We start from the raw sequence: 57671 nt of genomic DNA on the forward strand, positions 1-57671 counted from the left end.
GTGTATAAGAGACAGCACCCGCTTCAACCCACGAACCAGGTCCAGCCGCCCCGCCTGGAGCGCGGGCACCAGCCCGAACAGCAGTGTGGTCAGCACGGCCAGTCCCGCGGTGAAGGCCAGCACCGGGCCATCCAGCGACACCTCTTCGATGCGGGGAATGTCCCGAGGCCCCCACATGGCCAACACATCCAGCGCCCACATCGCCACCAGCAGCCCCACGGCCGCGCCCAGACCCGCGAGCACGCCGCACTCCACCAACAGCTCGCGCGCGATGCGGCCACGGCTCGCGCCCAGGGCGATGCGCACGGAGACTTCCCCCTCACGCGAGGCTGCCCGCGCCAGGAGCAGGTGCGTGAGGTTCGCGCACGCGATGAGCAACACCAACCCCACCGCGCCCAGCATCAACAGGAGCGACGGACGGACGTTGCCCACCAGCACGTCGCGCAGCGGCTCCACGCGCGCGTCCTTGCCCTCGTTCGTCTGGGGGTACTGCCCCGCGAGACGGTGGGCGATGGCGGAGAGCTCGGTGCGCGCGGACGCCAGCGCCACGTCCGGGCCCAGGCGGCCGTACACCTCCAGCCAGTGCGCCCCGCGCCCCTCGGGCTTTGTCATGCTCTCTTCCCAGAGCAGCGGGCTCCACAGCTCCGAGCGTGCGGGGAAGTCGAAGCCCGGCGCCATCACCCCTACCACCGTCCAAGGCTCCGGAGCGCCCAGGTCCACCGAGCGCCCCAGCACAGCGGCGCTCCCGCCGAAGCGCCGCTGCCACAGCGCATGGGAAATCACCGCCACCTTCGGAGCGCCGGGCCGGACGTCATCGGGGTGAAGCGCGCGCCCCAACTGCACGCGAGCGTCCAGCATCGGGAAGAAGTCGCCCGTCACCATCCCCGCCTGCACCTTCTCCGGCGAGGTGTCCGCGCTGTCCGCCGCCAGCGTCACCGCCACGGGCGCCACCGCGGACAAGCCCTTCAGCGTGCGGCTCTGCTCCCGCAGGTCCATGAAGTCCAGCACGGAGGTGGGCCCCGGCCCCTGCGTCCTCAGGCTGTACACGCGCACCAGACGGGCGTCGTCGTGCATGGGCAGCGGCCGCAGCAACACGGCATTCACCACGCTGAAGATGGAGACGTTGGCGCCAATCCCAAGCGCGAGCGTGGCCACCGCGACCAGCGTGAAGGTAGGACTGCCACGAAGCCGGCGCAGCGCGAAGCGGAGGTCCTGGCCAAGGGTCATCGTCATGTCCAGGACGTCCGAGCATGCCGCGTGCCACCCCCGGCGTACAGGCCATCTGGACGAAGCGAGAAGCCCGGTTGCACGGGAATGGGAATCGGAGTCCCGCATCCGGACATCCCGCGCGCTTCCGCGTGTCGTTTCTCCCACCCCGTCCAACGTCCGCGATTATCCCTCCGCCATTCCCGACCGAAGGAGCCGCGATGAGCCCGCACCGAACGAACGAAGCCCTCCAGAAGCTGGGCATCCAACACCCCATCATCCAGGGCCCCTTCGGAGGCGGGCTCTCCACCGAACGACTCGCGGCGGCGGTGTCGAATCTCGGAGGGCTGGGCTCGTATGGGGCGTATCAGCTCCCGCCCGAGGAGCTTGGCCGCGTGACGGACCGGATTCGGGCGCTGACGGACAAACCCTTCGCGCTGAACCTCTGGGTCTCCGAGCATGACGCGGGCGGAGACGCGCTCAGCCCTGAGGATTTCGACCGCATCTACCGTCTCTTCGAGCCGTACTACCGCGAGCTCGGCGTGGAGAAGCCCGCCATGCCCGAGCGCTTCCACTACCGCTTCGAGGACCAGGTAGAGGCGCTGCTCGAAGCCCGTCCCCCCATCTTCAGCTTCGTGTTCGGCGTGCCCCCCGCCTCGGTCCTGGCGGAGTGTCGGCGCAAGGGCATCCTCACCTCCGGCGCGGCCACCACGCTGGCCGAAGCCGAGGCCCTGGACGCGGCGGGCGTCGACCTCATCGTGGCCACGGGCTTCGAGGCAGGCGGACACCGTCCTTCCTTCCTCGCGCGCGCCGAGGACTCGCTGATGGGGACGCTGGCCCTCACGCCGCTCGTCGCCGACCGCGTGAAGGCGCCCGTCATCGCGGCGGGCGGCATCGCGGATGGCCGAGGCATTCGCGCCGCGTTCACACTGGGTGCCCAGGCCGCGCAACTGGGAACGGCGTTCCTTGCCTGCGAGGAATCGGGAGCGACGGACGCCCACCGCGAGCTGCTCTTCAGCGACCGCGCGAAGCACACCACCTTGACGAGGTCCTTCACGGGCCGGCTGGCGCGAGGCATGCGCAATCGCTGGACAGAGGAGGTGGCCCATCAGCAGTCAGCGCTCGCGCCCTTCCCCATCCAGGGCTGGTTCCTGTCGAAGCTCAAGCCCGCGGCCGTCAAGGCGGGCCGTACGGACCTCGTGTCGCTCTGGGCAGGTCAGGCCACGCCCAATCTGCGGCACCGGGCCGTGCCCGCCCTGATGGAATCCCTCATCAAGGATATTTCGGCTTCGTGAAGCGGCGCGCCCTCCATCCTTACGAGCGCGCGGCAACGGCTCGCACGCCCGGCTGGAGTCCGGGAGGACCGGCGCCACTGCATCCCGTGCCCGCACGGGCATGGCCAACGTGAGGGGATGTCCCCTGGGGGGGACTTCAAGGAGCCTCGCCCATGACCCAATCGGACACGCCGGTCCGCCTCGACGTCTGGAGCGATTACGTCTGCCCCTTCTGCTACCTCGAGCTTCCCATCCTCGAGCGGTTATATGCCCGGCTGGGCTCGGCGCTCGACATCCACTGGCGCGCGTTCGAGCTGCGTCCGGTGCCCGCGCGGCCGCTCGCCCCGGTGAGTGAGCCCCCGCGGTCGGACTGGGCCCGCGCCGTCTACCCGTTGGCCGAGCAGCGGGGCCTGACGATGAAGCCCCCGCCGGTGCAACCGAAGAGCCGGCTGGCGCTCGAAGCCGCCGAGTTCGCCAAGGACGCCGGGTCCTTCTCCCCGTTCCATGAGTCCCTCTTCCGTGCCTTCTTCGCGGACGGCCGGGACATCGGGGACCTGCGCGTGCTGGGGGCGCTGGCGGAGGACGTAGGCATGGACCGCGAGTCCATGACACGCGCACTGGAGGCGGGCCGGTACACCACGCGCGTGCTCGCCGACGAGGAGGAGGCCCAACGGCTGGGCATCCGCGGCGTCCCGGCCATGCGGCTCGCAGGCAATGGGCCCGTGGTGCTGCTGAACGGCGCTCAGCCAGAAGAAGCCGTTCGCGCCGCCTTCGCGCGCGTCCGGCCGGGCCCCTCCCTGAGTGCCGTGCACTGAGCGCGCGGCCACCGCCGTCCTGGCGGGAGCACTTCGCGCCGAATAGGGTGCCGACATGGAGCACCGCCCGACCCTTGTCTTCGCTGATGGCGCCTGTTCAGGAAACCCTGGCCCGGGTGGCTGGGGGAGCATCATCGTCACGCCCGACGGGCTGGTGACGGAGCTGGGCGGCCACGAGCCGGAGACCACCAACAACCGGATGGAGCTGACGGCCGTGGGCAAGGCCCTGCGCCACCTGGAGCGCGCGCCGGGCCCCATCCACATCCACACGGACTCCACGTATGTGATTCAGGGCGCCACCAAGTGGGCGTTCGGCTGGAGCCGGCGCGGGTGGAAGACGGCCGAGGGCGGCGAGGTCGCCAACACCGTCTATTGGAAACGGCTGATGGCGCTCTTGGCGCAGCGCAAGGAGAACCATGCCGCCGAGGCCGCCGCCGTGGCGTGGTTCTACATCCGGGGCCACGTGGGCGTTCCCGGCAACGAGCGCGTGGACGCCATCGCCGTGGCCTATTCCAAGGGGCGTGACGCGAGGCTCTACACCGGCCCGCTCCACGGCTATGCCGTGGCCGTGCACGACCTGCCGGAGGACATGTCACTGCCTCCTGAGAAGCCCAAGGAACAGCGGGAGGCCGCGGCCAAGGCGTACTCCTACCTGAGTCAGGTGGGCAGCTCCGTGAAGCGCCACGCCTCCTGGGCCGCGTGTGAGCGCCGGGTAAAAGGCGTGTCCGGCGCCCGCTTCAAGAAGACAAAGAACGCGTTGGATGAAGCCAAAGTGCTGGAGGACTGGGGCTTCAAGGGGCAGGACGTCCCGTCGGAAGACTGAGGCAGCCCCTCCAAGCCCATTGCCCCGCCGGTCCATTGCGCCTATGGGTCGGTGCCACTCCCATCCCGCGAGGACGCAGCATGGCTCAAGAGCCTCTCCATATCGCCTCGGAGTTCCCGTCCCCGTCGGTGGAAGACTGGCGCCGGCTCGTGGACAAGGACCTGAAGGGCAAGCCCTTCACCGCGCTCCAGTCGCAGCTGGAAGGCGGCCTGTCGCTCCAGCCGCTTTACACGCAGCAGGACGCTGCCGCCGCGCCGCCCGAGCCGCCCGGCGTGGCCCCCTACGTGCGCGGTACCCAGGCCCTGGGCCTCACCGAGGGTGGATGGGTGGTGTGCCAGGAGTACAGCGAGCCGGACGTGACGCAGGCCGCCGAGGCCATCCGCACGGACCTGGACCGGGGCGGCTGGGGCGTATGGCTCCACCTGGGCGACACGCACGGCGTTCGCGTACCGGATGCCGAGGCGCTGCGGCGGCTGCTCGCCCATGCGCCACTGGACACGACGCCCGTCCACCTGGAGCCCGAGTCCGACCCGCTGGCCGCCGCCCAGCACCTGCTCCACGTCGCGGAGCAGACGGGCGTGTCCCGCGCGGCGCTGAAGGGCAGCCTCGGCGTGGATCCGCTCGGCATCCTGGCCCGCACGGGCTCGCTGCCCATGGGGCTGGACGCGACGCTGTCCCAGGCCGCGCCCCTGGTCACCTCGATGCGTGAAGCCGCGCCCGGCCTTCGGGTGCTGCTCGTTTCCACGCGCGCCTACGCGGACGCGGGCGCCACATCGGTGCACGAGCTGGCCTGGGCCATCGCCACGGGCGTGGCGTACCTGCGCGGACTGGAGTGCGCGGGCGTCTCCCCCGACGTCGCGGCGCGCTCCGTCCAGTTCGCGATGTCCGTGGGTGGCCAGTTCTTCCCGGAGATTGCCCGGCTGCGCGCGGCGAGGCTCTTGTGGTCCAAGGCCGTGGCGGCGTGTGGCGGCTCGCCGGAGGCCCAGGCCATGGTGCTGCACGCGCGCACCGCGAGCACCACGAAGACGCAGCGGGACCCGTGGGTGAACATCCTCCGCGCCACCGCGGAGTCCTTCGCCGCCGTCGTCGGTGGCGCGGACAGCGTCAGCACCTCGCCGTTCGACGAAGCCCTGGGCACGCCCGACGCGTCCGCCCGCCGGCTGGCGCGTAATACGCAGCTCATCCTGCGCGACGAGTCGAGCCTCAACCGCGTCGCCGACCCCGCGGGCGGCAGCTACTACCTGGAGCAGCTCACGCAGGACATCGCCCGCGCGGCGTGGACCGAGCTGCGGCGCATCGAGGCGCTGGGCGGCATGGAGCAAGCGCTCACGAGCGGCGACGTGGCCCGCGTGCTCGCGGAGACGCGCGCGGCGCGCGACAAGGCCGTGCGCACCCGCCGCCTGCCCATTGTCGGCGTGAGTGAGTTCCCCCACCTGGGCGAAACACCCGTTCAGCGGGAGTCCCGCGCCGAGGCGTCCACGGCGCCCGCGACGCCGGGCCCCCTGCCTCTGCGCCCGGTGCGAGTGGCCGAGCCCTTCGAGGCGCTTCGCGACGCGAGCGACCGCCACCTCGCCGCGCACGGTGCGCGCCCCAAGGCCTTCCTGGCCAGCCTGGGCACAGTGGCCGAGCACACCACCCGCTCCACGTGGACGGCCAACGTCCTGGCCGCGGGCGGTATCGAGCCGGCGGACCAGCATGGCTTCGCGGACATCGCGGACGCGGTGGCCCGCTTCCAGGCATCAGGCGCGCCGCTCGCCGTCATCTCCGGGCCGGACGCGCTGTATCCAGAATGGGTGCCCGCGTTGACGGCGGCGCTGAAGTCGACGGGCGCGCGCGCGGTGGCCGTGGCGGGCCGGCCCGGTGACCACGAGGCCGCCTTCCGCGCGGCCGGCGTGGACGTCTTCTTCTACGCGGGAGCGGACCTGTTCTCGCTCCTGTCCTCACTGCACCAGCAGCTCGGAGTGGCCTGATGCGCCCCCACGTACCGGACTTCTCGGGCATCGACTTCGACGCCCCCGAAACGCACTCCGCCGCGCCCACGCGCGACCAGCAACTGCGTCAGGCCGGCGAGGCCACCCGCAACGCCGAGCGCTGGGACACGCCCGAGGGCATCCCCGTCAAGCCGGTGTACACGCGCGAGGACATGGAGGGCGTGGAGCATCTGGGCTCGCTGCCGGGCCTGCCGCCCTTCGTGCGCGGCCCCTACTCCACCATGTACGTGCAGCAGCCGTGGACGGTTCGGCAGTACGCCGGCTTCTCCACGGCCGAGGCCTCCAACGCCTTCTACCGCCGCAACCTCGCGGCGGGGCAGAAGGGCCTGTCCATCGCCTTCGACCTCGCGACGCACCGGGGCTACGACAGCGACCATCCCCGCGTGGCGGGTGACGTGGGCATGGCGGGCGTGGCCATCGACTCCATCAAGGACATGCGCATCCTGTTCGACCGGATTCCGCTCGACCAGATGAGCGTGTCCATGACGATGAACGGGGCCGTGCTCCCGGTGCTGGCGCTCTACGTGGTCGCCGCCGAGGAGCAGGGCGTGCGCCCCGAGCAGCTCAGCGGGACCATCCAGAACGACATCCTCAAGGAGTTCATGGTCCGCAACACGTACATCTACCCGCCCGCTCCGTCGATGCGCATCATCGGCGACATCTTCCGCTTCACGGCGGAGAAGATGCCGCGCTTCAACAGCATCAGCATCAGCGGCTACCACATGCAGGAAGCCGGGGCGACGCAGGACCTGGAGCTGGGCTACACGCTGGCGGACGGCGTGGAGTACGTGCGCGCCGGGCTCGCGGCGGGACTGGGCGTGGACGCCTTCGCGCCGCGCCTGTCCTTCTTCTGGGCCATTGGCATGAACTTCTTCATGGAAGTGGCCAAGATGCGCGCCGCCCGCCTGCTCTGGGCGAAGCTCATCAAGGGCTTCTCCCCGAAGACGGACAAGAGCCTGGCGCTGCGCACCCACAGCCAGACGTCTGGATGGAGCCTCACCGCGCAGGACGTCTTCAACAATGTCGTGCGCACCTGCGTGGAGGCCATGGCCGCCACCCAGGGCCACACGCAGAGCCTGCACACCAACTCGCTGGACGAGGCCATCGCGCTGCCCACCGACTTCAGCGCGCGCATCGCCCGCAACACCCAGCTCTATCTCCAGTTGGAGAGCGGCACCACGCGCGTCATCGACCCGTGGGGTGGCAGCTACTACGTGGAGCGCCTCACGCACGAACTGGCGAGCAAGGCGTGGGCCCACATCCAGGAGGTCGAGGCGCTGGGCGGCATGACGAAGGCCATCGAGGCCGGCCTGCCCAAGCTGCGCATCGAGGAGGCGGCGGCGCGCACCCAGGCGCGCATCGACTCCGGCCGCCAGGCCATCATCGGCGTGAACAAGTACCCGCCTGAGCGCGAGGACTCCATCGAGATTCTCAAGGTGGACAACTCGGCGGTACGCGAGGCGCAGATTGCCCGGCTGCGCGAACTGCGCGCCGAGCGCAACGCGGAGGACGTCCGCCGCAAGCTGGACGCGCTCACCGAGGCGGGACGGCGCGGCGAGGGCAACCTGCTGGCGCTGGCCATCGACGCGGCCCGCGCCAAGGCGACGGTGGGCGAAATCAGCGACGCGCTCGAGAAGGTATTCGGACGCTACGAGGCCACGGTGCGCAGCGTGACGGGTGTGTATTCCAGCGAAGCGGGCAAGGACGCCCAGGGAATCATCGACGCGCGTGAGAAGGCGGACGCGTTCCTCGCGCGCTTCGGCCGCCGGCCGCGCATCCTCATCGCGAAGATGGGGCAGGACGGGCATGACCGCGGCCAGAAGGTCATCGCCACCGCGTTCGCGGACCTGGGCTTCGACGTGGACATCGGTCCCCTGTTCCAGACGCCCGAGGAGTCCGCGCGGCAGGCGGTGGAGAACGACGTGCACGTCGTGGGCGCCAGCTCGCTCGCCGCCGGCCACCTGACGCTGGTGCCGCAACTCAAGCAGGCACTCAAGGCGCTGGGCCGTGAGGACATCATGGTCGTCGTGGGTGGCGTCATCCCCGCACAGGACTACGACGCGCTTCGCGCCGCGGGCGCCGCGGCCATCTTCGGCCCCGGCACGGTCATCTCCAAGGCGGCCATCGAGCTGCTCGACAAGCTGGCCGCCTCGTTGGAGGAAGAGGCGTGAAGCTGCTGCCCGCGGACACGTATGTGGACGGCGTGCGCGCGGGCGACCGCGCCATGCTCGCGCGCACCATCACCCTGGTGGAGAGCGAGCTGCCGCGCCACGCCGCGCTCGCCCAGGAGGTACTCACGCGGCTGCTCCCCACCACGGGTGGCAGCCAGCGCGTGGGCATCAGCGGCGTGCCGGGCGTGGGCAAGAGCACCTTCATCGACGCGCTGGGCATGCACCTGGTGAAGGCCGGCAAGCGCGTGGCGGTGCTGGCCATCGACCCGTCCAGCACCGTGTCCGGCGGCAGCATCCTGGGTGACAAGACGCGCATGGCGCGGCTGTCGCGCGAGGAAGCCGCGTACATCCGCCCCAGCCCCTCCAGCGGCACTTTGGGCGGCGTGGCACGCAAGACGCGCGAGACGCTGCTCTTGTGCGAGGCGGCGGGCTTCGACGTGGTGCTGGTGGAGACGGTGGGCGTGGGCCAGTCGGAAACGGTGGTGGCCGACCTGGTGGACTTCTACCTGGTGCTCATGCTGGCGGGCGCCGGGGACGAACTGCAGGGCATCAAGCGCGGCATCCTCGAGGTGGCGGACATGCTCGCCATCAACAAGGCGGACGGCGACAACAAGCCGCGCGCCGAAAGGGCCCGCTCCGAGCTACGCGCCGCGTTGCACCTGATGCGGCCGGGCGCCGAGCCGGAAATCACCACCTGCAGTGCCCTGGAGGGCAGCGGCATCGAGAAGCTGTGGACATCCGTCGAGACGCAGCTCGGGCGGAGCGCGGCCTCGGGCGCGATGGAGCTCCGCCGCAAGGCGCAGCAGGTGCAGTGGATGTGGTCCATGGTGCAGGACGGCCTCCGAGCGGCCCTGCGTGCGCACCCCGAGGTGTCCGCACTGGTGCCCACGCTGGAGGCGGACGTGCGCGAAGGGCGTGCGACACCGACGTCGGCCGCACTGCGGGTGCTGGGCGCGTTCCTCCCTGAAACGAGGGCCTGACAGCCCGCGTCGAGGAGCGGTCAGTCACGCTCCAATCCCTTGCCTCGACACAAACGGCGCTCTTACTGTACGCGCCGTGCGAAACGTCCAGCAGACACCCGTTCCCCAGCCCTACAAGCCTCGTTTCCACGTCCGCATCGTGACGGCCGCCTCCCTGTTCGACGGGCATGACGCCGCCATCAACGTGATGCGCCGCCTCATGCAGTCCTCGGGCGCGGAAATCATCCACCTGGGGCACAACCGCTCGGTGGCTGAGATTGTCGACTGCGCCATCCAGGAGGACGTGCAGGGCATCGCAATCACCTCCTACCAGGGCGGTCACGTCGAGTTCTTCAAGTACATGATTGACCTGCTGCGCGAGCGGAAGGCCAACATCAAGGTCTTCGGCGGCGGTGGCGGCACCATCCTCCCGTCGGAGATTGAAGAGCTCCACCGCTACGGCGTCACGCGCATCTACTCGCCGGACGACGGGCGGGCCATGGGCCTTCAGGGGATGATTGACGACCTCATCTCCCAGTGTGACTTCGAGAAGCGGCCAGGCGACTTCGCGCCCCTGCTCGATGCGCCCTCGATGCGCGAGCCGTCCCGGATTGCCCCGCTCATCACCATCGCGGAGAACTTCGCGTCCCAGGGCCCGGCCCTGCGCGAGGCCATGTCGCATATCCAGGCCAAGGGCCCGCGCGTGCCCATCCTGGGCATCACCGGCACCGGCGGAGCGGGCAAGTCCAGCCTCGTGGATGAGCTGGTGCGCCGATTCCTCGCCGACTTCCCGGACAAGACGCTCGCCGTGCTGTCCGTGGATCCGTCCAAGCGCAAGTCCGGCGGCGCGCTCCTGGGCGACCGCATCCGGATGAACGCCATCGACAATCCGCGCGTGTACATGCGCTCGATGGCCACCCGCCAGAGCAACCTCGCCCTGTCCAAGCACGTGGGCGACTCCATCGAAATCTGCAAGGCCGCCGGCTTCGACCTCATCGTGGTGGAGACCTCCGGCATCGGCCAGTCCGACACCGAAATCACCGAGCACTCCGACGTGGCGCTCTACGTGATGACGGCGGAGTACGGCGCGGCGACGCAGCTCGAGAAGATCGACATGCTCGACTTCGCGGACGTCATCGCCATCAACAAGTTCGACAAGCGCGGTTCGCTGGACGCGCTGCGCGACGTGCGCAAGCAGTGGAAGCGCAACCACAACGCCTTCACCACCGCCGATGACGCGGTGCCCGTGTACGGCACCATCGCCTCGCAGTTCAACGACCCGGGGATGAACCAGCTCTACCGGGCGCTCATGGACACCATCTCCACGAAGACGGGCGCGCCGCTCAAGTCCGGCTTCGAGCTCACGCCGGGGATGAGCGAGAAGAAGTGGATCATCCCGCCCGAGCGCACGCGCTACCTGGCGGAAATCGTCGAGGCCTGTGAGTCCTATGACGGCTTCGTGAAGGCCCAGGCCGCCATCGCCCGGCGCATGTACCAGCTCCACGGCACCATCGAGGCGCTGCGCACCAACGTGGGCAGGAAGCGCCTGGAAATCGTCGAGCCCAAGGACCCCTCGGACACGGTGCAGGTCACTGAGCGCGTCGAGGGCGAGCCCGCCTACCTGAGCGAGCTGGTGGAGCTGTACACGGATTTGGAGTCGCGGCTCCACGCCGACTGCCGCCGGCTCCTGGCTGAGTGGCCCGCGACGAAGCGCCGCTACGCCGCGTCCAAGTACCAGTTCCAGGTCCGCGACAAGGTCATCGAGCTGGACCTGTACGCGGAGACGCTCTCCCACCTGCGCATCCCCAAGATTGCCCTCCCCCGTTACGAAGACTGGGGTGACATCCTCACCTGGCTGCTGCGGGAGAATGCGCCGGGCGCCTTCCCCTTCACCGCGGGCGTCTTCCCGCTCAAGCGCGAGGGCGAGGACCCCGCGCGCATGTTCGCCGGCGAGGGCGGCCCGGAGCGCACCAACAAGCGCTTCCACTACGTGTCGCGCGGCCTGCCCGCCAAGCGCCTGTCCACGGCCTTCGACTCGGTGACGCTGTACGGCGAGGACCCGGACCACCGGCCGGACATCTACGGCAAGGTGGGCAACTCGGGCGTGTCCATCGCCAACGTGGACGACGCGAAGAAGCTCTACTCCGGCTTCGACCTGGCGGACCCGTCCACGTCCGTGTCCATGACCATCAACGGCCCCGCGCCGATGCTGCTCGGGTTCTTCCTCAACGCCGCGGTGGACCAGCAGTGCGAGAAGTGGATTCGCGAGAACGGCAAGGTCGACGAGGTCGAGAAGAAGATAGATGCCCTCTACCGCGAGCGCGGCCTGCCGCGGCCCCGCTACCAGGGCGACTTGCCGCAGGGCAACGACGGGCTGGGCCTGCTGCTGCTCGGCGTGTCCGGCGACGAGGTGCTCCCGCGCGACGTCTACGAGCGCATCCGCGCGAAGACGCTCCAGTCGGTGCGCGGCACCGTGCAGGCGGACATCCTAAAGGAGGACCAAGCGCAGAACACCTGCATCTTCTCCACGGAGTTCGCCCTGCGGGTGATGGGCGACATCCAGCAGTACTTCATCGACCAGAAGGTGCGGAACTTCTACTCGGTGTCGATTTCCGGCTACCACATCGCGGAAGCCGGGGCGAACCCCATCTCCCAGCTGGCCTTCACGCTGGCCAACGGCTTCACCTTCGTCGAGTACTACCTGTCGCGGGGCATGGACATCGACGACTTCGCGCCCAACCTCTCGTTCTTCTTCTCGAACGGAATGGACCCGGAGTACGCCGTGCTGGGCCGCGTGGCGCGCCGCATCTGGGCCAAGGCCATCCGGGACAAGTACGGCGGCAATGACCGCTCGCAAAAGCTGAAGTACCACATCCAGACGTCTGGCCGGAGCCTGCACGCGCAGGAGATTGCCTTCAACGACATCCGGACCACGCTGCAGGCGTTGCTCGCGCTCAACGACAACTGCAACTCGTTGCACACCAACGCCTACGACGAGGCCATCACCACGCCCACCGAGGAGAGCGTGCGCCGCGCGCTCGCCATCCAGTTGGTCATCAACAAGGAGTTCGGCCTCTCCAAGAACGAAAACCCCAGCCAGGGTGCGTTCATCATCGAGGAGCTGACCGACCTGGTGGAGGCGGCGGTGCTGGCGGAGTTCCGCGCCATCTCCGAGCGAGGCGGCGTGCTGGGCGCCATGGAGCGCATGTACCAGCGCTCCAAGATTCAGGAAGAGTCCCTCTATTACGAGACGCTGAAGCACGACGGGACGCTGCCCATCATCGGGGTGAATACGTTCCTGGACCCCAAGGGCTCTCCGACGGTGACGCCGCCCGAGGTCATCCGCGCGACGACGGAGGAGAAGAACTACTCCATCACCTCGCGCGACGCCTTCTGGAAGCGGAACGAGGCGACGGCGCCCAAGGCCCTGGAGGCCGTGCGCCGCGCGGCGCTGGACAACGGCAACATCTTCGCCGCGCTGATGGACGCCTGTAAGGTCTGCACGCTCGGCCAGCTCTCCCGCGCGCTGTACGAGGTGGGCGGGCAGTACCGGCGCAACATGTAACGCCGACGTAGCCCTGACGCCGCGTCCCCCTCCGGGCGGGCGCGGCGATGAGGCTCACCGGGCGAACGCGAACCAGTCGGCGCCTTCGCCCGTATGCGCCAGGGCCCCTGAAGAGAGCACGGTGCGGTTCACCCCAGGGACGTCGCGAGACCAGAGGGCCAACGCAGTCCGGCCATGGGGAGTGGGAGCCGCGCCGCAGTTCCCGCGGGCCTCAAGGCACCACGGCGTCCGCGGGTGCCGGCAACAGAGGCCCGGCCTTCAGCGCGGACAGGCGCTCCAGCACGTAGTCCAACATGCTCCGTGCCAGCGCGTGCTCGCCCATCACCACCCGGTCCACGCCCAGCGACTCCAGGTAGTCCCGCTCCTCGTCGCCATGCGTGCGCACCACCGCGGGAAGGGTCGGATTCACGCCTTTCGCCTGCTCCACGATGGCGCGGGCCTGCAGCGCGTCCGGCGTGGCGACGATGAGGATGGACGCCGTATCCAGGTGCGCGTGCTCCAGGATGCCGGGCACCGCGGCGTCCCCGTAGATGGCGGGCACGCCCTGCTCACGAAGGCGCTCCACGTACTCGCGGTTCTGCTCCACGACCACGAAGGGAATCTTCTGCTCCGTCAGGCTCTGGCCAATCACGCCGCCCACGCGCCCGTAGCCAATCAACACCGCGTGCTCGCGCAGCTGCACGTCCCCCATGCCAATGGGCAGGTCGGACAGCTCGTCTTCCTCGGGGTCCATGCGCGCGGCGAACCGTGGGTGCCGGCGCAGCCACGCCAGCAGCGGATCAATGGTCTTGAAGACGAGCGGGTTGAGGGTGATGGACAGCAGGGCCCCCGACAACACCAGGCTCTGCCCCTCTTTCGGCAGCAGCCCGAGCGTAACGCCCAGCCCCACCAGGATGAATGAGAACTCCCCAATCTGCGCCAGGCTCGCGGACACCGTGAGGGCGGTGTTCACCGGGTAGCGGAACGCCAACACGATGAAGAAGGCGGCCAGCGACTTGCCCAGGACGATGATGCCCAGCACGGCGACGACCTCGAGCGGCTGCTTCACCAGCACCATCGGGTCGAAGAGCATTCCCACCGACACGAAGAACAGCACCGAGAACGCGTCCTGGAGCGGCAGCGAATCCTCCGCCACCCGGTGGCTGAGCTCCGACTCACTGACCACCACGCCCGCGAAGAAGGCGCCCAGCGCGAAGGAGACGCCGAAGAGCGCGGCGGCCCCGAACGCAATCCCCAGCGACACCGCCAGCACCGACAACGTGAACAACTCGCGGGAGCCCGTCTTGGCCACCTGGGTCAGCAGCCAGGGCACCAGCCGCGTGCCGGCGACCACCATCAGCGCCACGAAGAGGCAGACCTTCCCCAGCGTGAGGGCCAGGGTCCAGATGAGGCTGCCTCCAGCGGCCGCCGTCGCGGACGTCTGCGTGTCGGCGGAGCCAAGGACGTTGCCCAGCGCGGGGAGGAGAACCAGGGCGAGCACCATCGCCAGGTCCTCCACAATCAGCCAACCCACCGCGATGCGGCCATTCACCGAATCGAGGATGCCCCGCTCCTCCAGGGCGCGCAGCAGCACCACGGTGCTGGCGGTGGACAGCGCGAGGCCGAACACCAGGCCCGCGCCCAGGCTCCAACCCCACCAGTGCGAGACCACGGTCCCCATCACGGTGGCCGCCGCGATCTGCACGACGGCGCCCGGCACCGCGATGTTGCGCACGGCGAGCAGGTCCTTGATGGAGAAGTGAATCCCCACGCCGAACATCAGCAGGATGACGCCAATCTCCGCCAGCTGACCGGCAAGGCCCCCATCCGCGACGAAGCCCGGCGTGAACGGCCCCACGGCCACGCCCGCCAGGAGATAGCCCACCAAAGGTGGCAGCTTCAGCCAGCGTGCGACGAACCCACCAACGAAGGCCAGTCCGAGTCCAACTGCGATGGTGGCGATGAGCGTGGTGTCGTGAGGCACGGTGGAATCTCCCTGGGCGCTACGCGGAAGGGGGTATGAAAAAGCGGCGCAGCGAGGAATCCGGCCCTGGGGCGGAACCCTCGAACACCTTTCGAGCATGGGTGGTCTTGAGCGGACGCTCGCGCTGCTGCAGTGAGATTCCGCCGGGCGGGAATCTACTACGGCGCGGGCTCGTTCCCAACCCTCATCCGCAGGCAGTGAGTGATGTGCTCGCCAAGCATCACTTCGAGTAGGCAACGCGCCATGTCACCCCATAGGCGGTGCGTTGGCGCGTCCCCAGCTTGAGGAAAGAGCACATCCCCGCGGAGGTCCCCCATGCGTGCTCCCCTGCCCTGTGCCTTGATGTTGGCCCTGGCCCTCGCCGGCACGTCCGCCGCTGCCGCGGAGCACTCGGCCCCGACCCTGGATTCCCTGGCAGACGGCGCGTTGCTGCTCGACGGGCTGGGGACGCACGAACGCCAGGTCACCACGGCCTCACCCCAGGCCCAGGCCTTCTTCAATCAGGGCCTGCGGGTGGCATATGGCTTCAACCACGACGAGGCCGCACGCTCGTTCGCCCGAGCCGCGCAGTTGGACCCCACCTGCGCCATGTGCTTCTGGGGCGTCGCGCTGGTGCTGGGCCCCAACTACAACATGCCCATGCTGGCGGAGAGTGCGCCCGCCGCCTGGGACGCCCTCCAGCGCGCTCGGCAGCTCGCCCCCCGTACGACGCCGGTGGAACAGGCCCTCATCACCGCGCTCGTCCAGCGCTACCCCGGCCCGGAGGCCCTGCCACCGGAGAAGATGGCCCCCTTCAACGAGGCCTATGCCAGCGCCATGGCGGACGTGGCCGCGCGCTACCCGGACGACCTGGACGTGCAGACGCTCCATGCCGAGGCCCTCATGGACCGGAATCCCTGGAAGCTGTGGTCGCTGGACGGGGCGCCGGCCCCGGGCACGGAGCAGATTGTCGCCACGCTGGAGTCCGTGCTCACCCGGGACCCACACCACCTGGGCGCGAACCACTATTACATCCACGCGGTGGAGGCCTCGCCGCACCCGGAGAAGGCGGAGCCTTCCGCAGACCGGCTGGGCGCGCTGGCGCCGAAGGCGGGGCACATCGTCCACATGCCGGCCCACATCTACCAGCGCGTGGGCCGCTACGCGGATGCCTCGGAAAGCAATCGGAAGGCGGCGGCGGCGGACCTGGCCTACCAGAAGCAGGCGAAGCCGCGCGGCCACGTCTACCCCATGTACACGTCCCACAACTTCGGCTTCCTGGCGTACTCCGCGTCCATGGAGGGGCGGAAGCAGGAGACGTTGGAGGCGGCCCGGGCCTCGGCGAAACACTTCCCGCCGGAGCTGCTCACGATGATGCCGGGCATGGACTTCTTCGTGGCCCAGCCGCTCTTCGCCATGGTGCGCTTCGGGGACTGGGAGAGCCTCCTCGCCGAGCCCCGCCCGAAGCCGAAGTACCCTGTCCAGACGGGCCTCTGGCTCCACGCGCACGGCATGGCGCTGGCGGCCACGGGGCAACTGCCACAAGCCCGCGCGGAGCTGGCCGAGCTGAGACAACTGGCCCGCACCGTGCCTCCGACCATGGCCGCGAACCTCAACACCGCGAAAGACGTGCTGGGCGTCGCGGTGCGCGTGTTGGAGGCCCGCGTGGCCCAGGCCGAGGGCCGGCCCCAGGCCCTGACGTTGTGGCGGGAAGCCGTCGACGCCGCGGACCGGCTCTCCTACGCCGAGCCCGCGGACTGGTTCTATCCGGTGCGCCACTACCAGGGCGCCGCGCTGCTGGAGGCCGGACGCCACCAGGAAGCGGAGGCCGTCTACCGCGAGGACCTGCGGCGCAACCCGAAGAATGGTTGGGGCCTGTTCGGCTTGACGCAGTCGCTCGAAGCGCAGGGGCGTCAGGAGGAGGCGGCTCGCACCCGCGCCGCTTTCGAGAAGGCCTGGGCGCGCGCGGACTTTCCGCTCACGACCACCGCGCCCTGATGGCAAGGGCCCCCCTGACACCCCGCCGCACCCGGAACGAGGCCCGGGTTGCACGAGGCTCCGCATGGGGATAGGGAAGCAGGCCTCGTATGTCTGCGACCGCGGAGCTGCTCGATGCCGTCCGGGAGGAAGCGCGCCCGGACACCTGGTCTGCCGGCACGACTCTCGCTCGCGCGGGCGCCGTCTCGGTGCAGTCCGTGGATGAGGAAGAGGCCGTGCTGCGGGTGCGCGTGCCCAGCCGGCCCGCCCCCGTGAAGACGGTGCTCTACCTGGATGAAGCCATCTGGGAGTGCGACTGCCGCGGCCGGGTGGACCCCTGCGAGCACGTGGTCGCGGCGGCGCTGATTCTCCACCAGCATGCCACGGCACGGCGTGCCCCCGCGCAGCGTCCGGCCGCCCCCGCCGCGCGCCCAGGTGCGAACACCGTCACCAGGCCCAGCGCACCCGCGGCTGGCGCGCCAAAGCCGGAGCGCATGGTGTACCGGTTCAAGCGCGTGGACGGCGGGCTCCAGTTGGAGCGGCTGGTGGTGCGTCCGGACAACACCGCGCGACTGCTGGCGCGCAGCCTGGCCTCGCTGCTCACCAATCCCGTGGAGGCCGCTCGCATCCAGACGCAGCCGTGCGACCTGCTCGCGGACAAGCTGCTGCTGAAGCCCACCCGGGGCGCGCTGCCACCCGAGCGGCTCAACGCGCTGCTGCGCGTCCTGGAGCCCGCGCGCACCGTGCTCTTCGACGGCGCCTTGGTGTCGGTGACGAGCGAGCCCCTCATGCCCCGCGTCACCGTGGAAGACCGCGGTGAGAACACGGTGCTCAAGGTGGAGAAGGACCCGCGCGTCACCGAGGTGGTGAGCCCCGGCCTCGCGCTGTGCAGCGGGACGCTCTGTCCCCTGGGGGAACAGGGCCTCACGGGGCCCTGGCTGGAGAAGCTGCCGCAGGAGCGCGCCTTCGCGCCCCACCAGATGGGAGACCTGACGGGAAAGGTGCTGCCGGACATCGCGCGGCGCATGCCGGTGGATGTGCGAAGTCAACGGCTGCCGCCCATCGACCGCACGCTGAAGCCTCGCATCTCCCTGGAGCTGAACCAGCTCGACACCGGCCTCTCCGTGCTGCCGACGCTGGTGTATGGCTCGCCGCCTACCGTGCGCATCGACAGCGGACGCATGGTGTACCTGAAGGGCGCCGCGCCCGTGCGCGACGAGGCCGCCGAGCAGATGCTCGTCCACCAGCTCCGCGACGAGCTGAACATGGCCCCCGGGCGGCGCGTCACGGTGCAGGGGAAGGAAGCCGTCCAGCTCGCCGACAAGCTGCGGCGCTGGCGCGGGGGCCTCACGGGGGATGGCGCGGCGGTAGTGACGAACCCGAACGTGCAACTGCGCCCGGTGCTCAAGGTGGACACGGGCGCCGGCACCGAGGGCGTGCCGCACGTGGGCTTCTCCTTCGACTTCCAGGTGGAGGGCGAGGACCGGGAATCGCCCCGCTCCGTGGATGCGGCGGCGGTCATGCGGGCCTGGGAAGAAGGGCTCGGGCTGGTGCCATTGGAAGGTGGCGGCTGGGCGCCCCTGCCCGCGGAGTGGCTGAAGTCCCATGGCCAGCGCGTGGCGGACCTGCTGTCCGCGCGAGGCCGGGATGGCCGGCTCGCCAACCATGCCATTCCGCAGCTCACCGGCCTGTGTGAAGCGCTGGAGCACCCCTCCCCACCGGGCCTGGAGCGGCTGGCGCCCCTGGTGAAGGGCTTCGAGAAGCTTCCCGAGCCGCAGCTGCCGGAAGACCTCACGGCGACGCTGCGCGCGTATCAGCTCCAGGGTGTGAGCTGGCTCACCTTCCTGCGTCAGGCGGGACTGGGCGGCGTGCTCGCGGACGACATGGGTCTGGGCAAGACGCTGCAGACCATCTGCACGCTGGGCCCGGGCACCCTGGTGGTGGCGCCCACGAGCGTGCTGCCCAACTGGGAAGCGGAGGTGAAGCGCTTCCGTCCCTCGATGAAGGTCTCCGTGTACCACGGCCCCGGACGCGCGCTGGATGAGTCGGCCGACGTGACGCTGACGACGTATGCCTTGATGCGCCTGGACGCGGAGGTCCTGGGCGCGAAGCAGTGGAGCACCGTCGTGCTGGACGAGGCCCAGGCCATCAAGAATCCAGACAGCCAGGTGGCGCGAGCCGCGTATGGATTGCAGGCGGACTTCAAGCTGGCGCTGAGTGGCACGCCCATCGAAAACCGGCTGGAGGAGCTCTGGAGCCTGATGCACTTCACCAACCAGGGCCTGCTCGGTGGACGGAAGGACTTCGAGGAGCGCTGGGCGCGGCCTGTCGCGGACAACCACAAGGGCGCGGCGGAGCGGCTGCGGGCGCGCATCCGCCCCTTCATCCTGCGCAGGCTCAAGCGGGACGTGGCGCCGGAGCTGCCGCCCCGGACGGACGCCGTGCGCCACGTGACGCTCACCGAGCGGGAGCGCGCCGTCTACGACGCTGTCTACGCGGCGACGCGCGAGGAAGTGGTGTCGCAGCTCGAGGCGGGCGGCAGCGTGTTGAAGGCCTTGGAGGCCCTGCTGCGGCTGCGGCAGGCGGCGTGCCACCCTGCCCTCGTGCCGGGCCAGCAGGCGAAGACCTCGTCCAAGGTGCAGGCCCTGGTGGAGGCACTGGGCACGGCGGTGGAGGACGGGCACAAGGCGCTCGTCTTCTCCCAGTGGACGTCGATGCTGGACCTCATCGAGCCCGCGCTTCAGGAAGCGGGCATCGGCTTCATCCGGCTGGATGGCAGCACGGCCAACCGGGGTGCGGTGGCGGCGTCGTTCCAGGACCCGAAGGGCCCACCGGTGATGTTGATTTCCCTCAAGGCGGGCGCCACGGGCCTCAACCTCACGGCGGCGGACCACGTCTTCCTCGTGGACCCATGGTGGAACCCGTCCGTGGAAGCCCAGGCCGCGGACCGCGCGCACCGCATCGGTCAGCAGCGGCCCGTCATGGTGTACCGGCTGGTGTCCCAGGGGACGGTCGAGGAGAAGATCCTCACGCTCCAGGCGAAGAAGCGGGAGCTGTTCGAGGCCGCGCTCGGCGGCGGCTCCGGGGCCACCGCGATTACGCGTGCGGACCTGATGCAACTCCTTGCGTAGCCGCCGCAAATCCCTGGATGCCGGCATCCACCGGGGGCTCGACCTTCTCCAACCGTGTCGGCAGGCCCAACACCGTTATCGCCCCCTCTTGTTCAACCGCCCGCGGGACGCATCGTGAAGGAAACGGCCTCCGTGCCGAGCATGTACTCGTCACCGTCCGAGACCTGCTGCCGGGTGATGCGCTCGTCGTTGAACCAGGTCCCGTTCGAGGAGTTGAGGTCCTCGATGAAGACCTCGTCCCCCACTCGCGTGACGACAGCGTGCTCGCGCGAGACACGCTCTGACTTCACGACGAGGCTGCAGCGGGGGCCTCGGCCAATCGTGAAGCGCTCTGTGGAGACGGCCACCGGCGTGCCTTGCGCCCACCGGACGAAGACCTCCAGCGGCGCGGGAGCCTTCACGATGTTGGTGGTCTCCGCCGACTGGTCCTCCAGAATCGTCGCGGCTTCGTCAGGCGGCCGAATCTTCGGCACAGGACGCGCCACCAGCGGACGTGCCGCAATCGGCGTCGCGACGGGTGCCTCTGCCTTGGCAGGCTCCGCGGGCTCATCCTCGACGCCCAGTGCCGCAAGCTCCGCGGCAATGTCGTCACTGGACACATCCCCCTTCATGCCGCTGCCCGCCGGTGCCTCGGCCTCATCGTCCGAAGCAGCTTCTTCGGACTCCGAATCGTCTGAGTCTTCGGCGGACTCCTCGTCCGAATCGTCCTCCGCGGCATCCTCATCGGACGCATCGTCTTCCGAGTCCTCATCCGACGAATCGTCGGACTCCTCGTCATCGGAGTCGTCGGAATCCTCATCGTCGGCGTCGTCAGACTCCTCGTCATCGGAGTCGTCGGACTCATCATCGTCGGCGTCGTCCGATTGCGCGGCCAGCCCCTCCGACGGCTGCACGGATGCGTCGACTTCCGCGAGAATCTCCTGCATCCGCGCGAGCACCAGCTCAGTAGGGGGCATCTGCGCCACGGACAGAGGCACCGAGGTGACGCCACGAGGCTCCGTCGCGGGCTCCTCCGTCGCGTCGTCCGCCGAGAACGTGTCCACGGCCGGGGCAGCAGGAGCCGCTGCCGGGCCAGCCACCGCAGCCGCGGCAGACACCGATTCCTGCGTACCGGCCCCAGGACTGACGGGCGGCACAGCCGTTGCCACCGGCTCGGCGACCGGAGGCGCGACCACGCTCGACGCCGCCACCACGGGACGCGCCGCCACGGGTGCAGCGGCCTGGACCACGGGCTCCGCACCCGTCACGGCCCCACCGGCCACCTGCGCCTCCCCGCCCAGCGACACCACTGTGGGGGACACGTAGCCATTCTGGCGCGCGAGCTGGAACAGGGCCTGCGCCACCAGCGCATCCCGGTCCACGCCCATGTCGCGGCTCATCAATTCCAGCGCCCGCCACAGGGGCTCGGAGACTTCAATCGTCTGACGAATCCGCTTCATGACTACCCCCTCAGATTGGCCTGCCACGGAGACACGTGGTTCGCGTCAGTCAGCCAGAAGAACATCGCCTGCGTCTCCGCGTACTGCTCTTCGGCAATCCCCGCCAGATTGGGATGCAGCTCCTGGAGGGCAACCCCTTCGAAATCGAACGTTGGCAGGTCCGGGTCGATGTGACCACGGGTCCGCCGGTTGCGGCACTGCCACAGCCGCTGCGTGGCCTGTCCCGCCGCCTGACCGAAGTCGGCCGGAGGCGTCAGCGCATCCGGCATCCGAATCGCATCCTCCCCGCACGCCCACAAGAGCCAGGTCAGCGCGCTCCAGTCCCCACGGGCCGCACGGGACAAGGCCGGAATCCCCATCCCCTTCGTGGACAGTGTCTCGTCAACGTCCACCGAGTCACCATCCGCGTCCTCGACCTCCGTCTGCTCCAGCTCGACGGGCCCGTCAGGCAGCAGGGACGACACATCGGGCGGCAGCCAGGGCACGTTCGCGCCGGGCTTGAAGCGAGAGAGAATCTCCGCGCGCAGCAACTGGAGTCGAGTGGCGTACTTGCGGACCACGGCCTGCACCGCGTCCAGTTCCTTCGTGGGCCCGTCGGGGACCTCATCGAACGTGCAGTGCGAGGGCTCACGTCCCGGCCAGAACTCGAAGCGCGGGAACAGCACCCGCCCGTAAGCCGAGAGGAACTTCCACGAATCCGGCTCCGACGGTGCCAGCGCCTCCGCGTCCTTCTGCATCTGCTCGCCCAACCCCAGGTTCGCCAGGATGAGGCTCCGGGTGAACAGGTACGCCGAGCGCTCCGGCGCGAGCAGCATCGCGGCCAGGATGAAGTCCAACGCCGCCCGGGGCCGGTCCTGCTGGTCGTGGAGCACCGCAAAGCCCCGGAACAAGGTCGCGGGCTCCGCGCCCCGCACCAGCGCATCCGCCAGCGCCGCCCGCTCATCCGCCGCGCTGTTCATCACGCCCTCGGCGTGCTCGCGCGCGCTCGACTCCGAACGCGGCAGGGTGAGTGCCTCCAACCACGCCTTCAACGGCGCCACATCCAACGACACCGCGCTGGCACGCGCCATGGCCAGGAGCGCCTCCCGGTAGCGGCGCTCGGCTCGCGCCTGCTCGGCGAACTCGCGCCAGGCATCCGCCGTCCTCGGCAGGTTCGTGAACACTTCGGAGGAATCAAGCGCCTCATGGTCCTGGGCCACGCCCAGGTCCCTCAAGGCCACGACCTTCCGGTCCGCGTCCAGCAGCTTCCACGTACCGCACGCGAAGTCGTCCGCCATCTCCCCCTCGTCGAACTCCACGCGAGGGTCGGCGTACTCGCCCTCCGCGAACGAGTGGTAGCGCCCATGGCGGCTGCCCTCCTGGAACTCCGCCTCCCAGACGAGGTCACCATCCCGGTCCCAGAACCGGCACAGGCCGTGTCGCTCCCCTGCCGCGTTGAGCGACACGGACGCCCACTGGTCCTGGTCCTCGCGGTACTCAACCTTCTCGGGGAGGTTCGCGGGCCGCGTGGGGTACGGCGCTCCGGTGGAGGGCACCACGCGTTCGCCGGCGCCGTTGTAGTGCAGCACCTGCGTCACGCGGCCGTTCGCGTAGACCATCACCGTGCGGCGGACCTTCTCGCTGACGCCGTTCTCATGCATCCGCTCGGTGGTGAATTGGTCGGACGCGTACCAGGTGCGCGGGCCGTGCAGGTTGCCCTCCTCGAACGCGCCATCCTGGGACACCTCCCCGCTCTCGTGGAAGCGCTTGAAGGGGCCGTGGGGCTTGCCGTGGACGAAGATGCACTCGTTGCAGAGGGTTCCATCGGCGCGCCAGTACTTCCAGGGGCCGTGCTTCTCACCCTCCTCGTCGGTGTCGCCGAAGCACCACTCCTCGTCTCCGGCATCCCATTCCGCGTGGGGCGGGATGCCAGGCGGCGGCGTCCCCTCCTCCGTCAGCTTGCGGTTCGCCGCCCGCTGCTGCTCGACGGCCAGGTCCACGGAGTCCAGCTTGCTCAGCCAGGTCGCGAACGCCGAGGCCGACATCGCGCCCGAGGCGCGCCGGACCTCGACGCCATCCTTGAAGGCCACCAGCGTGGGAATGGAGCGAATCTCCATCTGGCCGGAGACCTCTTCCTGCGCCTCCGTATCGAGCTTGCCGAAGGTGATGTTCGGGAACTCCTTCGCGGCGGCCTCGAAGGTCGGCGCGAAGCCGCGGCAGGGACCACACCACTCCGCCCAGAAGTCCACCACGCACACCCCTGCCTCCTGGGTGATGCGCTCGAAGTTCTCCTGGGTCAACTCAACGGTCTGTCCTGCCACGGCGACTCCCTTGCGAGATGCGTGGGACGATAGAAATGAGCGAGGGCCTTCACGTCAACGGTGCAGTTCACGAACGGCACACGGGACGCTCGAACACCGCCCAGCTCGGGAATCCACACGCGAATCCCGTCTCAGAAAGCGAAAAAGCCCAAACCTTGAGAAGAACGTGCCCACGAAATACGGCGTGCGCCGCTCGGAGCGCGGGACACCGCCAGTAGACTCCGTGAATGCAAGCCGCCGACGACGAGCCCTACGCCCTCTTCCGGCGTACGCCCCAGGGGCTCACGACGGAGGTCGTCGGGAAGATGCTGCGCCCCTGGCTCGATGGGTCCGTCCCACCTGGGAGAGGTCACCACGACCCCGGGTGAAACAGCCCCGCGAAACTCCTGAAACAATTACAATACCAGCAGGTCGCTGAGCGAAGGGCCTTCCGCGAATTCAACGGCGACTGCATCCGTCATCGGGAGGATCGTCGCCAACGTTCTTCATCAGGCTCGGGTATACACGTTGCGTCATGAGTCGCTCATCCTTGGTCGGAACAGTGCTGGGGCAGAAGTATCGACTGCGCCAGCGGATTGGCGTGGGGGGGATGGGCACCGTCTACGAGGCGGAGCAACTGGACATAGGCCGAACCGTGGCCGTCAAGGTGCTCCGGCAGCACCTCCTCGGCGAGCCGGCCGTGCACGCACGCTTCCGCCGCGAGGCCCAGGCCACCGCGGGCGTGAAGCATCCGAACATCGTCGAGGTGATGGACTTTCACGACGCACCGGATGAGCCGCCGTTCCTGGTGATGGAGTTGCTGAAGGGCCAGACGCTGAAGTCGCTGATGAAGAAGGAAGGCCCCCTGCCCGTGGGACGCGCGGCGGCCATTGCCCACCAGTTGGCGACCGCGCTGGTGGCGGCGCATCACGCCGGCGTCGTCCACCGCGACATCAAGCCCGACAACATCTTCCTGGTCGACACGGGGACCGAAGCCCTCCACGTGAAGCTGCTGGACTTCGGCGTCGCGCGGCTCATGCATGAAGACGACGCCACCGCGCTGGGCACGGAGTCTGGCGCCTGGGTCGGCACGCCGTCGTACATGGCTCCGGAGCAGATCCGCTGCCGCCCTGTCGACGGACGCGCGGACATCTACTCGCTGGGCGCCTGCCTGTATCAGATGGTGACGGGACAGCGGCCCATCGACGTGGCGGACAACGTGGCCCTGCTCTCCGCCGTCATGCACCAGGTGCCCGCTCCGCTCAGCGGCGTGCGCACGGACGTGCCGGACGGTTTCTCCCAGGTGGTGGAGCGCACGCTGGAGAAGGACCCGGCCACGCGCTACGCGGACTCCGACGAGTTGGCCCAGGCGCTCGAGCCCTGGATTCACGCTGCCCCCGTGGCGGCCCCTTCGGCCCCTCAGCCTGAAGTCGCAAGCGCCGCTCCCCCGGAGCCCGCGAACACAGCCCCCGTGCCCGCAACGCCTGTCGCGGCGGAACACGCCGCCACACCTCACACGCGCTCCGGCCCGCAGCCCGTCCTCGTCGCGGCGGAACACGTCCCCCCGCCGCACACGCGCTCCCGCCTGCAGACCGTCCTCATGGTCGCCAGCGCGCTGGCGGTGGGCCTCGCCGCAACGGGAGGGCTCGTCATGACGGCCTCCGGAATGACGCCCACGGAGGAGCTCGCCCGCCTCCGGGTCATCGAGCTGCCCCGCCTGACGGAGAACGGCACCGCCGCGCCCGCGCCTCGCGGGTACACGGACGGCTGGGTCGCCGAGTCCATTGAAGGGCGCCTGCCCGCGCTCGACAGCTGCTACGCGCGGAACGGCGAGGACGCCGCATGCCGTCAGGACACCTACGCCGTGGTCTACTCCCCCGAAGGCATCGTCCTCGGAGCACGCATGCACCCGCCCCAGCCCATCCCGCTCGCGCAGTGCATCAACAAGGTGCTCCGGGGGCTCGCCCTGGGCAAGCCACGCGAAGCCATCGCCGGCACCGCCACCGTCACGCTCAGGCGAGAGTAATCCCTCTCAAGGAAATCAGAACCACAACTCCTCGACCTCTCCCGGCGTGAAGCCCGGCTCCTGGAAGTAGACGCGCCCCTGCGAATTGAGCGCCTTGTGAAGGAACTCCGTCAGCGAGGCGGCGACGCACACGCCGGTCCGCGACTGAGCGCTTTCCACCCAGTAGAGCGGGAGCTTCCCAGGCTGCTGTGAGTTGAAACGGTAGGCCAGGAAGCCGTGTTCGCCCACATCACAGAAGCGCGTCCAGCCGTGTGGGTAGCCGCTGGATTGCGGATCTGCCAGACGGGTCTTGTTCCAGCGCGTCCCGTCGTGGAACTCCAGCGCCCCCGACGCCCGGATGCGGTACACGGCCGCATCCCCCTGGCCGAAGAGCGACGCGCCGTCGCATGCGGCGTAGAACTGGCTGATGTCCGCCGGGATTCCACATTCCCCCCACAGGTCGCGCCACTTGCTGTGACGAGCCTCCGAGAGGGCCTCGGCCATGCGGTGCTCATCCTTGATGCGCCGGAGCATCGCATCCAGCCCCAGGTCCTCGTGGACCACCCAGCCCGGCACCGGCCGCAGCGCCAGCGTCTCCGCGGACTGGAGCGTCCCCATGAAGCCCGCCGTCAGGGCCATCCGTGCCTTCACCATCCCTGAATCGGTGGCCACCGCGAGCAGGAGCGACACCCGGGACAGCCCGGTGGGCAATCTGTCACTGGAAAGGGTGTCGCCCTTCTCCGAGGCGTCGGGCTTGCCCAGCGCCTGGGCCTCCAGCATCGGATTGGGAAAGTCATATTCGCCCGTCAATTGATTGCGAAGGAAGGGGAACAGCTTGCCAATCCAGCCATTGAAGGTATCGCTGCCATAGGCGTGGTGCAGTTTGTAGATGGCTTGCCAGAACTTGCGGTCCTCCCGTCCCTCCGAAGCCCGGATGAACTGGTCGCACAGCGGCAGCAGGTGCCGGGCCCAGGTTTCCATGCCGTACCGCGGAAGCTGTCCTACCTTGTCCCGCAGCTTGCGCCAGTCCTCCGGTGAGCCCTCGAGCGTGATGGTGGGAATGCCGCAGATGCACATCACCACGTAGTCGAAGTACTCCCGCATCGCATCCATCAGCACGATTTGACTGACCACGCGCTCCACCGGCCCCGTCGTGGAGAAGTCGCACACCATCAGGTCGTGCAGCGCGGGCGAGTGCCCTTGAATCATCCCGGAGAAGTCGTCCACGACGCCGGGCCAGAAATCATCCGATGCAAGGTCCGTCTGGGACGCGTCGCGTGTCACCACCAACTGCTTGCGCCCCTGGTGACGTACCAGGTCGAATCGCAGCGCCTCCGCGTTGCGGGTGATGTGCAGGGCCAGCCCCTGGGCGATGGTGATCCAGAGGATGTCCGGAGACAGCACCAATGGGCGGTGCCCGCTGAAGGCCAGATGCACCGCGGAGAGCAATGGATGGGTCGCCTCGGGACGCACGAACCGCGCCTCGCGATGGGAGGCCCCGAGCACCTTGGCGTCCAACCGCCCACTCAGGGCTTCGGTGAGTCCGACCTCTTCCAAGGGCAGGACGGCGGGCTTCACGGCATCGACGGCGAACGTCACGCGATGGGGCATGCACGCATTACATCGCGCGTGCTCGGATGGCGGCAAGCACCCCATCGAGCGTGAAGGCAGACAGCGCTCCGGCTGGAAATCTCCAGCGGCGCGCGGGGACTGCCCCCGCACCACAACGGGGCACGGCGACGACAGATCGATGCGCTAATGTCTCGCAGCCATGGCATCTGCGACACCGCGTCCATCAACTGAGGGGTTCATGCTCCGTTCAAGAAGGTTGTCTCACTCCATCCTGCTTCTACTTCCGCTGCTGCTGGCCCTGACCCAGACGGCCTGCGGCGGCGACACGCCCGAGCCCCGTCAGGATGCAGGCATCCAGACGCCCGACGCAGGCAGGGACGACGCGGGGACGGGCGACGCGGGCACCGATGACGCGGGTACGGACGACGCGGGCACTGAGCCGGATGACGCGGGCACCGATGACGCAGGCACGGAGCCGGACGACGCGGGCACGGAGCCAGACGACGCGGGCACGGGCGAGGAGGACGGAGGCTCGGGCCCGATGGACGGAGGCAGCGGAGACGCGGGCACGGAGCCGGACGACGCGGGCACCGATGACGCGGGCACGGAGCCGGACGACGCGGGCACCGATGACGCGGGCACGGAGCCGGACGACGCGGGCACGGGTGAGGAGGACGGAGGCTCGGGCCCGACGGACGGGGGCACCGGAGACGGAGGCACGGAGCCACCGGAGTGCCCATTCGGGCCCCCGGATGGCGGTGTCTCGAACCCCGGCGACCCGACCGTCGTCCAGGACCCGACCGCGGACATCCTGGACCGGCTGCGGGCCATTCCCGGCCTCACCGTCGCGGAGAACCCCAACGGCGTCACGGTCCCCGCGGGTCACCGCTTCTTTGTCATGGAGTACGACCAGCCCGCCGACCACGCGCGCCCCGAGTGCCAGCGCTTCAAGCAGCGATTGGTCCTGCTGCACCGTTCGGTCACTGCGCCCGTGGTCTTCTACACAAGCGGCTACTACGTGTCCCTGAGCGCGGGCCGCCGCGAGCTGACGACGTTGCTGGCCGCGAACCAGCTCTCCATCGAGCACCGCTTCTTCCTGCCCAGCCGTCCGGAGCCCGCGGACTGGAGCCAGCTCACCATCAAGCAGTCGGCGGACGACTTCCACCGGGTCGCCCAGGCGATCAAGCAAATCTATTCCGCGTCCTGGGTGTCCACGGGCGTCAGCAAGGGTGGAGAGACCATGGTGTTCTACCGCCGGTTCCACCCGGAGGATGTGGACGCGACGGTGGCCTATGTGGCGCCGCTCGTGCTCGGCGAAGATGAGCGCTTCCCCGCCTTCCAGGCCACTGTGGGAGGCCCGGAGTTGGAGTGGTGCCGCGAGCAAATCCACACCTTCCAGCGCGCCGTGCTGAACCGCCGCCAGGAGATGGTGGCGCTGCTGCGCGCCTATGCCGTGAACCAGGGCCTCACCTACAACCAGCTTGGCTTCGAGCGGGCCCTGGAGCACGCCGTCATCGAGACGTACTTCGCCTTCTGGCAGTACTCCATCCCCCAGTACTGCGACGCGTTCCCCGATGACACGGCGTCGAGTGAATACATGCTGGACATCATTGACTGGGCGGTGGGCCTTGCCACGTTCTCCGACAACAGCAGCTCCGGCATCGCTCCGTACTACCCCTACTACTACCAGGCGGGTCTGGAGTTGGGCTGGCCCAAGCCCTACGAGGCGCACCTGGGCAGCCTCATCCAGCACCCCGGAACGAACATCGCGCCGGTGTACTCGACGCCCGGCGTGCCGGTCGTGTTCCGGCCCCAGGCCATGCAGGACATCGAGGACTGGCTCGTGACGCATGGCCAGCGGGTGATGTTCATCTATGGCGACCTGGACCCGTGGACGGCGGCGGCGTTCCCGCTCGGCAACGCTCAGGACTCCTTCGTGTTCACCGTTCCGGGCGGCAACCACGGAAGCACCATCAACCAGCTCCCCACCACCCTTCGGGTCCAGGCCCAGGACATCGTGCGGCGCTGGGCAGGCGTCCCGTCACTGAAGCACGCCCCGGTGCCACACCCGGAGGCCGACACCGTCGAGTTCGGCCCGCACCTGCCGCCCCGGCTGCTGCAACCGCCCCCGGCCCCGTAGCCCGCGGCGAACGCCGCTCACCGGAGAAGCCGTTCCGGTGAGCTGACGTGTCATCCCTCCAGCTGACGCGTCAGCGCCGCGTGATACACGGCGACCCGCGCGCCAAACATCGAAAATCACATACATTTGAGCAGCAACCACCGTGGCATGTGTCGTGCTCAGGCCGCGGAGCGATGCTGCTCCACAAGCACCTCACCCCCGAGCTGAAGTCCCGGCTCGAACGGCTCACGACACGCAACGGCTGGACGCTCCGGAAGACCATCCAGAGTGGCCTGGACCACGGGGACTCCCAGATGGGTGTCTACGCGGGTGACAGCGAGTCCTACGCGCTCTTCTCCCCGCTGCTGAATCCCATCATCCGGGACCATTCGGGCCATGACCTGAGCGGACACACGAGTGACTTCTCGCTCGACGGGCTGCCCCAGGACGACCTGGACCCCACGGGCGAGTTCATCCTCTCCACGCGGGTCCGCGTCGGACGGAACCTGGCCCGGTATGCCTTTCCTCCGGCCATTGGCGCCAGGGACAGGGCCGCGCTGGAAGCCGAGGTCGTCCAGGTCCTCTCCGGCCTGGGGGGCCACCTCGCGGGCGAATACCATCCCCTGGCCAGCCTCTCCGAGGCGGAGCGGCGGGAGCTGGTGCACCACCACGTCCTGTTCCAGCAGTCGGACCGCTTCCTGGACAGCGCGGGCGTCAACCGCGACTGGCCGCGCAACCGCGGCATCTTCCACTCCGCGGACATGCGCTTCATCGTCTGGGTCGGGGAGGAAGACGCCCTGCGCATCATCAGCATGCAGCCCGGCTCGGGGCTGGCGCAGACCTACCTGCGGCTCCAGACGGCGCTCGAGCAGCTCGACGGGCAGCTCGACTTCGCCCAGGACTCACGGCTGGGCTTCCTCACGGCGTGCCCCACCAACCTGGGCACCGCCATGCGAGCCTCCGTCCTCATCCGCCTGCCCCACCTGTCACGGCGACCGGACTTCCGCGCGCGGTGCGCCCGCCTGGGGCTCGCGGTGCGGGGCCTGCACGGCGAACACTCCGAAGCCCGGGACGGCGTGCATGACGTCTCCAATGCCGTCCGTCTGGGCGTCACCGAGCGGGACATCTACGAGCAGCTTCGGACGGGCATCCACGCGCTCATGGAGATGGAATCCGCGGCACGAAAGCGCGGACACCCGAAGGCGGCGCCCGGGAACTGAATGCCCCGGAGCGCCTCGCAGCGCGCTCAGGACTTGGGAATCCAGCCGTCCACGAGCGCCTGGTTCTTCTTCACCCACTCCCGGGTGGCCTTCTCCGGGGCGGCCTCGGCCTCGGCGATGGCGCCCATCAGGCTGCCGAGCTGCTGGTCATCCAGCTTGAAGTTGCGCAGCAGCGTCGCGACGTCGGGCAGGTCCTTCTCCAGGCCCACGCGGGTGAGCGTGTGGATGGACTCCTTGGCGCCATAGACGCCCTTCGGGTCATCCAGGAACTTCAGGTCCCAGCGCGCGAACTTCCAGTGCGGCTTCCAACCGGTGACCACCACGGGGCGCTTCTTGGCGATGGCGTCCTTGAGCTCCGCGGTCATCGCCGGGCCGCTGGAGGGCACCAGCTTCAGGTCCAGCTTGTACTCCGCGATGGCCTTCTCCGTCGTCGTCATGATGCCCGCGCCAGAGTCGATGCCCACGATGGACTGGTTCAGGTCCTTCGCCTTGCCGTTGAGCTGCTCGATGCTGGTGATGTCCAGGTCCGCCGGGACGACCAGGCCAATCCGTGCGTCCTCGTAGTTGGTGCCCAGGTCCACCACCTTGCCCTGGAAGCGCTCCATGTAGCTCTGGTGGGTGACGGGCAGCCAGCCATCCAGGAATGCATCCGCGTCGCCGCTCGCGAGCGAGGCGAACACCGGGGCGACGTCCGCCATGGTGGTCTTCACCTCGTAGCCCATGCGGTCCTCCAGGATGGCCTGGACCAGATGCGTCATGGCCACGCCTTCGGCCCAGTTCACGTACACCAGCCGGACCACGGGCTTCTTCGCGGGGGCGGGCGCCTCGGTGTCACCCGCTGCGGGCGCCTTGTTCTCCTGCTTGCATCCGGGGGCGACGAGCAGCCCCGCCACGGCCGTGAGCAGCAGGGGCAGACGATTGAGAGAGGAAGTCTTCACGGGACGGGTCTCCTTCATGATGAGCGCGTCCGGGGCTTGCCCAGCGCGTGAGTCAGGCGGTCCAACACGATGGCCAGGATGACCACCGCGATGCCGCTCTCGAAGCCCAGTCCGATGCGGAGCTGGGTGATGCCCTTCAGGACCTGCTCGCCCAGTCCCCCCGCGCCAATCATGGCGGAGATGACCACCATGGACAGCGACAGCATGATGGTCTGGTTCACTCCGGCCAGCAGTGTGGGGACGGCGATGGGGAGCTGGACGTTGAGCAGCGTCTGGCGCGGCGTCGCGCCAAACGCGATGGCGGCCTCCACGACTTCGGCGGGCACCTGCCGGATGCCCAGGTTGGTGAGGCGCACCGCGGGTGGCATGGCGAAGATGACGGTGGCCACCACGCCGGGCACCTTCCCCAGCCGGAAGAAGAGCACCGCGGGGATGAGGTAGACGAAGGCGGGCATCGTCTGCATCAGGTCCAGGGCGGGCCGCATCACCCGCTCCACGACGCGGCTGTACGCGGCCCAGATGCCCAGGGGGATGCCCAGCACCAGCGCCACCATCGCCGAGCTGAGGACCAGCGCCAGCGTCTCCATGGTGGCCTTCCACAGGCCCATGTCCTGGATGAGCAGCATGCCCAGCGCCGTGAAGACGGCCGTGCCCAGGCCGGACAGGCGCCAGGCGAGCACCATCAACACCACGATGATGGCGTAGCTGGGCGGCAGGAGCAGCGCGCTCTCCAGGCCGTTGATGCAGGCCGTGAGCACCGAGCGGATGGCGTCGAACACCGGCGCGCCACGCGTACCCAGCCAGTCAATCAGCTCCTCGAAGCCTTCTCCGATTTTCAGTGTGCTCATGTCAGCGCTGCTCCCCCGCGATGCTGGCCAGCAGCGTGGCGCGGCTCACGATGCCCAGGAACGACTGGTCCTCGGCGACGACGGCGATGGGAATCTGAGTCGTGGCCGCCACCGCCACCAGCTTCGCCAGCGGCGTGTCCGGTGACGTGGTGGGCAAGTCGGTGACGAGCGCCCCCTCCAGGCTGTGCTTGTTCTCCGCCAGGAGCCGCAGCGCGTCCTCGATGCGCACCACGCCCACCAGCTTGCGGGCCTGGTTGGTCACGAAGAGCGTGGAGGTGCCCGACTCGCGCATGCGCTTGACGGCCAGGGCGGGCCCGTCCTTCGGGTGCACCACCGACTCCGGCCGCCGCATGATGGCCCGCGCGGTGAGGACCTTGGTGCGGTCCACGTGCTCCACGAAGGCGCGCACGTAGTCGTCCGCGGGGCTCCTGAGGATTTCCTCCGGCGTGCCGAGCTGCGCGATGCGCCCGTCCTTCATGATGACGATGCGCCCACCCAGCTTCAGCGCCTCATCCAGGTCATGGGTGATGAACACGATGGTCTTGTTCATCCGGGACTGGAGCTCCAGCAGTTCGTCCTGCATCTGCCGGCGGATGAGCGGGTCCAACGCACTGAAGGCCTCGTCCATGAGCAGGATTTCCGCGTCGGTGGCAATGGCCCGCGCCAGCCCCACGCGCTGCTGCATCCCGCCGCTGAGCTCGCGAGGCAACTTCTCCTCGTAGCCCTTCAGGCCCACCAGCTCGAGCGCCTGCATCGCCTTGGGCCGTGACTCCCGCCGCTCCAGGCCCTGCATCTCCAGCCCGTACTCCACGTTCCGGATGACGCTGCGGTGGGGCAGCAGGCCGAAGTTCTGGAACACCATGGCCATCTTCCGGCGCCGGACGTCCAGCAGGCCCGCCCTGTCCGCCCGGGTGACGTCCACGCCGTCCACGTGCACGCTGCCGGCGGAGGGCTCGATGAGGCGATTGAGGCAGCGGAGCACCGTGGACTTGCCGCTGCCAGACAGGCCCATGATGACGAAGATTTCGCCGGCCCTCACATCGAACGAAGCCTCCTGGATGGCGACGGTGCACCCCGTCTCCTCCAGGATCTGCTGCTTGCTCTGCCCCTTCTCCAGCAGGGCAATGGCCCGTTCCGGGTTGCTGCCGTAGATCTTCCGCAAGCCACGGACTTCAATCTTCTCCATGGGGCATCTCAGAAGTAGTAGCCGACGTTGATGTTGAAGCGCGTGTCCCACGGGGCATTCGGATCGCCCTCCGCGAGCGCGTGGCCATAAGCAGGCCCCAGCCAGGGCTGGTTCTTCCCGCTGGCCACGTCCACGTAGGTGAAGACGGGCCCCGCGGTGACGAGCATGCCGAGCACGTTCTGCATCGACGTCTCGAACGCGGCGTTGGCTTTGTCGAAGAGGCTGAAGTCGTCGTAGAAGGTCAGCTTCGTGATGGGGCCCCACGACACGGGCACATCGTACGAAAGGCCCGCCGCGTAGACGGTGCCCCGGGTAGCCATCTTGTAGGGCGCGTCATAGGCCCCCATCGTCACGATGGAGTCGTCGTGACCCTCGGGGTTCTTCAGGTCGTAGCCGTAGCTGAGGACCTCCATGCGCAGGTTGAACGGGCCGTAGTAGCCGTCCAGATGCACCGCGCCAGCCCAGTTCAGGCCATTGCGCCTGGTGACGCTGTTGTAGATCTGCCCGGTCTGCGCGGAGACGCCCACTTCCGTGCGGCCCAGGTCCCCGTGCTGGAATGTGTACGCCGCGCGTGCATTGAGCTTGTTGCTCTCGTGGTTCGCGCTGTCCACGCCCAGGTACGCCTCGCCCGGGTTGGAGCTGTTCACCTGCACCACGTCATACGAGTAGCGCGCGCTGTCCGTACTCCGGCCGGTGAAGCTGCCCTCGTCGTTCTTGTAGAAGGCGACCTGCAGATCCCATGGCCCCTGCGTGTGGACCAACTTCAGACCCAGGTCGTAGTCGTCCTCCATGCCCATGTAGTAGGGCAGGGAGAAGAACCAGTTATGTGAGGCATAGGGTAGCACGCCGAAGGGCACGCGGTGCACGCCGAACTGGAGTTGGGTCGCCTTCGTGAACTCATAGCCCACCCAGCCGTGGTGGAGCATGGAGTACCCCGAATAGAGGCGGTACTCGGCGGACAGCAACACCTTGGAAAGTCTGGCGTCGACGTTGAGCCGGAATGTATCGAAAGCCACGTCGCCACCGCGGTTGCGGTTGTCTTCTTCTCCAGGCCACGTCTTGAAGAAGGCATTGAGGCGCAGCGCGCCGCCGACCTTGAGCATGTCCGGGTCTTCCACCACCTCCTCCTCGGCGCGTGCTTCAGGCGCGAGCAGGCAGGTCAATCCAGACAGGAAAAGCGCATGCGAGAAACGGGTAAGACGGGTGGACAACCGCAACTCCTGGCAATGGACGACAGGCGCGAGCGGACCAGCACGGGCCACACTCGTCCTGAGCGCCAGACTTGGCACAAGGGGCGGCCCTCTCCCGATCCACACTCAGCGAGGACGCTGGCGCGCGAGACAGTCCACCCAGGGAACAGTGCGGTCAGTCGTTAACAGGTCAGACGGAGCACGTCTATACTTTTGAGCTCAAACAATATGGACACTGGGCGCCGCCCGCCTGCTCGCGGGGCATGAGCGGCGCGCCCGCCAACCCACACGGGCGGCTCAAGATGCCCGTCTCACCGTCACGGGATAGGTCCGAGACGCCCTGCGGATGAGGAGCGTTGCGGAGCGGATTGGTGCGCCCAGCTCACGCTCGGGGACGGCACGCTGTACTTCGTCTCAAGCCCACGGGCGACGACTGCAATCCGTGTCAGTGGAGGGTGAACACGCCCCGCAAGTCATCCCAGACCAGCCCATGGCGCCGCAGAATCCGCGTCAGGTCCGGCTCCACGGGCGGCGGGAGTGCGAAGGCATCGAAGCCCAGCAGGTGGAACGTCCGGTCGGAAGCCGCTGCCGCCAGCCATGCTCCATCGGAAGAGAAGGCCACGGCGGAGACGAACCCCTGCAGCCCGGGCACCTCCCCCATGAGCGCCCCGTCGGGAAGCCGCCAGACCTTCATCTCTCCTCCGATTCCGCCGGACGCCACGAACGCCCCCTGAGGCGCTACCGCGAGCGACAAGACGCCTACCGTGCGCGAATCCATCGACGTCAGCACGCGGCCGTCATCTGGGCTCCAGAGCCGGATGGGCTGACGCATTCCCGCGGTCAGCAACTCCCCGGACGCCAGGAACGTGACGGCGCGGACCCGGTCGCCCGCCTCCAGGACGCGAATCACCGCGCCTCGCGCCACGTCCCAGATCCGCACCGTGTGGTCCGCTGCGCCCGAAGCCAGCCTTTGCCCCGTGGCATCGAATGCCAATGCCCACGCCTTCCCGGTGTGTCCTGTCAGCCGGGCCACCTGGGTCGCGGAGGGGACAGCCCACAGCACGACGTCCTGCGCCACCCCCGCGGCGAGCAATGCGCCGTCTGGGCTGAAGGCCAACGCCCGGATGGATTCGCGCGCGGCCGGAATCACCATCAGCTGATTTCCGGACCGGACGTCTCGCACACGCACCTCCCCCTTCAACGTTCCCACCGCGAGCAACCGCCGGTCCGCGCTCACGGCCACGGCCCCCACGGCGTCCGGTGCCTCCAGGCGGGAGTGGAGTTCGCCGCCGGATGAGAGCGACCAACTCCGCAGACCGTCCTCCCCACCCGACACGAAGGCGTCTGGCCCCACGGAGGTCAGCACCTCAGGCCAGGCGGGAAGCTCCCGCAGCAAGACGTCTGGAGGCACCTCGGACCGTGACCAGACATTGAGGACACCGTCCATGCCACCGGACGCGAACGTGCGTCCGTCCGGAGACAGGGCCACGGCCATCACGAAGGTCCGGTGCGCATCCAAGCGCTCCAGGACCTCGCCACCGCCGCGCACGTCCACGCGCTGCACGCGTCCCTCCCACCCCGCCTGCACGAGCTGCTGGAAACCCGCATCGATGGCCACGGACGAAAGCGCCCCCGTGTTGCGCTGCACGTCGAGCAGGGCCCCGGTCCGGGCATCCCAGAAACGGATGGCACGGTCCGCGGACGCGGTCATCACCCGCTCGCCATCCGCGGAGAACGCACAGGACTCCACCTTGTCCCCGTGTCCCATCAGCCGGTGCAGCTCGCGACGCGCCGTCAGGTCCCACACCCGCGCGGTCCGGTCCATGCTCGACGACACGAGCCGTCCTCCGTCGGGGGAGAAGGCCACCGCGATGACGATGTCGTCATGCATGAACCGGAGCACCTCCGCGCCATCGCGGATACGCCAGACACGAATCGTCCGGTCCAGTCCACCACTCGCCAGCCACTCACCATCCGGGGAGAAGGCCAGGCCCCGCACGACATCCGTGTGCCCGGACAGCAAGGCCACCCTGCGCCCCTGCTTCCAATCCCAGAGCCAGAGCGCGCCGGGCCTGCCCGCGGCGGCCAGCCACCGGCCATCGGGAGAGAACGCGACGGCATGGAGCTCAGCTTCGTGACCCTTCAGCTCCGCCACCTGCGCCCCGGCCGCCACATCCCAGACGCGCACGACCGCGTCATACCCTCCCGAGGCCAGCAGCCTGCCGTCCGGTGAGAAGGCCAGCGCCAGCACCGAACCCTCGAACTGCTTCGCCCACTCGAGCGACGAGGCGCGCTTCTCCGCCCACACCTGCCCCCAGCGCGCCGTGGGTGAGTCTTCCGTGTGTCTCGCGGACGCGAAGTAGCCCGCCGCCAGGGCCCATTGCTTCGTCTCGATGGCCGCGTCACCGCGGGCCCGGAAGAGCTCGGACCGAGCGTCTCGCACCCCGAGGACCTCGGACGAGGAGCGCCGCCCCGCGCAGGACACCGTGAGCAAGACCAGGACCCACCACCACGAACGCAGGCGCATTTCGGATTCATCACCCGGAGCACGGCCCCGGCACAATCCCCTTCGCCCAGCGCATGAGCCCGTGGCGGAACCAACTCGTCAGAACGAGTAGCGCACTCCGAACCGCACCTGTAGCGGCGGCAGGACATACAAGGGGGGCACCCCGTCAGACTCCACCGAGCGCCCCTCTCCCAACAATGCCCCCGGCTGCGTGTTCAACAGGTTGAGTGCAGCAAGTTCGAAGGACACCGACTCGAACCTCGATACTAGATACTTCAAGTCCATGTGGGCATCGAGGACGTGGACCCAACGATTCCGGGTCCCCAAGTCATCCCGTGGCGTTCCAGATGCGCCCTGGTAGGAAACTCCTGTGAGCAAGTGGAGCTTACGAGCGAGCTCGAAACCACGGGTACCGGTGGCCTTGATGGAATGAGTGCGGTCCGCCGGAAGCAATTGCTGTCGAACCAAGGGGCGCCCTGCATCGGCGCCGAGTGGCTCGGTCTGGTTTCCGTGCAATCTCGACCATGTGTAGCTGAATTGGGTGTGCACCCAATAGAATCTCGGCTGTACCGACACTGTCACGGCATCATAAGTACGAACAGCTTTCGGAAGCGCCGCTGCGAGCCCGATACCCGGATTGCCAATCAGCACACCCTCATCGTCTGGATTGTCGAGGGATGCCAGCGCGGAATCAAGCCGACGCCGAGCGTAATGCGCAGCCAACTGGAACCAAAGATTTCCGTTTTGCGTTGGGCGAAACTCATGCGAAGCCCCCACGATGACCTCACGGGAGGACGTCGGGACGAGGTTGGGATCGAAGGTGACGCCTTGGCCCGATTCTGCATCCATGAGCCCGAGCGGCACCAAGTCGTGGTACTTCGCGAAGGATGCGAAGAGCTGCGAGTGATACATCGACCGTGGATTGATGACCACGCCAGCCCTCGGTGAAAGCAGGTAGGTCGTGAGCTCCCGGCGCCCGTTCAATCCCTCCCGCAGGGACTGCACATCATAGCGAGCGCCGCCCTGAAGCGTGAGCAAGTGACTCACGTTCCATGTGTCCTGCACGAATCCCCCCAAGACTGTGCTTGCCGCACGGAATGCGACCGGCTTTATCGAATCGTGCATGGAGTGCTCCGCGTCAATACTCGCCTTGAACACGTGAGTCCCAAGGGCGTGCAACAAGTAATACCCCTCGGTCTTCGCGTGAAAGCGACGCTGCTCTCGCAGTGCATCACCAGTCGACACACGGCTGACGGCTTTGTGATTCAGCCATCCCGCCTTGAAGGAAACGAGCAGATAATTTTCCAGGAACATGCCGTTGTAGTCGAACATCCCCAGGACCGTCTCACTGTCGAACTCCCAAGGCCGATCGGCAGTATCCCTCCCTCGTGCCAACGAAGGCGTGGCGAGGACGAGCAGTGACGCATCATGACCAGGAGCGACATGGTACGTCAGCCGGCCCACCGCCTGGATTCCACGGTGGTCTGTCAGGTCATCGCGCCGCCCGTTGCGACTGAGCGTCGGCACAACGCCCGCGAAGAACGAGAGACGATTCCGCACGAGCGGACCGCCCAGGGTCACCCCGAAGTCTCCCAGGTTCTTGAGCCCATCCCGGCTGGAGCCCACCGAACCCGCGTTCGGAATGGACTCACGCGCCCCCTCCAGCCCGCCTGGGGTCCAGGAAGCAAAGGCGGATCCGGAGATGCGGGGGCACCTTGACGGCAATCGAGCCTCGATGACACCACCGTTCGCCCGTCCCTGGTCTGGCATGGAGCCTCCCGCATGCACCGTCACGAGGGAAACGAACTCCATGCTGAGCGGCACCAGGTTCAATCCCGTGACGGCATCTCGGGTGGAGAAGCCCTCCAACAGATAGCCGTTCTCGGACGCAGAGGCGCCCCGGATGGCGAAGCCAGATGGGTCAAGTAGCGTGACAGGACTGAGCTCAGCAAGACTCTCCGCGACGCGCAGTCCTCCGCTCCCGCCTCGCGGCCTGCCCACCGGCAGGCCTACAACCACGTTCGATGCGGTAAATGACCTGGGGGTGTGGGCCAGGTCGCTGGAGATTCCCCCGCAGCGCATGTGGAAGGTGGGGGCTTTTTCACTCAGCCAGGCATCGACACGCAGGGTCGAACCCTCTGCGACCTCCAAGCGCTCCTGAGAATGGGCCGTGTACTTCTCCTGCTCGAACCGAATCGAGTAGGTCCCAGGCGGAACTCCATCCAAGCGATAGGCTCCAGCCGCATCCGTCTCCGTCCGTATCTCTCCCGGCGCCAAGGTTGAACGTGCCGTCACGCTGACGCCTGGAAGAGGGTGTTCCCATTCGGAATCAAAGACTGTTCCGACAATGGCAGCCCGAGGGCTCTCCGCAGCCCCCATGGACAACACCGCGGCCAGTATGACACCCGCAAGCCGCTGAATTCCCCTCATGCCCATGCTGACAGCGCCCTCCATTTCACGCCAGCATGGCACGGCGAATTGCCCATGGATTGACAATCTCCATCCCGCGCTGCCGTTCTGGATATAGCCATCATCAGACAACCATCCAGGAGCCGCGGCCCCCAGACCTCAAACTCAATCCCTGTGGCGACGAAGGAAGACGAAGCTCCTGGTCTGCCCCCTCCCCTATCCGGCCTGCCAAGCGCCACGTCCTCGTCCCTCCGCCAACGCGTGCCTGGGCGCCCCCTCCCGCCCACCTGCCGTGAACGCGCCTTCGCGCTCGCCGACCGTCCCTAGCTTGGCTGTAGGGGGCCTTTCCCATCACGGCCCCACGGAGGAGAAAGCCATGCCCCTGGACCCTCGAAGTGAGCCTGCGCGAACAGGCGAAGGACGACCGCCCGGGCTGCCCCCAGGCCGGGTTGAGCAGCTACGGGCCCGCTTGCGCGGCCGGCTCGTTCGCCCCGGGGACGCGGACTACGAGGAGCACTGCCGCGTCTACAACGCCATGATTCACAAGCGGCCGGCGTTGATTGCCCGGTGCGCCGACGTGGCGGACGTCCTCGCGGCGGTGGAGTTCGCACGCGAGCAGGGCCTCCTACTCGCGGTCCGTGGGGGTGGGCACAACGGCGCCGGCCTGGGCACCTGCGACGGGGGGCTCGTCGTCGACCTGTCACTCATGCGCGGCATCAGGGTCGCCCCCGAATCGGGCACCGTGCGTGTCGCGGGAGGGAGCGTCTGGGGCGAAGTCGACCATGCCACGCACGCGTTCGGGCTCGCCGTTCCCTCGGGAATCATCTCCACCACGGGCGTGGGGGGCCTCACCCTGGGAGGTGGCCTGGGCCACCTCTCGCGTCGCTACGGCCTCACCATCGACAGCCTGCTCGCCGTGGACATGGTGCTGGCGGACGGGCGCTTCGTCACCGCGAACGCCCAGCAGCACCCGGACCTGTTCTGGGCCGTGCGCGGCGGTGGCGGCAACTTCGGCGTCGTCACGTCCTTTCTCTTCCAGGCCCACCCGGTGGACACCATCCTGGGAGGGCCGACGCTCTGGCCCCTGGAACGCGCCGAGGAAGTGATGCGGTGGTACCGCAAGTTCATCCCCGCCGCGCCCGAGACACTCACGGGCTTCTTCGCCTTCATGGTCGTCCCGCCCGCTGCGCCCTTCCCGCCCCACCTGCACTTGCAGAAGATGTGCGCGGTGGTGTGGTGCTACACCGGAGACCCAGCTCAAGCCGACGCGCTCTTCGCGCCCGTGCGCGCCATGGCCCCCGCGCTCGACGGCGTGCAGACCATGCCCTACCCCGCGCTGCAGACCATGTTCGATGCGCTCTATCCGCCAGGCCTCCAATGGTACTGGCGCGCGGACTTCGTTCGGGAACTGGGGGACGAAGCCATCTCCCGGCACGTGGCGTTCGCCCACCGCCTGCCCACGATGCACTCCACCATGCACCTCTATCCCATCGACGGAGCGGCGCACCGGGCGGCACCAGGCGACACCGCCTTCAGCTTCCGGGACGCGCGGTGGGCGGAGGTCATCGTCGGAGTGGACCCCTCTCCTGACAAGGCCGGGGACATCACCACCTGGACGAAGGACTATTGGGATGCCCTGCATCCCTATTCCGCGGGCGGCGCCTACGTGAACTTCCTCATGGACGAGGGCCAGGAACGCGTACAGGCAACGTACCAGGACAACTACGCAAGGCTGGTGGAAGTAAAGGACCGCTACGACCCGAACAACCTTTTCCGCGTGAATCAAAACATCCGCCCCAGCACCGGCACGCCGCTTCGCCATTAAGCCACCATTCGCACGCGCCATTGCTCGCCCGGAGCGGCCTCGGTTGGTACCTTCCGTGCCCGCAGTTCGCTCCACCACCAACGGCGAGGAGACAGAAGCATGGCGACGGGCTTCGAGGCTTACAGGATGGAGAACCCCACGCTCCTGGCGAATGTGCGCGAGGCCCTGCTGCAATCCTACTTCGCGGACTTCGATGCGGGCTTCCTGAAGACGCCGGCCGGCCAGTCGGACATCGCGGACCATGTGGATGGCCGCTACAACCGGTGCGTCGACCACGTACTGCCCTGGCTCGCGCGATACGCGAAGCTGGGCAAGGCGAACGTCGTCGAGCTGGGCTGTGGCACGGGCTCCAGCACGGCGGCCTTTGCCCAGGTCGCCAGCCACGTCACGGGATACGACATCCACGCGCCCTCCGTGCGCGCGGCCCAAAGCCGCATGAAGGCCCTGGGATTGCGCAACGTCGACATTCGCGTCGTGGAGCCCGCGAAGTTGCTGGAACAGCTGAGGCAGGAGAACTCCGAGGGCGCCGACATCTTCGTGCTGTATGCGGTGCTCGAACATCAGACGCCCGCCGAGCGACTGGAGACGCTCCGCACCGGCTGGGACCTGCTGCGTCCCGGAGGACTGCTCGTCGTCGTGGATACGCCCAACCGGCTCGTGTACTTCGACGCGCACACGTCCCTGATGCCGTTCTTCCACTTCCTGCCACATGAACTCGGGTGGCCGTATGCCTCACGTTCCCCCCGCGAGAACTTCCGAGATTCGATGGCCCAGGCGTCCGCTGAAGACGCCCCCATGCTGCTGACCCGATGGGGCATCGGCGTCAGCCACCATGAGCTCGAGCTGGCGCTGGGCGACATCGACCCCTTGTTGGTGGGGACGGGCTTCGAGCCAGAAGTGCTCGACATGTTCCCTGTCACACTCGACGAAGAGGTGCTGCGTCTATACGTGGAGAAGAGCGGCGCTCGCGTACCCAAGGCCCTCACCCGGAACACGCTGAACTTCGTTCTTCGCAAGGGTGACAACGCCGACCTCATCGCCCGCCGGCCTTCGCCGCCTCCGGTTCGACACCTCGTCAACGAGACGTCGAACCCGGTCCAGGCGCAACGCCTCCACGAACTGGAACATCGCCTCCTGGAGCAGGCCCAGCGCATCCGGGAGTTGGAAGAGCACATCGCCACCCCGCCCCTGCGGCACCAGCTCGCTGATCAGCTCAACGGCGCCCTCAAACAGACGGCCCTTCACCGTCAGGCCCGGAAGCTCGTCGAATGGTCGGTGGGCCGCGTCAAGCGCGGCGCGCGCTGAGTCTTCGCCGCCCCAGGACTCCCAGCCGGGTGGCGCGGTGATACACGCGCCGCGCCGTCCGGCATCCCCACCGGAGCTTTGCCCTGCCGGCAAAACTCGTGAAACACAAAATCCTCGCAATTCCGAACCCAGGTCTCACCGCCTGTCGATGAAACACATACGGGCAGAGGTCGAGCGACCGGGCGGGGTGAAGCAGACCCATTTTACAGGGGCGTCTCCCGCACCCGAGGATGGACGCATCCATGCGTCACATCCGCATTCCGACTCACGCACCGGCGATTCACGCAGTCCCCGGTGTTTCACCTGTCTCACCTGCCGGCGCATGCATGTCTTCACGACGCACGTCGTGGTGCTGGGTGCTGCCGTTCCTCCTGATACTTTCCACCTCCGCGTGGGCGGATACAGGACGGCCCAGCATCGACTTGAATCAGGGCTGGCGATACCGCTGGGGCGACTCACCGCCGGGCCCCGCCGATGTACCAGCCTGGGCACTGGAGTCCGGGGATGAGCAGGCGTGGCAGCCCGTGGCGGCCCTCCGCGAGCCGCCGGGCCGGGGAGCGCACACCGTCCTCTGGCTGAGCATCCCCGTCCCCCAGGGGCAGTGGCTGGAGCCCGCGCTCTACCTGGGCACGGTGGCCAATGCCTTCGAGGTCTACGCCAACGGCCACCGCATCCATGCGAGCGGGCGGCTGAATCCCTCGGGCAAGGAGGAGACGGACAACCTCGCGTGGCGGCTCGTCCCCCTGCCACCCACGGTGGAAGGCTCGCGCCTGCTGCTGCGAATCCAGAGCAGCGGTCCAATCATCGGCGTGGGAGGCGCGGCTCGGGTGGGGGCACACCACCAGCTGCTCGCGACGGTGACGCGCACGGGGCTGGCGCCCTTCGTCATGGGCATGCTGCTGCTCACCATCGCCAGTGCCGCCGCATTGGGTGCCCTGGTGCGGCGCCAGACTCAGATGCTCCTGCCGCTCGTCATCTTCACGAGCGGCTCGGCGGCCCTGCTTCTGGGCACGAGCGGCCTGATTCCCGCGCTCTGGGGCGGCTATCTGCTGGGGAGCCAGCTCACGCTGGTGGGCTCGCACTGCATCCTGCCCGCGCTCGCTTGGTTCATCTCCGACAGCGTCCTGGAGAACCGGATGCGCTGGTTCCGCTGGAGTGCCTGGGCCGCGTGCGTGCCGGCCGCCCTTCAGGTCATCATCGTGATGGCCGACCTGGGCATGGCGCAGCGGAACCTTGGCCTCTTCGTCCTCTACTCGGTGCCCTGCCTGCTCGGGTGCGTCATCGTCGCGGGTATCTCTGCGTGGCGGGGCAACCCCGACGCGCGAATCTTCTCCATGGGCCTGGGCGTGTTCTTCGGTGTCGTCATCCACACCACGCTGCCGGTGTTCGGGCTGGCGGAGGCCACGGACTCGCTCATGCACTGGGGCTTCCTGGCGCTCACGCTCTCATTGGTGGGCATCGTCGTGCGCCGCTCGGTGCTGGTGGTGCGCGCGCTCGCGTCGCACACGCGCCAGCTCGAGGAGCATCGTCATGAAGTGAAGCGGCTCGCCCAGGACATGGGGAGCGGCGCTGGCGAGCTGGCCGCGGTGGCGCAACAACTGCGCACGTCCAGTGAGGTGCAGACGGCGGGTGTCAGCCGGCAGGCCGCGGCGCTCCGCGAGGCTGAGCAGACGGTCCAGGAAATCCGGCAGGGCTCCCTGGTGACGGCGAACAAGGCGCGTTTGCTCGCGGGCTCCATCGAAACCGCCGAGGAGGCGGGGCGCGATGGCGGCGCGGCCATCACCCACACGCTGACCAACCTGGAAGCCATCCGCCAGGAGGTCTCCGAGATGTCGAGCCGCATCCTCGCGCTGGACGCACGCACCCGCGAAATCTCCAGCATCGTGGACACCGTGAAGGGTCTGGCGGACCAGTCCAACATGCTGGCCATCAACGCCGCCATCGAGGCCGTGCGTAGCGGGGAGCACGGCCGGGGCTTTGGCGTCGTGTCGCGAGAGGTCCGCAGCCTCGCCGACCAGTCCATCCTGGCGACCCATCGCATCCGCGAGGTGCTCGACGGCGTAAGTCTGAGCATGCGTGAGGCCGCGAAGATGAGTGAACAGGGAGAGCAACGCGTGAAGGCGAGCCTGGACGCGGTGCGCGCCTCCGGCACCCAGCTCCAGCGGCTCACGGGCATCATCGACGACACCGGCACCAGTGTGCGGCAGATTTCCGCGGCGGTGGCGCAGCAGGACGCGGGCACCTCCCAGATTGCCCAGGCCATTCAAGACCTGTCCGCCCAGATGCGGCATACGCTGCGCACCGTCGAGGAGACTCAGAAGGTATCGGGTTCGGTGCAAGCGCTGGCGGAGAACATGGCGGGCACGGCCCGCATCGCGCTCCAGGCGGGAACGCTCGATGACTGAGCCGCGCCCCGTGACGTCCGCGCAATGACGGATGGGAGCGCATCGGTTGCAGGCCCGCGCAAAGGGTGCTCAGAAACCAGCATGGCGCAGAACATCTACGACGCCCCCGGCTTCTTCGAAGGATTCACACCGGTTTCAGTCTGCGCCAGGTCAACGAATGGGGTCCGACCGAGGCGCAGCTCTCCGCCCAGCCGGAGCTGGCCGAGGAGCGGGAGCGCCCCATGATGTTGCTCGTGTCCGCGCGGCGTTAGACAAACGCAGCGGCGCCCACCCAGCCTCCCCAGCAGGACGCAGCAGGTAGGCCCGGCGCCCGAGCCCCTGCTTGGCCCTCCCCGCGCATGAAGCGGCGCATCCCGAATGCTCCGGGTCCGGATTGCCGGGCATCGAAGCGTCCTGTGCACGGACGCGTGGAACCCTCCCAGTCAATGGCCGCCCTCCCGCCGTGTCCGCATTCTGGGCCGCGCGTCAAAGGGGAGGCAGCTCATGAAGGGTTGGCGGCTGGGTTGTGCAGCACTCGCAGCGTGGTGGTTGGTTGGGTGCATGGGAGGACCCGACGAGCAGGCAGACAGCTTCGCGGAGCAGGCGGAGTTGGAGTCGGAGTCTGTCGAACAGGAAAGCGTCGAAGCACAGTGGAAGAACGCGGAGGAGAAAGTCTATTCAGAGAACTTCGGGAAAGGCGCGGGCCCCGAGTGGAGCCACCGCACCGTGTCCCGGACGCCGAAGGGAGAACGAAAGTTCCTGGGGCCCTTCAGCGAACAGGAAGTCACGCTCAACCTGGCCGGGCTGCCGGACCATGACGAGGTCGAGGTCCAGTTGGAGCTGTTCGTCCTCAAGTCGTGGGACGGTAACGACACGACGAAGGGGCCGGACCGCTGGGTCGCGAGCGTGGACGACGGTCCCGTCCTGCTGGATGCCACCTTCTCCAATGACGACGCGCCGTTCGACGCACGCTACTCGCAGTCGTACCCGAAGCCCTACCTCCAAGGCAGCCATCCGGGCCTCACCGGCGCATCGATGAAGGGCAAGCTCGGGTACCGGGACGAGTCCGGCTATGGCAGCAAGGGGGACGCCATCTACCCCCTGTCCTTCACCTTCGGGCACACCGGAGACCGGCTGACACTCCGCTTCGCGGACCCGCCTCGAGGCGAGGCCAACGAACAGTGGGGCCTGGATTCGGTGAAGGTGAAGGTCCGGAAGAAGAAGGGAGGCGACCTGCTGGTCAGCAACAACGTGAACAGCAGCGTGCTGCGCTACGACGGGAAGACGGGCGACTTCGTGGGCGTCTTCATCCCGCCTGGCGCTGGCGGGCTCAACAACCCGCAGGAGCTCGTCTACGGCCCTGACGGCAACCTCTACATCGCCAGCTTCGCCAGCAGGGAGGTGCTGCGCTTCAACGGGAAGACGGGCGCCTTCATCGACATCTTCGTGCCCGTGGGCAGTGGCGGGCTGGGCTTCCCCGGCGGCCTCATCTTCGGTCCTGATGGCAACCTGTATGTCGCCGACAGCTTTGGCGGCACCAACAGCGTGCTGCGCTACGACGGGACGACAGGCGCCTTCATCGACGTGTTCGCTTCGGGCGGCGGACTGCTCGTTCCCCAGAAGATGGCGTTCGACAAGAAGGGGAACCTGTTCGTCGTCAGCATCATCGGCAACAACGTGGTGCGCTACGACGAGAATGGCGCGCCCTTCCCCGCGGCCGGACAGCCCGGTGCCATCTTCATCCCGGACATCGACGCGGTGACGATTGCCATTCGCAAGGACCACAAGCTCTACGTTGGCACCACGGCCGGAGATGACGTCCTTCGCTTCAACGCCAAGACGGGCGCCTTCATCGACGTCTTCGTCGAGTCGGGGAGCGGTGGCCTGACTGACTTCGTGGACATGGAGTTCGGTCCCGACGGCAACCTGTACATCCCGGACTTCCTCCCGGCCACGGTGTTGCGCTTCAGCGGCAAGACGGGGAACTTCATTGACGTCTTCGTGCCGGCGGGGAGTGGCGGCGGCGCCAATGCGGCCACCCTGACGTTCATGCCCTCAAAGCGACACAAGCCGCACGGGCGCGAAGCGAACTGAGCGCCGTCGTCCCATGAAGCCCTGAGCAAGGCCTCGCCTCCGCTCCCGGATGAGCGCCACCAGCGCTCGAAGGCTGGCGGGGGCGGGGCCCGGCTCGGCGGACGTCCAGTCGCCGAGCACCTGCACGAGCCGCCCCTTCAGACGAGGAGCTCCGACGCAGACGGGTGCGCCAGCGCCTCATGAGTCCGAGGATTCGCCTCGAAACTCCGTGGCATTCCGGACCGCCCCCTCCCGGGGCCGACGTCCCTCCCGCTCCGAGGCCCCGCTCCGAGGCGAACTTGGGTGAGCGCCGCTCGTGCCGGACACTTGCGCGGCGCCGCCACGTCGGCGACGGCGCCGCCGCGGCGGAGGGTTTCCAGTGGCGCCTCCCAGCTCGCGCAGCACCCGAGCCCGGATACCACCCTCCAGGCGGAGGTCCTGCATGAGCGCCTGCACCTGCCGGCCCCCGTGCGGGTGGCGCAGGGCCTCGCACAGCCGCTCGACGATGTCGATGCGGAGAACCACGCTCCCGAGCACCTCGTACCCATAGGCACGTGCGTCCCGGCGGTCCAACTCGGAGAGCTGAAGCACGGGTTCTCGTGGCACCCCGGTGGGACATGTCCGCTGGAGGAACAGCGACGTCAGCATGCTGCGCCGCGCCAGCGCATGCGGGCTGAGGGCCTCGGCGACGTAGACGAAGCGGTGTCCCTCGCAGACGCCTTGCTCCGTCAAGCGCGCGCGAGCCTCCTCATCCAACAGCCGCCACTGCTCATGCGCCTCGCCCTGCGTAATCACGCCCAATCCTTCGGACAAGCGATACGCGAGCCCACGCGCCGCCGCGTTGCGCCCTGCTCCTGAGAAGGACTCGGCGGGAAAGCCGCCCATGGCCTCGGTGACGAGGTCCCGCGCCAGCGCGAGCAGACGCCGCTCCAGCCGCTGCCGCGCGCCGCCCGTCCAGACCTCCGGCTCCGCCAGTGCCACCAAAGGGGAGCGGCGGTCCGTCCCGCGAACGAGGCGTGCCAGGGGCTCGCCTTCGAAGGAGATGGCGCCAGTGGCATCCACCTGGAAGGCGTCATGGCTCGCGTCCACCACCCGCTGGACAAACTGCTCCTCCGTTATCGCGAAGCCCTCGGCGCCCGGCATCTCCTCCAGCATCTGCCCCAGTTTGGCGAAGGGACTGGCCGAACCGGACGGCGGGCGCGCGGTGGCCTTCACAAAGCGACGCGTGCTGCGCCTCGCGGCACGCTGCACGAAGCGCTCGACGAGCCGTTCATGGAGCGCGTCCCCCAGCGCATCCTCGATGCCGCGCGTCCGCTCCTGCCAGTGTTCCGCCTCGTTCAGCCACCCCGGCCGATGACTGATGTACGTCCAGATGCGGATGGCCGCCAGCCGGTCCATCAGCGTGTGGATGTCTCCGGACACGTCGTCGAGCGGAGCCACCTGCTTGTTCAGCCAGACGGCGTCCAGCTTCCCGTCCCCCGCGGTGAGTTGCAGGAACGTCTCACGCAGCAACGCGACATGCTGGCCGAAGAGCCCCTTGCGGAAGTCGGGTATCTGGCAGACCTGCCACAGCAGCTCCACCATGGCCGGCCCGGTGGCCAGGTCCTGGATGGTTGGAACACGCGAGAGGTCCTTGAGCGCATCGAAGTCATCCGCGCGCTCAACCCGGATGAAGGCACTGTGGCCCGGCGCGCGCGCCAGTGAATCCAGCAGGGCCTCTGGGCTCGAGAAGTCGAGCGCGGCATTGCGCCAGATGAGGCTCCGGACCGCCGGGAAGCGGTGCGTCTCGATGGCGGAGACCACCCGCGGCGGCAGCTCCGGCAACGTGTTCAGCGTGCCGAAACTCCCGTCGTTCAAGTGGCGGCCGGCGCGGCCCGCGATCTGCGCCAGTTCGTCCGGGTAGAGTTCGCGCTGGTCGGCGCCGTCGAACTTGGACAGCGCGGCGAAGGCCACGTGGTTGAGGTCCAGGTTCAGACCCATGCCAATGGCATCCGTGGCCACCAGGTACTGCACCTCTCCGGATTGGTACATCGCCACCTGGGCGTTGCGCGTCCGGGGAGACAGCGCGCCCAGCACCACGGCCACGCCGCCCCGGAGGCGCCGCAGCGACTCGGCCAGCTCGTAGACGCGGTCCGCGGAGAACGCGACCACCGCCGACCGCGGCGGGAGGCTCTTCAAGGAGCGATGCCCGGCATAACGAAGCTGTGACAGGCGGGTGGCGCGCTTCACCGAGGCATGGGGGATGAGCGTCTGGACCATGGGACGCATCGTGTCCGCGCCCAGGAACCAGGTCTCCTTGCGTCCCCGCGCATGGAGCAGTCGGTCCGTGAAGACGTGCCCGCGTTCACGGTGAGCAGCGAGCTGGATTTCATCCACCGCGAGGAAGTCGACGGGCTTGTCGGTCGGCATCGCCTCGACGGTACAAATCCAGTAGTCGGGGCGCGGGGGCACGCGCTTCTCCTCCCCCGTCATCAGCGCCACGCGGCCCTCACCCACCCGAGCGGTCACCCGGTCATAGACTTCACGGGCGAGCAGGCGGAGCGGCAACCCCATGATGCCCGAACCGTGCTCGAGCATGCGCTCGATGGCTCGGTGGGTCTTCCCCGTGTTCGTGGGCCCCAGCTCCGCCACGACGACGGACGACCGGCTGGATGGGCTGGAGTTCATCCGCGGATTCTAACCTTGGACGGGCCCCTCCGCCCGGCTCCAGCGGCGGCGGCCGCGAAGTCCACGCCCAGCGTCCTGGCGCGGCGCGCGGTGGCTCAGTGGATGCGCAGGGCCAGCTTGCCCAGATGGTGCTTGCTCGCGGCTTCGAGCGCGCGACCCGCGTCGTCTAGCCTGTACACCTGGAAGACTTCGACATGGAAGGGCCCTGCTTCAATGAGGCGGTTGAGGCGCGCGAGGACGTCAGCATTCGACTCGCCATTGTACGCCGTGAGCTTCACACCCTCGGGAGCCCGTGGTTCCGGCTCGACGCCATTCGGGTAGGCGATGTGGCCTCCCTTCTTCACGGCTTGTAGCACAGGGGCCCTGCCCTCGCCGCCCGCGAGCACCAGCGCCGCGTCGAGCCCGTCCGGCGCGAAGTCCCGAATCGCCTTCGCCACGTCATCACCGCCTCGCCCGTCCACCGCCTTCTCCGTCCCCAGGCGCTTCACCAACTCCACACCGTCCGACCCCGAAGCCACCGCCAGAACCCGCGCGCCCAGTCGCCTGGCGAGCTGCACCGCCAGATGGCCCACACCGCCGCTCGCGCCGTACACCAGAAGCGTCATGCCCTGACGAACGTTCAGCGCGTCCTGCACGCCTCGAAGCGCCGTGATTCCATCCGCGGCCAGGACGCCCGCCTGTTCCGCGCTCAAGCCCTTCGGCATGAGTGCCGTGTCATCGGCCTTCAGCACCACGTACTCGGCGAAGAACCCGCCCTTGTCATTGAGGAAGCCGTAGCCGTACACCCGGTCGCCCACCTTGCGGGACGTGACGCCCTCGCCCACCGCCACGATGGTGCCGGCCCCGTCCGTTCCCAGCACATAGGGGAAGGATGACTTGCCAGGCTTGAGCAGCTCCATTTCTCCCTCGCGCTCCGCCGCGTCCCAGCTGCCGACGCCTGCGGTCTCCACCTGGATGAGCACCTCTCCCGCGCCCACGGCCGGAACGGCCACCGTCTTCATGCCAAGTACCTCCGGCCCACCGAAGCGGTCGATGGCGGCGGCCTTCATCTGCGACGGAATGGATGTCTTCATGGAGAGTCCTCGTGGGCGGGGAGCTCACGCCCCGACAGGGTTCTTCCGAAGCGTGGGCACGCCTCCCGCGGAATGCAGAGGACACCCACGGCGCCGCGAGCCAGGGGCCGCCCGCATGCCCGCCACCAACGGCTTCAAGCGACCACTTCTTGCGCCGGGCGTAGACGCCCAGAGTCATCTCGGTGCTCTCCAATCACGATCTCCTGGGCGGACCCGGTAGCAGCGCCCTCGACGATGACTCACGCATCTTTTCGTTCCTCGGCCATTACGGCGCTCCCTACGTCGCCTTCCCGACGGCGAACTCCACGAACCCCGCCATGTACTCCCGGAGCTGCGTACGAACTCTGTCGTCGACGAGTCGGCCCGATTCATCGAAGACCTTGTTCGCGCCACCCACGAGCAGCCGTGGGCCCCACCACGGTCGCATCCCGAGGGCCCGTAGCACCGGGAGCCACGCGGCCTGCGACATCACGGTGCCGAAGCGCCCTGGGCTTGCGCCCATCAGCGCGACAGCACGACCTCCAAATACGCGAGGGATGTCCGAAGCCGGGCGCGACAGCCAGTCGATGGCGTTCTTGAGAACGCCGGGAATCGAGTTGTTGTATTCGGGTGTCACAATGATGAGCCCGGCCGACTCGGCGATCTTGTCTTTCAGGTCCCGCACGGCCTCGGGGATCCCGCGCTCCGCCTCCACGTCGCCGTCGTAGAGCGGGACTCCGCGGATCGACACCGATTCGATTCTGGCCCCTGACGGCGCGAGCTCTATCGCCGCCCGGAGCAGCGCCGCGTTGTACGAGCCCTTGCGAACGCTCCCCGCGATTCCGACGATGACCGGCGAGCCGTCCATCTATCCGGTCTCCGGGAGCGACGTGCACACAGGTTCGAGCGCTTGCGTCCAGCTCATGTTCTGTCGCGTCCTTTCGCTGTTCGAGACTCGTCGAACTGTCTCGTTCCACCCGGCTTCGGCTCGAAGGGTCATTCGCTCCAGTCGTAGGAGAACTGGATACCCGCTGTGCCTCCGGTCTGAATGAAGAGGTCCATGAACGCGGGGACCGTCTCTTTTCGCGACCAATCGCGCTGCAGCTCACAGAAGAGTTGCGGCACGCTGATTATCTTGCCGCCGGCCTGCTCGATGCGACGCAGACCGGCTTCGTGCGCCGCCACGGAGGTGCCGCCCACCGCGTCAGCGACGACATAGATCTCGTAGCCAGCCTTGAGCGCATCGAGCGCTGGAAATGTCAGGCAAGCCTCCGTCCACAGTGCCGTCAAAATCAGCTTCTTGCGACCCGTGGCCTCGATGGCGCTGCGGAACTCCACGTCCTCCCAGGAGTTGATCGTCGTGCGATCGTAGGTGGGGAACTTCTCATCGACCACCACGAAGACCTTGTAGCCCTCGTGTACCGCGGCGATGGCCGGGAGAGCCATGCACACGCTGGTAATCGTGCCGGCGATGATCAGCGTCTTCTTGCCCGTGGCCTTGACGGCCGCGACGAAGTCCGGATTGTCCCAAGCGCTGATTTCGCCCTTTCGAGCAACGTACTTGGCGTGCGGAGCGTTCTGATGAATTTCAGGAATCAAGGGTCCGTTCGGCCCTTGCGGTACGGAGGCCGTCGTGATGACGGGCAGCTCCGAGAGGCTCGCCATCTTGGCCAGCGCCGCCGCGTTTGCTCGAAGCGACGGCATCGCCATGTCCTGCACCGTCTGAAACAGTCCGCTCTGGTGGTCGATGAGCAGCATCACCGCATCTTCCAGATCGATGGTCGGCTTCTGCCCGTTGAAGTTTGCTGCGCTCATGTTCACCTTTCGCCCTCCTTCCAGAATTCCCGATGCAGGTGAACGCCTACGCCCCGCCGGTGGGGCATAGGCGAGGAGTTGTGCGCTAGGTGGTCGTCCAGAAGCAGGAATGGATTGAGCTTCCGGATGGCATCCGGGTTCGTGGAGAAATACCCCGCGACGCGAAAACCGTTCCGGCCCAGTGGAACCCGGGAGGCGAGTAGACGCCCTCGACCTCGCGTGCCTGGCCACCGGCTGGGCGGGCCTGGGTGTTCAGCGTTTGTGGTCGTCATCGCTCTTCTCCTCATTCCAAGCAGGAGACCCGCCGGCACCATCGCCATCAGTAGATGACGCCTTGAAGAAATCGGGCGCCTCCTCGCACCGACGAGGACTCTCACCAGGGCCCGCTACAACAATAGTAACCGTTCACCGGTTGGAGCCTGCGTGAAGGGACCTCCGGGCAGCGGACGGTGGGCGGGACGGCGCTCGGCGGTGGTTGTCTCGGCGTGACACACCGCCACTCGTGGCGGCGCTCGCCCCCAAGGCTGCGCGCATCGCGGAGTTGAAAGCACAGGTGGCCGCTCGAAGTGACGCCTTGAGGGCACGTCCCGTGGCGGATGCGATGTCCGCCACGGGACAACTGTTTCACCGGCCGATGACAGGCGGGCGTGTCCCTTCGACGCGCTACTCGACGAACGACTTCGTGCTGTAGAGCGAAGCATCCACCTTGCGCAGGACGGGCAGGTTCGTGCCGGGCTCGCGCTCGGCCTGACGGTCGATGTACGTCTGGAGGACGTCGGCATCGAGCACGCCGATGTCGGAGCGGCGCTCGGCCGGCACGTTGGCCAGCGTCACGTAGCCATCACCCCCCGTGGCATTGAAGCTCAGCACGAACAGGCGATAGGTAGCGGTCGGCTGGAGCTCGTTCCACTGGCCCGTCGTCTGGTCCAGCACCTCCAGGTTGCTGGCGCGCTGGCCGCGAGCCTGGGCGGCGTTGACGTCGAAGCGCAGGCCGCCGGTGTACGGATAGGGCCCCGTGGTGCCGCCCTCCCGGAACGTGGCGTGCAGCCCGTCCTCAATCATCGACTTCACCTCGGTACCAGTGATGTCCAGCCGGAACAGCATGTTGCCGAAGGGCAGCACCTCGATGACGTCCGCCGCCGTCACCGGTCCCTGCAGCGGCCGGCGCACGCCGCCCGCGCTCTGCAACGTGATGTCCGCGCCGCCGTAATCCGCGTTCGCCACCTCCAGGTAGGCCTGGGCCACCAGTTGCTGGATGTCGCCGCCCCGGCTGTGGACCTCGCCTAGGGCGTTGCAGCTCACGCTGGAGCGACCCGGCTCCGTGTTTCCTGGCACGCGGCGATTGCAAAGCTCGTCGTCCGCCGTGGCCACCACCGTCCGGCTGTACTCGTCGATCCGGCCCTGGAACGGCGCCAGCACCTGCGCGGCGGCGGAATCCGGCTGCGTCACCCGCAGGAAGCCGCTGACGGCCACGCTGGCCAGCATCGCGGCGTTGTCGGATTCGGAGACGGGTGTCCCGTCAATGGAGAACTGGTTGCCGATGAGTACGTGGGGCGTGCCGCCACAGGAGGTGACCACGCCCTCGGCGTCGAAGCGGAGGGTCATCTCTCCGACGACCTGCGAGTACTGCCAAGCCTGCCCCAGGCACACGGTTTCCCCGTCGCGGTTGCGCAGCGACTCCGCGTAGGGCCCCGCGGGCGTTCCGACGTTGAAGGTCTCCATGGCGGCAGGCCCCAGCAGTGTGTGGGAGTCACCGCCGATGACCGCGTCCACGCCACTCAACTGCGGGATGAGGGCCCGGTCGAGCTGGTACCCGATGTGGCTCATCACGATGATCTTGTTGATGCCCTGGGCCCGCAGCGCATCGATGGCGCGCTGGGCGGCGGGCACCTCGGCCTCGAACGTGGTGTCCGCGTCCGGGCTGGAGGACTCCTTCGTCTTGCCCGCAATCGTCAGGCCGACGAGGCCAATCTTCTGGCCACCCCGTTCGACGACGGTGAAGGGCTCCACGTAGCCGGCAGCCCTGGAGGTGTGCAGGGCGGAGCCCGCGCCGAACTGGACGTTGGCGCTGATGACGGGCGTCTGGCACGGGCCGGCATGCAGGCGGTCGATGAAGCTCTTCAGCTCGGTGTCCCCCTTGTCGAACTCGTGGTTGCCCAGGGTGAAGGCGTCGAAGCACACCGTGTTCATCATCGCGGCGTCGGCCTCGCCAATCTGGCCCGCGCGGTTGAAGTACAGCGTGCCGGTGAGGGCATCACCCGCGTGGAGCTTGAGCACGTTCTCCTTACCGGCCGCCAGCTCCTTCATCGCGGACGTGACGCGCGCGAAACCCGAGGATTCAACCTCCGCAGCCACGGTGTCACCCGCGGCGTTCGTCACGTTCAGCTCCAGACTGGAACCCGCCAGGTGCGAGTGGTGGTCGTTGATGTGGAGGATGGTCAGGTCCAGCGGCGCGGGCTGCTCGCCAGGGTCGATGGCATCGTCATCACCACACGCGGACAGCACGCTGGTCGCCATCCACGTCACCGTCAACCAGCGCGTCCGGCTGGACGAACGCGCCCCCCTGCGCACTTCCTTCTCCGTCTTCAATCGCATGAACCGCTCCCGGGTGCCTTTCGGAAGGCGGCATGGTGTCGGGCGTGAATGACAGCCCGGTTACGCCTTCCTACGCAGCCGGTGACACTTTCATGGCGATTGTTCGAGCCCCAGGACCCAGCACCTTCACCCCGCCAGCATTTCGCGGGCAACCATGTGCATCCCGAGGAGCATCAAGCTGACCAGGAAACACGCCCGGAACAGCACGGGTGAGAGCTTCTGGCGCAGCCACTGCCCCACCTGCATCCCGACGAGTGCCGGTAACAACAGCAGGAGGGACTGGCCCAGCTGCGTCCCCGCGCCAGCGGCGTTGACGTAGAGCCCCGCCGCCAGGGCCAGCGTGGATACCGTGAACGAGATACCCATGGCCTGAATCAGCTCCTCTCGCTCGAAGCCCAACGCTTGCAGATACGGCACCGCGGGGATGACGAAGACGCCCGTCGCCGCCGTCACGAAGCCCGTGAGCGCGCCCACCCAGGGCCCCAGGCGCGTCTCCGCCACAGGGCCCACCGAGAGTCGGGCCCCACTGAGTCCCCAGGCCGCATAGGCCACCAACGCCACGCCCAGGGACACCGTGGCCCACGCGCCAACGGGCGCGCCCAGCACCCATGCTCCGACGAGCGTTCCGACGCAGACGCCCACCTGCATCCGCGCCAGTCGCCGCAGCAGAGCCCCCAAGGTCGACCAGGGCCGGAGTTGCCAGACATTGGTGACCAGGGAGGGCACGATGAGCAGGACCGCCGCTCGGGCGGGAGGCATCACCAGGGCCAGCAGCGCCATGGCGATGGTGGGCAGGCCCAGCCCCACCACGCCTTTGACCAGGCCCGCGAGCACGAAGACTGCAACAGTCATCAGAAGGCTGTCGGACGATGGCATGAGGGAAGATCCGGGCGGGTGAGGGGCATGCGACGCATTGATTCTGGGTGCCGCCCTCCGGCCTGAAAATTCGGAACTGCCCGCTGCCGCCTCAGGCCCACCCTGAGGCAGCGTGCGACCTGCCGCCAAGGCGCCCTGCGGGAAGACCGCGCCGCGCGCCCTCGAAGCGCCAGCGCGGCGACCCACCAGGGAAGCGCCACGGCCCGGTGGAATAACGGGATATGTACGCTCGTACATATCGCCAGCGGCACCTCACGGCCTCATGCCTCCTGCCGCCTCCCCGGAGCCCCACGTGGCCACGCGTAGACATGACCCCGAGCGAAGGAATCGCATCATCGATGCCGCGCTGGCGGTCATCGCCGAAGGGGGCGTGGCCGGCACGTCGCACCGTCGGGTCGCCGAGCGCGCGGGCGTGCCCCTGGGTTCGATGACCTATCACTTCACGAGCATGGACGAACTGCTGCACGAGGCGTTCAGCCGCTTCGCCCTGCGCATCAGCGAGCGGTTCGCCGAGCGGATCTCCGCGGCCACCGACCTTGACTCGTTGGTCTCCGCCATCGTCAACATCGTGCACGACGACCTCGCGGCGGGGCAGGACGAGCTCGTGCTCACGCTCGAGCTCTACACGCTCGCGGCGCGCCAACGCGCCTTCCGGCAAATCACCCACGACTGGATGCGCCGCAGCCGCGCCGTGCTGGAACGGTTCGTCGACGCCAGGATGGCGCACGAGCTCGACGCCTTGATTGAGGGGCTGTTCATCCACGTCAGCCTCGACCCCGCCCCACGCAGCCGCGACCTGACCCGGGACGCCGTGCGCCGCCTTCTCTCGCGCTCCCCCTGACCTGCCATGCCCTCCACCTCCCCTCGCCTGCCCACCCGCGAGTACCGGGCGGCCCGCGCGGCCGTCGCGGCGCTGTTCCTCACCAACGGCGCCATCCTCGCCAACCTCCTGCCGCGCTATCCGCAAATCAAAGCCGACCTGGGCCTCAGCAACGCTCAATACGGGCTGGCGGTCGCCGCGTTCCCCAGTGGCGCGATGGTGGCGGGGCTCGCCGCCGGAGCGCTCATCCGCCGCTTCCGCTCCTCACGGGTCGCCGTCGCCGGAACGCTGCTGACGAGCCTGGGCATGCTGGTCGCGGGCCTCGCGTCATCGTGGTGGGTGCTCGCCGTTTCGCTCTTCTTCGCGGGCGGCATGGACGCCATCACCGACGTGGCGCAGAACTCCCATGGGCTGCGGGTGCAGCGGCTCTATGGCCGGTCCATCCTCAACTCCTTCCACGCGGTCTGGAGCATCGGCGCGGTGGTCGGCGGACTCATGGGCGGGCTCGCCGCGGGACTGAACGTGCACCGGGGTCTGCATCTGGGATTCTCCGCCATGCTCTTCGCCGGGGTGTCCCTGATGGCGCTGCGCTACACGATTCCCGGCCCCGAGCCCGTCGTCACCGTCGAGCCAGAGGCAGCCGCGGCGCACCAGGGCAGCGCTCTCGCGCGGCGTCAGCCTACGGGGCGCGGAC

General features: G+C 68.2%; 35 protein-coding genes (1 of these 35 running past the window's edge). 18 read left to right on the plus strand and 17 right to left on the minus strand.

From position 1 onward, the window contains the following. Positions 1 to 1233, minus strand: a 1233-nt coding sequence (locus F8M74_RS13975) for an ABC transporter permease (protein WP_240462288.1), incomplete at its 3' end; no start/stop codon positions are given. A 194-nt stretch (positions 1234 to 1427) separates the two neighbouring features. On the opposite strand from F8M74_RS13975, the gene F8M74_RS13980 reads away from it, so the two are divergent. From F8M74_RS13980 to F8M74_RS14010, 7 genes are all read left to right on the plus strand, one after another. Next, entirely contained in the window at positions 1428 to 2501 is a 1074-nt protein-coding gene (locus F8M74_RS13980) for a nitronate monooxygenase family protein (protein WP_141256434.1), read from the plus strand. 152 nt (positions 2502 to 2653) lie between these two features. Beyond that, entirely contained in the window at positions 2654 to 3295 is a 642-nt protein-coding gene (locus tag F8M74_RS13985) for a DsbA family protein (protein WP_141256433.1), read from the plus strand. 55 nt (positions 3296 to 3350) lie between these two features. Then, complete coding sequence (locus F8M74_RS13990; RefSeq protein ID WP_141256432.1) at positions 3351 to 4118, plus strand: RNase H family protein; 768 nt, start codon at positions 3351 to 3353, stop codon at positions 4116 to 4118. 80 nt (positions 4119 to 4198) lie between these two features. Beyond that, entirely contained in the window at positions 4199 to 6088 is a 1890-nt protein-coding gene (locus tag F8M74_RS13995) for a methylmalonyl-CoA mutase family protein (RefSeq protein WP_141256431.1), read from the plus strand. Beyond that, a complete protein-coding gene (gene scpA, locus F8M74_RS14000) occupies positions 6088 to 8280 on the plus strand; it encodes a methylmalonyl-CoA mutase (protein WP_141256430.1) in 2193 nt (730 codons plus the stop codon). The genes F8M74_RS13995 and scpA overlap by 1 nt, the downstream gene beginning before the upstream one ends. Beyond that, complete coding sequence (gene meaB / locus F8M74_RS14005) at positions 8277 to 9260, plus strand: methylmalonyl Co-A mutase-associated GTPase MeaB (RefSeq protein WP_141256429.1); 984 nt, start codon at positions 8277 to 8279, stop codon at positions 9258 to 9260. The genes scpA and meaB overlap by 4 nt, the downstream gene beginning before the upstream one ends. 76 nt (positions 9261 to 9336) lie before the next feature. Then, entirely contained in the window at positions 9337 to 12804 is a 3468-nt protein-coding gene (locus F8M74_RS14010) for a methylmalonyl-CoA mutase family protein (protein WP_141256428.1), read from the plus strand. Positions 12805 to 13015: 211 nt separating this feature from the next. Here the strand turns inward: F8M74_RS14010 and ybaL are convergent, their stop codons facing one another. After that, positions 13016 to 14767: a YbaL family putative K(+) efflux transporter gene (gene ybaL, locus F8M74_RS14015; RefSeq protein ID WP_141256427.1), complete on the minus strand. Its 1752-nt coding sequence runs from the start codon at positions 14765 to 14767 to the stop codon at positions 13016 to 13018. 315 nt (positions 14768 to 15082) lie between these two features. Between ybaL and F8M74_RS14020 the strand changes: the two genes are divergently transcribed. Both F8M74_RS14020 and F8M74_RS14025 read left to right on the plus strand, forming a co-directional pair. Further along, positions 15083 to 16744, plus strand: a complete 1662-nt coding sequence (locus tag F8M74_RS14020) for a hypothetical protein (protein ID WP_228560289.1) — start codon at positions 15083 to 15085, stop codon at positions 16742 to 16744. An 89-nt stretch (positions 16745 to 16833) separates the two neighbouring features. Further along, positions 16834 to 19854, plus strand: coding sequence for a DEAD/DEAH box helicase (locus tag F8M74_RS14025; RefSeq protein ID WP_141256426.1), 3021 nt, complete (start codon positions 16834 to 16836; stop codon positions 19852 to 19854). Positions 19855 to 19946: 92 nt separating this feature from the next. Here the strand turns inward: F8M74_RS14025 and F8M74_RS14030 are convergent, their stop codons facing one another. Beyond that, a complete protein-coding gene (locus F8M74_RS14030) occupies positions 19947 to 21293 on the minus strand; it encodes an FHA domain-containing protein (protein WP_141256425.1) in 1347 nt (448 codons plus the stop codon). A 2-nt stretch (positions 21294 to 21295) separates the two neighbouring features. Further along, positions 21296 to 23593 (minus strand): thioredoxin, encoded by a 2298-nt coding sequence (gene trxA / locus F8M74_RS14035; RefSeq protein WP_141256424.1) that lies wholly within the window; start codon positions 23591 to 23593, stop codon positions 21296 to 21298. Between the two features lie 514 nt (positions 23594 to 24107). Here trxA and F8M74_RS14040 point away from each other — a divergent pair. Then, positions 24108 to 25598 (plus strand): serine/threonine-protein kinase, encoded by a 1491-nt coding sequence (locus F8M74_RS14040; RefSeq protein ID WP_141256423.1) that lies wholly within the window; start codon positions 24108 to 24110, stop codon positions 25596 to 25598. 15 nt (positions 25599 to 25613) lie between these two features. Here F8M74_RS14040 and F8M74_RS14045 read toward each other — a convergent pair whose 3' ends face one another. Then, positions 25614 to 27188: a DUF4419 domain-containing protein gene (locus tag F8M74_RS14045; protein ID WP_141256422.1), complete on the minus strand. Its 1575-nt coding sequence runs from the start codon at positions 27186 to 27188 to the stop codon at positions 25614 to 25616. A gap of 217 nt (positions 27189 to 27405) precedes the next feature. Here F8M74_RS14045 and F8M74_RS14050 point away from each other — a divergent pair, with 217 nt between their 5' ends. After that, positions 27406 to 29289 (plus strand): S28 family serine protease, encoded by a 1884-nt coding sequence (locus tag F8M74_RS14050; protein WP_228560287.1) that lies wholly within the window; start codon positions 27406 to 27408, stop codon positions 29287 to 29289. A 173-nt stretch (positions 29290 to 29462) separates the two neighbouring features. After that, positions 29463 to 30488 carry a phosphagen kinase gene (locus F8M74_RS14055; RefSeq protein WP_141256420.1) on the plus strand — a complete coding sequence of 342 codons (1026 nt, stop codon included), beginning with the start codon at positions 29463 to 29465 and terminating at the stop codon, positions 30486 to 30488. 26 nt (positions 30489 to 30514) lie between these two features. Here F8M74_RS14055 and F8M74_RS14060 read toward each other — a convergent pair whose 3' ends face one another. The 6 genes from F8M74_RS14060 to F8M74_RS14085 form a co-directional block, all read right to left on the minus strand. After that, the gene (locus F8M74_RS14060; protein ID WP_228560285.1) at positions 30515 to 31426 is read right to left on the minus strand and encodes a glycine betaine ABC transporter substrate-binding protein; all 912 of its coding nucleotides are present in this window, start codon (positions 31424 to 31426) and stop codon (positions 30515 to 30517) included. 14 nt (positions 31427 to 31440) lie between these two features. Beyond that, positions 31441 to 32274, minus strand: a complete 834-nt coding sequence (locus tag F8M74_RS14065; protein WP_141256418.1) for a proline/glycine betaine ABC transporter permease — start codon at positions 32272 to 32274, stop codon at positions 31441 to 31443. Between the two features lies 1 nt (position 32275). After that, positions 32276 to 33460: a glycine betaine/L-proline ABC transporter ATP-binding protein gene (locus F8M74_RS14070; protein ID WP_141256417.1), complete on the minus strand. Its 1185-nt coding sequence runs from the start codon at positions 33458 to 33460 to the stop codon at positions 32276 to 32278. An 8-nt stretch (positions 33461 to 33468) separates the two neighbouring features. After that, the gene (locus tag F8M74_RS14075) at positions 33469 to 34563 is read right to left on the minus strand and encodes a hypothetical protein (protein WP_171410293.1); all 1095 of its coding nucleotides are present in this window, start codon (positions 34561 to 34563) and stop codon (positions 33469 to 33471) included. Between the two features lie 532 nt (positions 34564 to 35095). Next, entirely contained in the window at positions 35096 to 37177 is a 2082-nt protein-coding gene (locus F8M74_RS14080) for a WD40 repeat domain-containing protein (protein ID WP_228560281.1), read from the minus strand. 78 nt (positions 37178 to 37255) lie between these two features. Next, a complete protein-coding gene (locus tag F8M74_RS14085) occupies positions 37256 to 39610 on the minus strand; it encodes a TonB-dependent receptor (protein ID WP_141256415.1) in 2355 nt (784 codons plus the stop codon). 424 nt (positions 39611 to 40034) lie between these two features. On the opposite strand from F8M74_RS14085, the gene F8M74_RS14090 reads away from it, so the two are divergent. The 4 genes from F8M74_RS14090 to F8M74_RS14110 all read left to right on the plus strand — a co-directional run bounded on the left by F8M74_RS14090 (position 40035) and on the right by F8M74_RS14110 (position 47173). Beyond that, positions 40035 to 41390 carry an FAD-binding oxidoreductase gene (locus tag F8M74_RS14090; RefSeq protein ID WP_228560279.1) on the plus strand — a complete coding sequence of 452 codons (1356 nt, stop codon included), beginning with the start codon at positions 40035 to 40037 and terminating at the stop codon, positions 41388 to 41390. 99 nt (positions 41391 to 41489) lie between these two features. Continuing rightward, positions 41490 to 42695 (plus strand): class I SAM-dependent methyltransferase, encoded by a 1206-nt coding sequence (locus F8M74_RS14095; protein WP_141255637.1) that lies wholly within the window; start codon positions 41490 to 41492, stop codon positions 42693 to 42695. Positions 42696 to 42925: 230 nt separating this feature from the next. Then, on the plus strand, positions 42926 to 45100 hold the full coding sequence (locus F8M74_RS14100) for a methyl-accepting chemotaxis protein (RefSeq protein ID WP_141255636.1): 2175 nt from the start codon (positions 42926 to 42928) through the stop codon (positions 45098 to 45100). A gap of 540 nt (positions 45101 to 45640) precedes the next feature. Then, on the plus strand, positions 45641 to 47173 hold the full coding sequence (locus F8M74_RS14110; RefSeq protein ID WP_228560275.1) for an SMP-30/gluconolactonase/LRE family protein: 1533 nt from the start codon (positions 45641 to 45643) through the stop codon (positions 47171 to 47173). A gap of 177 nt (positions 47174 to 47350) precedes the next feature. Here F8M74_RS14110 and F8M74_RS14115 read toward each other — a convergent pair whose 3' ends face one another. The 6 genes from F8M74_RS14115 to F8M74_RS14140 form a co-directional block, all read right to left on the minus strand. Beyond that, positions 47351 to 49819, minus strand: a complete 2469-nt coding sequence (locus F8M74_RS14115; protein WP_141255634.1) for a helicase-related protein — start codon at positions 49817 to 49819, stop codon at positions 47351 to 47353. Between the two features lie 95 nt (positions 49820 to 49914). Continuing rightward, positions 49915 to 50892: an NADP-dependent oxidoreductase gene (locus F8M74_RS14120; protein WP_171410292.1), complete on the minus strand. Its 978-nt coding sequence runs from the start codon at positions 50890 to 50892 to the stop codon at positions 49915 to 49917. Positions 50893 to 51169: 277 nt separating this feature from the next. Continuing rightward, positions 51170 to 51739: an NADPH-dependent FMN reductase gene (locus tag F8M74_RS14125; protein ID WP_141255633.1), complete on the minus strand. Its 570-nt coding sequence runs from the start codon at positions 51737 to 51739 to the stop codon at positions 51170 to 51172. Positions 51740 to 51867: 128 nt separating this feature from the next. Beyond that, positions 51868 to 52686 carry an isochorismatase family protein gene (locus F8M74_RS37820; RefSeq protein ID WP_141255632.1) on the minus strand — a complete coding sequence of 273 codons (819 nt, stop codon included), beginning with the start codon at positions 52684 to 52686 and terminating at the stop codon, positions 51868 to 51870. A gap of 663 nt (positions 52687 to 53349) precedes the next feature. Then, the gene (locus F8M74_RS14135) at positions 53350 to 55281 is read right to left on the minus strand and encodes a bifunctional UDP-sugar hydrolase/5'-nucleotidase (protein WP_228560273.1); all 1932 of its coding nucleotides are present in this window, start codon (positions 55279 to 55281) and stop codon (positions 53350 to 53352) included. Positions 55282 to 55407: 126 nt separating this feature from the next. Next, positions 55408 to 56133, minus strand: a complete 726-nt coding sequence (locus F8M74_RS14140; RefSeq protein WP_228560272.1) for a sulfite exporter TauE/SafE family protein — start codon at positions 56131 to 56133, stop codon at positions 55408 to 55410. Positions 56134 to 56449: 316 nt separating this feature from the next. On the opposite strand from F8M74_RS14140, the gene F8M74_RS14145 reads away from it, so the two are divergent. Next, on the plus strand, positions 56450 to 56998 hold the full coding sequence (locus F8M74_RS14145; RefSeq protein WP_141255629.1) for a TetR/AcrR family transcriptional regulator: 549 nt from the start codon (positions 56450 to 56452) through the stop codon (positions 56996 to 56998). A gap of 6 nt (positions 56999 to 57004) precedes the next feature. Beyond that, on the plus strand, positions 57005 to 57671 hold the 5' portion of the coding sequence (locus F8M74_RS14150; RefSeq protein WP_141255628.1) for an MFS transporter. The gene runs 599 nt beyond the window's last position; 667 of the gene's 1266 nt are visible here — the first part of the coding sequence; it begins with the start codon at positions 57005 to 57007; the stop codon falls past the right edge of the window.

The sequence above is a fragment of the Myxococcus sp. CA023 genome (genome assembly GCF_010998615.1).
Classification (GTDB): domain Bacteria; phylum Myxococcota; class Myxococcia; order Myxococcales; family Myxococcaceae; genus Myxococcus.

Excerpts from the sequence above, each read along its gene's own strand:
- F8M74_RS13980 (WP_141256434.1), top strand. The coding sequence starts at position 1,428 with ATGAGCCCGCACCGAACGAACGAAGCCCTCCAGAAGCTGGGCATCCAA.
- F8M74_RS13985 (WP_141256433.1), top strand. The coding sequence starts at position 2,654 with ATGACCCAATCGGACACGCCGGTCCGCCTCGACGTCTGGAGCGATTAC.
- F8M74_RS13990 (WP_141256432.1), top strand. The coding sequence starts at position 3,351 with ATGGAGCACCGCCCGACCCTTGTCTTCGCTGATGGCGCCTGTTCAGGA.
- F8M74_RS13995 (WP_141256431.1), top strand. The coding sequence starts at position 4,199 with ATGGCTCAAGAGCCTCTCCATATCGCCTCGGAGTTCCCGTCCCCGTCG.
- scpA (WP_141256430.1), top strand. The coding sequence starts at position 6,088 with ATGCGCCCCCACGTACCGGACTTCTCGGGCATCGACTTCGACGCCCCC.
- F8M74_RS14020 (WP_228560289.1), top strand. The coding sequence starts at position 15,083 with ATGCGTGCTCCCCTGCCCTGTGCCTTGATGTTGGCCCTGGCCCTCGCC.
- F8M74_RS14025 (WP_141256426.1), top strand. The coding sequence starts at position 16,834 with ATGTCTGCGACCGCGGAGCTGCTCGATGCCGTCCGGGAGGAAGCGCGC.
- F8M74_RS14030 (WP_141256425.1), bottom strand. The coding sequence starts at position 21,293 with ATGAAGCGGATTCGTCAGACGATTGAAGTCTCCGAGCCCCTGTGGCGG.
- F8M74_RS14040 (WP_141256423.1), top strand. The coding sequence starts at position 24,108 with ATGAGTCGCTCATCCTTGGTCGGAACAGTGCTGGGGCAGAAGTATCGA.
- F8M74_RS14045 (WP_141256422.1), bottom strand. The coding sequence starts at position 27,188 with ATGCCCCATCGCGTGACGTTCGCCGTCGATGCCGTGAAGCCCGCCGTC.
- F8M74_RS14055 (WP_141256420.1), top strand. The coding sequence starts at position 29,463 with ATGCTGCTCCACAAGCACCTCACCCCCGAGCTGAAGTCCCGGCTCGAA.
- F8M74_RS14065 (WP_141256418.1), bottom strand. The coding sequence starts at position 32,274 with ATGAGCACACTGAAAATCGGAGAAGGCTTCGAGGAGCTGATTGACTGG.
- F8M74_RS14070 (WP_141256417.1), bottom strand. The coding sequence starts at position 33,460 with ATGGAGAAGATTGAAGTCCGTGGCTTGCGGAAGATCTACGGCAGCAAC.
- F8M74_RS14075 (WP_171410293.1), bottom strand. The coding sequence starts at position 34,563 with ATGCTCAAGGTCGGCGGCGCGCTGCGCCTCAATGCCTTCTTCAAGACG.
- F8M74_RS14080 (WP_228560281.1), bottom strand. The coding sequence starts at position 37,177 with ATGCGCCTGCGTTCGTGGTGGTGGGTCCTGGTCTTGCTCACGGTGTCC.
- F8M74_RS14085 (WP_141256415.1), bottom strand. The coding sequence starts at position 39,610 with ATGGAGGGCGCTGTCAGCATGGGCATGAGGGGAATTCAGCGGCTTGCG.
- F8M74_RS14095 (WP_141255637.1), top strand. The coding sequence starts at position 41,490 with ATGGCGACGGGCTTCGAGGCTTACAGGATGGAGAACCCCACGCTCCTG.
- F8M74_RS14100 (WP_141255636.1), top strand. The coding sequence starts at position 42,926 with ATGGACGCATCCATGCGTCACATCCGCATTCCGACTCACGCACCGGCG.
- F8M74_RS14110 (WP_228560275.1), top strand. The coding sequence starts at position 45,641 with ATGGGAGGACCCGACGAGCAGGCAGACAGCTTCGCGGAGCAGGCGGAG.
- F8M74_RS14115 (WP_141255634.1), bottom strand. The coding sequence starts at position 49,819 with ATGAACTCCAGCCCATCCAGCCGGTCGTCCGTCGTCGTGGCGGAGCTG.
- F8M74_RS14120 (WP_171410292.1), bottom strand. The coding sequence starts at position 50,892 with ATGAAGACATCCATTCCGTCGCAGATGAAGGCCGCCGCCATCGACCGC.
- F8M74_RS14125 (WP_141255633.1), bottom strand. The coding sequence starts at position 51,739 with ATGGACGGCTCGCCGGTCATCGTCGGAATCGCGGGGAGCGTTCGCAAG.
- F8M74_RS37820 (WP_141255632.1), bottom strand. The coding sequence starts at position 52,686 with ATGAGCGCAGCAAACTTCAACGGGCAGAAGCCGACCATCGATCTGGAA.
- F8M74_RS14135 (WP_228560273.1), bottom strand. The coding sequence starts at position 55,281 with ATGCGATTGAAGACGGAGAAGGAAGTGCGCAGGGGGGCGCGTTCGTCC.
- F8M74_RS14140 (WP_228560272.1), bottom strand. The coding sequence starts at position 56,133 with ATGACTGTTGCAGTCTTCGTGCTCGCGGGCCTGGTCAAAGGCGTGGTG.